Consider the following 57,671-nt stretch of genomic DNA (forward strand, 5'->3'; position numbering starts at 1 on the left):
CGAAAATCATGCGGCTCGACATCAGCAAGGACGCCGGCACCGTGCAGGCGTTCGACCGGGACGGCAAGCTGGTGGCGGTATTTCCCGCCACGGTCGGCAGCGAAGAGAAGCCGACGCCGGTCGGCAGCTTCAAGGTGATCTCGATCGATGCCAACCCGAACTACCGCTATAACCCCGACTACAAGTTCAAGGGTGTGAAGGCGCGCAAGCCGTTCACCATCAAGCCCGGCCCCAACAACCCGGTCGGCGCCTATTGGATCGGCCTGTCGGTCGGCATCGGCTACGGCATCCACGGCACCGCCGAGCCGTCCAAGGTCGGCAAGTCGGAGTCGCATGGCTGCGTGCGGCTGACCAATTGGGACGTGCGATTCCTTGGCGACCACCTGGCGAAGAAGGCGAAGGTGGAGCTGCATTGAATGTTCACAATCATTCCGGGGCGGTTGGATTGCTTCGTCGCTTCGCTCCTCGCAATGACGGAGCACGTCAATCTGCATCTGCGCGTAGCGGCCGATTTATCCAGTCATCTCAACTTGATCTGCCCTGTCCAGATGTTCGGTAAAAAAGAAATAGCTTGCGCCGTCGGGCAAATCGGGAGGAGATTTGCGCCCATCCCGCCTCGTTGAAGAGGGGCGCTTTCGCGAACGTCACGACGCGTTGAGGTGGGATGCGATGGCCGCGGCGGGCGCAGCGTGTTCGACACGCGGACGTACGCCATGCTGCGGACGGTGAAGTCGCAGGGTCCTGGCCTCCCGACGCTGAGGTCCGCGCAATGCGCGTCATGCGCGCGTTGTCGCCACGGTGGCAAACAAGCCGGTCACCGAGGAGACTGCGTATAAATCGTAAAGCCATCGCGCAGGGAGGGCCGGGTCATTCCGGCTGTACCTGTGGTTCTGCCGCCTGCATTTTTTCTCGCAGGCGGACCGCAGGCCTCAGCCGAGGCCTGGCTCTCCCTGCGCCCTCTGCTTCAAGAGGGTGTCCCGATGATCACAGCTCGGACGCGAAACGCGCCGCGAGAGCGCGGACGTGCAACCGCGTGGGCTGTTTGACAATCACATCAGAACTACAGGCTCGGCGCCACTATCTCGCAAACGACCGCGACGGCGCCACATGCAGTGCGTAGGCATCGGCCGCCTCGCTCACGCGCGGATAGAGTTCGGTCACCAGCGGATCGTGGCCAGGAATGAAGCGGTCGGGATGCCCGGCGAGGCGCTCGATGATCTCCCAGCCCTGGATCATGTCGCCGATATTGAGCACGATCGGAAACGGGCTGCGGCGCTGCAGATTGGCGTAGTAGTGCGCGGCGTCGGAGGCGAGCACGACCGGGCCGCGCGCGGTGTCGACGCGCACCACCTGCAGCCCGTCGGAATGGCCGCCGACGCGGTGCACGGTGACGCCCGGCGCGACCTCGCCGTCGCCAGAGTGAAAGGTGACGCGCTCGCCATAGACGTGGCGCACCATGGTGGTGACGTGCTCGACGGTGAACGGGTAGCGCAGCATGCCGTTGCACATGCAGCGGCCGGTGGCATAGGCCATCTCGCGCTCCTGCAGATGAAAGCGCGCGTTCGGGAAGCGGTCGAGATTGCCGGCGTGATCGTAGTGCAGATGGGTCACGATGATGTCGCGGATGTCGGCAGCCGCGACGCCGAAGGAAGCGAGCGCGTCGATCGGATCGCGCGTCAGGGTGCGGTGGCGGATCTCGGCCTCCGCGGCGTTGAAGCCGGTATCGACCAGGATGTCGCGCCCGTCACGGCGGATCAGCCACACGAAATAGTCGAGGTCTTGCGCCATGCTGTCGTGCGGGTCCGGCTGCAGGAAGTTCATGTGCGGCGTGCGCGGCGACATCGTCGCATAGCGCAGCGCGTAGATCTCGGCGGCGTTCCCCATGATGGCCTTCTCGTTGGTTGGGCACGGCCGCCATCGAGCCATCGGCAGGGATCGAGGTCAATCGCATCGAGGTCAATCGCGGTGCTCGTCGAACCGGACGCTGCGCTGCCGCGACACAGCGTGAGGCATCTCACATTTCAAGCCATTGGGATCGTTGCATGGTCCGCTCGTGTCATGACCCGCAGCTCGCAAGAGGCTCCTGCGGGCGGTCGCTGCCTCAGACGATTCTTCAACCTCTGCAAGCGGTTGACGTGCCGTCACGGCGATTTGATAATGCCTGACGCGTGGGATATGGTCGCCGCGGCGCAAGCTGGACGGCGCCTGATTGCTGACCGCTGGACCGCCATCGTGATGACTTTCCGCCTGCTGTTGCCGCTCGGCCTGATGTTCTCCGTCGCGTTCTCGGCCGTGGTCTCCTGGCCCGCGCGCGCGGCCGGCGACCGCTTCGCGCTGGTGATCGGCAATGCGAAATATCCGGATGCCGAGGCGCCGCTCAAGGAGCCGGTCAACGATGCCCGCGATCTCACCGACGAGTTGAAGCGCGACGGTTTCAGCGTCGAGACGCTGGAGAATGCCGGCGGCGACGCGATGCGCCGCGGCCTCGATCGGCTCTATGGCAAGATCAAGCCGGGCTCGGTGGCGTTGCTGTTCTTCTCCGGCTACGGCATCCAGTCGAGCCGGCAGAGCTACATGATCCCGGTCGACGCGCAGATCTGGCAGGAGGCCGACGTGCGGCGCGACGGCATCGGCCTCGAGCAGGTGCTGCAGGAGATCAACAGCCGCGGCGCCGGCGTGAAGATCGCGCTGCTCGATGCCTCCCGGCGCAATCCCTATGAGCGCAGGTTCCGCACCGCCTCGGCCGGCCTCGCGCCGGTCATCGCACCGAGCGGTACTTTGGTGATGTACTCGGCGGCGCTGTCCGCTGTCGTGACGGATGGCGGGCGCGATCGCAGCCTGTTCGTGCAGGAGCTCCTGAAGGAGATCCGCGTTCCCGATCTCACCGCCGAGGAGACGCTGAACCGCACCCGCGTCGGCGTCACCCGCGCGTCGCGCAGCGAGCAGGTGCCGTGGATCTCGTCGTCGCTGGCGGAGGACTTCTCCTTCGTGCCGGGCAACGGCGTCAGGCCGACGCCGCCGGCCGAGAGCAGTGTCGCGCCTGCACCTGCGCCTGCGCCGACCCCGACACAGGTCGTGGTGGCGCCGCCGGTACCGTCACCGCTGCCGCCGGCTCCGCCCGCGCCGCAGCCGACGCCGGTGCAGAAGGTGGATACCCCGCCGCCCCCGCCGCCGGTTGCTCCAGCGCCGCCGGCCCCGGCGCCATCTCCCGTGATCGCGAACGTGGCGCCCGCCGCTCCGGCTGCGCCCGCGCAGGATCCGTTCGCCGACGATCCGACGATCAAGAGCCTGAGCGCCAAGATCGCGGCCAATCCGGAGGATGCCGGCGCGCTGTACCGGCGCGGCCAAGTGTATGCGAGCAAGGGCGCCTACGCGCAGGCGATCCGCGATTTCGACGACACCATCCGGATCAATCCGAAGGACGTCGAGGCGCTCAACAACCGCTGCTGGGCCCGCACCGTCGTCGGCGAGCTGCAGCCTGCGCTGCGCGATTGCAACGAGGCGCTGAGGCTGCGGCCGAATTTCGTCGACGCGCTCGACAGCCGCGGGCTGGTCAACCTCAAGAGCGGCGCGGTCAAGAACGCGATCGCGGATTTCGATGCGGCGCTGAAGATCAATCCGCGCCTGACGTCGTCATTGTACGGCCGGGGCCTCGCCAAGCAGCGCAACGGCGCCGCGCAGGAGGGCGCGCTCGACATCGCCAACGCCAAGGCGATGGACCCCAACATCGTCCGCGAGTTCGAAGCTTACGGCGTGCGCTGATTTCTTGCGCGCGTCGGCCGGCCGGCTCGAACCATGCGGCAGGCCGGACCGACATAACAGCGGACAGCCGGGTGTCGCGAGCGGGCCTTCGCGACGGAGATCGGGATGATCAGTTCGCGTGAGGAGGGATGGCAATGACCGCACCGAAAACGAATTCGACCAGGACCGCCGGCCTGACGGCTCTCCTGGCCGTGACAGTTCTGAGCGCAGCCGCGTCGCTGAGCGCGACGCCGGCCTTCGCCGCCGATGATGTCAGCGAGGATCAGATCGTCCGCGCGTTGGCCGGGCCGAAGAGGCCGCTGACCCGCGGACTGTCGATGTCGCCGCCGTCCGAGGCCGCGCCTGCGGTCGCGCCCGAACAGGACAAGTTCCTGCAGAGCATTCGCGGCCGCTCGACGCGGTCGCTGTCCATGGCCGAGCGCGAGGAGATCGCCGCGGTCGCCAAGACCAAGCCGAACATCGACCTCGAGATCACCTTCGACTACAACTCCGCCAACATCAGCCAGAAGTCGCTGCCGTCGGTGCAGGCGCTCGGCCGGGCGCTGACGAACGCCGAGCTGAAGGGGTCGACCTTCGTCGTCGCCGGTCATACCGATGCCGCCGGTGGCGAGGCCTACAATCAGGACCTCTCCGAGCGCCGCGCCGATTCGATCAAGCGCTATCTGGTCGAGAAGTTCGGCATCGCCGGTGCCGACCTGGTGACGGTGGGCTACGGCAAGAGCAAGCTGAAGGATCCGAGCCAGCCGCTCGCCGAGGTGAACCGCCGCGTTCAGGTCGTCAACATGCAGAGCAAGACGGCGGCGGCCAAGTAGCGTCGCGTCCATCAAGCGCCGTCGGGGGTCGCGTGGCCGGAAATCGAAGTGAACGGATGCGTCCCGCAGGATTGTGGGGCGCATCGCCTTGTCGGGGCGCCCCGCGCCAAATTCGCAGCATCCATAACCCGCATCTCGCGCCGACCGGATCCACCTGCCGATGAAGCTGCCAAAATCCCTCAAGACCGCGGCCAGCGCGGTCGTCTTCGTGGCTCTGTTCGCCGGCTATTACTGGTACGAGCATCGTTCCCATCACGCTGCCGAGGAGCCGCCGATGCAGGCCCAGGTGCTGGTGACCAAGGCGGTGAAGGCCTGCTTCTCCGATCTCGTGCGCGTCACCGGCTTCGTCATGGCCCGCCGCGAGGCGGTGGTCGGCGCCGACCAGGAAGGCTCGCGAGTCATCGACGTCCTGGTCAAGGAGGGCGACACCGTCACCGAGAACCAGGAGCTGGCGCGCCTGACGCCGTCACCGCCGCAGCCGGGAGCGCCGGCGGCGGCCGCGAACCGGCCGGTGTCGCTGCGTGCGCCGGCGGCAGGACTCGTCACCGAGGTCCGCACGATCGCCGGTGCGCCGGCCTCGCCGCAGGCCGGTCCGATGTTCCGTATCGCCGTCAACAACGAGCTGGAGCTCGACGCCGAAGTTCCGAGCATTCATCTCCTGAAGCTCGGCGCGGGCGCGCCGGTGCGCATCACCCGTGACAACCTTCCCGACATTGTCGGCCGCCTGCGCGTGGTGGCACCGCAGGTCGACCGGACCACCCAGCTGGGCCACGTCCGCATCGCATTGACCAGCAGTCCGTCGCTCAAGCCTGGCATGTTCGCGCGCGCCAATATCGATGCCCGGCGGAGCTGCGGCGTCGCCGTGCCCAACACGGCGATCGATCATCTCACCATCCAGGTCGTGAAGGGCAACACGATCGAGACCCGCCGGGTGCGGGTCGGCCTGGTGTCGGATACATCGAGCGAAATCCTCGACGGTCTGACAGAGGGTGAAATCGTGGTGGCCGACGCCGGCAGCTCGCTGCACGACGGCGACCAGATCAAGACCATGTTTGCCGAAGACATCGATCGCACGCGGGTACGCTGATGGCACTGAATATTTCGGCATGGTCGATCCGGAACCCGCTGCCATCGATCCTCTTCTCCATCATCCTGCTGATCCTGGGCTGGATGAGCTTCACCAAGCTCGCGGTCACGCGGCTGCCGAACGCCGACATTCCGGTGATCTCGGTCGCGGTGGCGCAATTCGGCGCGGCGCCCTCGGAGCTTGAATCCCAGGTCACCAAGATCATCGAGGACGGCGTCTCCGGCGTCGAGGGCGCGCGCCACATCCAGTCGCTGATCACCGACGGCCTGTCGGTGACGACGATTACGTTCGCGCTCGAGACCAACACCGATCGCGCCATCAACGACGTCAAGGACGCCGTGACCCGGGTGCGCTCCGACCTGCCGCAGAACGTCACCGAGCCGCTGATCTCGCGCGTCGACAAGATCGGCCTGCCGATCGTCACCTATGCGGCGATCTCGCCGGGCAAGACGCCGGAGCAGCTGTCGTTCTTCGTGGACGATGTGGTCAAGCGCGAGCTGCAGGGCGTGCGCGGCGTCAGCCAGGTCGAGCGCATCGGCGGTGTCGAGCGCGAGATCCTGGTCTCGCTCGATCCCGACCGGCTGCAGGCCATGGGGCTCACCGCGGTCAATGTCAGCCAGAGCCTGCGCGGCACCAATGTCGACGTCGCCGGCGGCCGCGCCGAGATCGGCAAGAACGACCAGGCGATCCGCACGCTTGCCGGCGCGAAAACGCTGAACGAGCTGTCCAACACGATGATTCCCTTGTTCGGCGGCGGCGAGGTCCGGCTCGCCGATCTCGGCACCGTGACCGACACGATCGCCGATCGCCGTACCTTTGCGCGCTTCAACGGCGAGCCGGTGGTCGCGCTCGGCATCAAGCGCTCCAAGGGCGCCAGCGACGTGGTCGTCGCGGCCGCCGTGCAAAAGCGCATCGACCAGGTGAAGGCCGCCCATCCCGACGTCGATCTGAAGCTGATCGACACCTCGGTCGAGTTCACCAAAGGCAACTACGAGGCCGCGATCTCGACCCTGTTCGAGGGCGCGATCCTGGCCGTCATCATCGTGCTCCTGTTCCTGCGCGACTTCAGGGCCACGGTGATCGCGGCGATCTCGCTGCCGCTGTCGATCTTCCCCGCCTTCTGGGCGATGGACATCCTCGGCTTCTCGCTGAACATGGTCTCGTTCCTGGCGATCACGCTGTCGACCGGCATTCTCGTCGACGACGCCATCGTCGAGATCGAGAACATCGTGCGCCACATGCGGATGGGGAAGTCGCCCTATCGCGCCGCGCTCGATGCCGCCGACGAGATCGGGCTCGCGGTCATCGCGATCAGCCTCACCATCATCGCGATCTTTGCGCCGGCGAGCTTCATGTCCGGCATTGCCGGCCAGTTCTTCAAGCAGTTCGGCATCACCGTCTCGGTGCAGGTGTTCTTCTCGCTGCTGGCGGCGCGCTTCGTCACACCGATGCTGGCGGCCTACTTCCTCAAGCATCACGACCATGACGATCCGCCGCCGGGGTTCATCCTGCGTGCCTATCAGCGCATCGTGACCTGGTCGGTAAAGCACTACTTTGTCACGGTGCTGCTCGGCATCGGGATCTTCGCTGCCTCGATCTGGAGCACGACGCTGCTGTCGCAAGGGTTCTTGCCGGCGCAGGACGCGGCGCGATCGCTGCTCGCGATCGAGCTGCCGCCGGGCGCGCAGCTCGCCTACACCGAGAAGGTCACCGAGGACATCGTCGCGCGCCTGCGCAAGCGGCCAGAGGTCCGCAGCGTGTTCGTCGACGGCGGCCGGCTCCAGGGCGCGATGGAGGTTCGCCGCGCCGGGATGATCGTCAACTACACGCCGAAGACCGAGCGCAAGATCACCCAGAAAGAGCTCGAACTCGAGATCACCAAGGATCTCGAAACCATTCCGGACATCCGCTTCTGGTTCACGGACGAAAACGGTCTGCGCCCGATCAAGCTGGTGCTGACGGGCTCGGATCCCAAGCTGGTCGACAACGTTGCGAGCGAGCTCGCCTCGCAGATGAAGCGGATTCCGATCATCTCCAACGTGGTGTCGGACACTTCGCTCGACCGGCCGGAATTGCGGGTGCAGCCGCGCGCCGACCTGGCCGCTCGTCTGGGCGTGTCCACCGAAAGCCTGTCGCAGACGATCCGCGTCGCCACGATCGGAGATGTCGGACCGGCGCTGGCGAAGTATGACGCCGGCGGCCGGCTGGTCCCGATCCGGGTGCAGCTCGAGGATGCAGCGCGCAGCGACGTGAAGATCCTCGAACAGTTGCGGGTGCCGCTCGGCCAGTACGGCGAAAAGGGCGGCGTGCCGCTGGCGGTGGTCGCCGACATCAAGCTCGACCAGGGGCCGACCAGCATCAGCCGCTACGATCGCGGGCGGCAGGCGACCGTCGCCGCCGACCTCGTCGGACTGGCGGCGCTCGGTGATGCAACCAAGCAGATCGATGAGCTGCCGGTCAGAAAGAGCATGCCTGCCAGCGTCAAGCTGATCCCGTCCGATGACGCCGAAAGCCTGAACGAGCTGGCCTCCGGCTTCATCGCGGCGATCACGGCGGGCCTGATGATCGTCTACGCCGTGCTGGTGCTGCTGTTCGGCACCTTCCTGCAACCAATCACGATCCTGTTCTCGCTGCCGCTGTCGATCGGCGGGGCGATCGGAGCTCTGATGCTCACGGGCAAGCAGCTCACGATCCCGGTCTATATCGGCATGATGATGCTGATGGGTATCGTCACCAAGAACGCGATCATGCTGGTGGAGTTCGCGGTCGAGGCGATCCATGCCGGGATCAGGCGCGACGAGGCGATCATCGATGCCGGCATGAAGCGGGCGCGTCCGATCGTGATGACCACGATCGCGATGGTCGCCGGCATGATGCCGAGCGCGCTCGCGGTCGGTGCCGGCGGCGAGTTCCGCTCGCCGATGGCGCTGGCGGTGATCGGCGGGCTGGTGTTCTCGACCGTGCTGTCGCTGTTGTTCGTGCCGGCGATGTTCCTGGTGATGGACGATGTCGGCGCGTTGTTCGCCCGGCTCGGCCGCAAGCTGATCGTCTCCTCCGGCGAGGCCGCCGACGAGGCGCAGTCCGGCCATGAGCCGGAGGCGGCGCATCAGCCCAAGTCGCCGCCGTCGGCGATGTCGCCGGCTGCGGAATGAGATGACGTGCCGGAACGAGCTGTTTCAGTTCGCGGTCGAGGGCATGCGGCGGCGTGCGCTGAGATCGTGGGCCTCGCTCGGCGTGCTATCGAGCGGCGCGGCGGTCTCAGGCGGAACGATCAGGGCAACGAAGCCCTGGCTCGCGCCCTCCAGGCCGAACAGCTTGGTCCGGAGCGTGAAGTCGGCCCGCACCGAACGTCGCGCCTGCGCCGCCGCAGCTTGCATGCCCGAGATGCAGGAGATGTCGGAGTCGTAGCACAGCGCCGCCCAGCCCTGCGCGGTCAGCACTTTGGACGGAGGCTGCAGCTCGTGCGGGTGCACCAGCGCCATTTCATAGCGCGGATGGTCGGGACTGTAGAACGCGGCGGCAAAAGCAAGGCCGTCGTCGCCGCCGACGGCGGGAAGGACGCCGTTCGACGCCGTCCGCCACAGGCGGTCGAGCTCGGTCACGGCCGGCTCATAGAAGTTGCGGCCCTCGTTCAACGGAACGTAGTTCCGGTACAATGCATGGAGGGGCGCCACGACGGTGGCCGCGAATGCCGCGATCGCGATCGTCGCGGCGGCGAGATTGATCGTGATGTCGCGGGGAGCGTGATAGCTCGCGCCGCACACGATCACGATGACGAACAGGAAGATGCCCTGCAGGCCCCACAGCGGCGGCATGTCGGTGCCGAACACGACCGAGACCAGCGCGGGGAACACAATGGTCCAGATGCTGATTGTCGCCAGCAGCCGGAGCCCGGGTTCGAGGCTGAGCGCATCGTTCAGCACGCGGGTGGGGCGAGACCGCGTCATGGCGAGCCATATGAGGCCGGGGATACCGGCGATGCCGGCCATCGCCAGCAGGAAACCGCTGCCCTCGACCAGCGCGGCCCCAGCGGTCTTGCCGACGTGATGCTCGATCGCATGCGAGAACGGCTGGGCGCCGGTCGTGGCCAGCCAATAGATGTGAGGTGCGAGCGCGGCCAGGCCGGACAGCGCCGCGATCCAGGGCGCGGACGAGGTGAAATAGGCGCGACGCTCGCCGTGACACAACGCTGCGACCGCAAAGCCCGCGATCAGGAAGACCGCGTAGTACTTGCCGAGCATGGCGAGTGCCGCGGTCAGGCCGGCCGCGACGGCCCAGCCGACGTGACGCGTCTCGAAGGAGCGCAGGAAGCACCACGTCGCCAGCGGCCAGCTCGACAGCAGCACGGCGTTGGCGTTGAAGCGCTGCGCATGCAGTTGATAGACCGGCAGCAGCATGAGCAGCAGCAGTACGACCAGGCGCTTGTCACCGCGCGCGAAACGCCGGGTGATGAGGTCGACGGCCCAGAGGCCGACCGCGGCGTTGGTCAGCGCCAGCAGGTTGAACGACCAGTTGGTCAGCGGAAACACGGTGGTCCAGGCCCGCGCGGCCCAGCCCATCAGCGGCGGATGCTTGGTCGAGCCCCAGTCGAAGCTGCGTCCGAGCGACCAGGTCTCGATCACGTCCTGGTGGAGATCGCCCGCCAGATAGGCGATCGAGAAATACACCATCCAGACCGCGACGAACCCGACGATCAAGGCCGGAACGGCCCAACCATCCTCTACGGCGTCGATCCAGACCGCGAGAGCTTTGCGCCAACGGCCAACCGAACCACTGGCCTCGATCGCGATGGCCGGCAACGCAAGACTCATGATGTTACTTCCAACCACGCTCGCCTGGCGCGTAAAGCTCCACCCGCGCGCAGCCGCGCGCGAGCAAATGGAACTCTCCGCCGCCGGATTGAACCCTGTTAGAATTGTTAAAAAGAGTTCATGTCGCAAATTGTGAGGCGTGGTGGCCCAATTGCGATCATGTTTGGCCGATGCCGATACCAAACGATGCACGACGGGCGGTTCCCGCCATGGACCGGACCCGCAATCGACAAATTCGCGGTGAACGAAGCTGGGCGCCCGGCTTGCTACTCGTTGCGTGCGATCGTGTTCAGCTTCGTCAGGTCATGCAGCAGGATGCGGCCGCGTTGCAGATCCAGGATCTTGTCCTTGCGCCAGGCCTGCAACTGGCGGTTCACGCTTTCACGCGCCGCGCCGACGAAGACGCCGAGCTGTTCCTGCGAGATATGAACCTCGGAGCCGAAATCCTCCGCCAGCGCGCACAGCCGGCGTGCCAGCCGGACCGGCAGCGGCTGCAGCACCGATTCCTCCATTCGCTCGCTCTGCCAGCGGATGCGCTGGCACAGCAGCTGAATGATCCTGATCGCCACCTTGGGCTCGCGTTCCAGGAAGCTGAGGAAATCCTCGCGGCGAAGCACGAACAGCTCGGACGCTTCACCGGCCGTGGCGTCCGCCGTGCGCTCCTGCCCGTCGAGCACGGCGACCTCGCCGAACAGATCGCCGGGTCCCATGAAGTTGAGGGTCAGCCGGCTGCCGTCGGTAGCGCCGGTCTCGATGCGAATTTGGCCGCGCCGCACCCCGAACAGGGCATTGCCGGGATCGCCCTTCTGGAACAGCACCTCGCCCGACGACAGATGCTGGGTGTGGCAGAGGCTCGAGATTCGCTGCAGCTCGTCCGCGCCGAGGTCTGCGAACATCGGGTTCATCTTCAGAATGACCGCAAATTCGGCCTGCTTGCTCATCACTATACCTTCGGCAGTGGTTCAAAGCCCGAGTTACAGAATCCGCCCGGGCGGAAGTGTGTCATAAGTCACATAATGGCGCACGCGCTCACGACTATGTTGGTCGCTCTCGGAGCGGTCTTCGTTCCGAGAAAAATTCGGATTGAACCGGGTCGGCGTTGCCGCACGCTAACCCGTGGAGACCGCTCGCGCCTTGCGCTTGGGACATCGACATGAAGGCATTGAAGATCGCAGGCGGTTTGATTGGCGCCGTCATCGTCGTGCTCGCTCTGGCGCTCGCTTTTGGACTTCCGGCGAGCTTCCTCACGGTCGCCATCCAGGACCGCGTCGAGCGTGACGCCGGCTATCGCCTGAGTATCGCCGGCTCGGCAAGCGTCAGCCTGTGGCCGTCGCTGCATGCGACCCTGACGGACATCACCCTGCAGGATCCGAAGGAGCGGGACGGCAACAATCGGCTGACGATCGGCAAGCTGCAGGCCGACGTGGCGCTGTCGAGCCTGTGGTCCGGCCGGCCCGACATCGGCGAGATCATCGTCGACAGGCCCACACTTTATCTGCCGCTGCTGCGCGAACGGCTGCGGGACAATGCGCCGCGCAGCCGTATCTCGGCGAAGTCGGAAGCGGTGCCTGCGGTCCGGATCGAACGGGTCACCGTCAGGGACGGAGCCGTCATCCTCTCCAACCCGCGCGACCGCGTCGAGAATCGTCTCGAGGGCATCGGCGCGACGGCGTCTCTGTCCGACGGCAAGGTCAAGATCACGGGCGCGGCCCGTGCCGGCGACCGCCCGGTGACGTTCGACGTCACGGCGGCGGCGCCTGCACTGCCAATCGACCGCCAGACACTGCCGGTCGACTTCAAGATCGACGTGGCCAATGCATTTCGCGGAGTCCTTGCTGGCCGCGCCGACGTTCGGCTGAATGGCCCGGTGGTGATGATCAACGGCCTCAGCGGTACGCTTGGCGATGGCGATTTCAACGGCTGGGCCTCGGTCGATCTCGCGAGCAAGCCGCTGGTGAAGGTCGATCTCGACGTTCGCCGGCTCGACTTGGGAGCGCCTGCGGGGCAGGGCTCTGCCGGCGTGTCGGGATGGAGCACGGCGGCAATCGACTTGCGCGGTCTCAACTACGTCGATGCGCGCGTGAAGCTGTCGGCGACGGATGTCGTTCTCTCCGGGGCTCGCCTCGGTCCGCTCGATCTCGAAGCCTCGCTGGCCGGCGGCCTGCTGAAGGCGACCGTCGCCAATCTTGGCGCCTATGAGGGGCAGGCCAGCGGCGAGGTCGTGATCGACGCCTCCACGGGCAATCCGGCCTATGCGATGCACTGTGATCTCGTCGGCATCCGCGCGCTGCCGCTGCTCTCGAGCGTCGCCGGATTCGACAAGCTCGATGCGCGGATGCAGGGCAAGCTGGCCTTGCGCTCCAGCGGTGCCAGCCAGCAGGCTCTCATGAGCAACCTGAGCGGCTCGGCGTTCCTGCTGTTCCAGGACGGCGCCATCCGCGGCATCAACGTCGCGCAGATGATCCGCTCATTGACGGCCAATCCGCTGTCGGGATGGCAGGATTCGAAGGAGCTGACGACCGATCTCACGCAGCTCTCGGCCTCGTTCCAGGTCGAGCGCGGGCAGGCCGCCACCAGTGACCTCAACCTGGTCGGACCGCTGGTCAAGGTCACCGGTGCGGGGACGATCGATCTGGGCAATCGGGCGCTGGCGATGCGCGTCGAGCCGAAGCTCGTGATGACGACCGAGGGGCAGGGCCGCACCTCGGAGCCGGTTGGTCTCGGGATTCCCATCGTCATCGACGGCCCCTGGAGTCAGCCGCGCTTCTACCCCGACATGGCCGGCATCCTCGACAATCCGGATGCTGCCTACGCCAGGCTCAAGCAGATGGGCCAGGGCCTGTTCGGCAAGGACGGAGCCGGGCTGAACAATCTGATCAACGGCATCGGGGGCCTCATCGGAAATGCTGCGCCCAACGCCGGTTCGAACGGCGCGCCATCGACGGTGGCTCCGAACGCGCAGGCTCCGGCGGCCGGCCAATCCGACCTGCTCGGCGGCGATCTCGGATCGGCGATCGGCAATCTGATTCAGCAAGGGCTGCAGCAGGGCGCGCAGCCGCAGGCCAAGGGCCGCGGCCGTACGCTGGTTGCGCCCCAGGGCGGCGCTGTTCCGCCGTCTTCGGGCGATGCCGGCCAGGGCTCGGCGGAGGCCGCCCCCGCCGAGCCTCGGCAGGACGGCGCGCAGGACAGCCAGCCGATGAACGATGTACTGAAGCGAATCTTCAATAGGTAATATAGAACCGTGTGGGCAATCGAAGCCACGGTGATCTCATCCGCACGGCGGAGCGGGTGAGGGCCAACCGCGCAAACAACGGGCGGCGCGGGTGCGCACTGCACGCGCGGCTCTGCTTGTCATTATGTGCTAAACGGATGCCGGCGACGGACCGTCTCGCACCCGCGCGGTCTCGTCTCCGAGGTGTCGCTGCCGCGAGGACGGTAGCGGACGCGCTTGTCCGAGGCTGACCTCGGCGATGACGCGCGTGAGGGGTCCGGATGAAAGAGGTCGAGAACAGAGGCTGGTCGTTGCGGCAGGGCCTGTTCGCCAAATACGTCGTGTCGCTGGTCGGGCTCGTCGTGTTCGTCCTGGCCGTGAATGGCGCGACCGAAACCTGGATCAGCTATCAGTCCACCAAGGCGAGCCTGACCGCCGCCATGGCCGAAAAGGCCGACGCCAGCGCCCGGCGGATCGATCAGGCGCTCTCGGACCTGCAGCGACAGATCAGCTGGGTGACGCGGGCGAGCGCTAATACGCTGGAGCTCCGCCGCGCCGACTACGTGCAACTGCTGAGTCAGGCGCCGGCTGTGCGGCAGCTCTATCAGCTCGACGGTCAGGGCCGGGAACAGCTCCGGGTGTCGCGCACCTCGATCGCGTTCTCCTCGGGCAACGATCTGTCGCGCGACCTGCGCTTCACCGACACGGTCACGCACGGCAGCAATTTCTCCGCTGTGACCTTCAAGGGTGCGCAGCCGACGATGTCGATCTCGGTCGCGCATTCCGGCTTCAATGCCGGTGTGACCGTGGCCGACATCGACCTCGACTTTCTCGAAGACTTCATGACCGAGGCGCAGATCGGCAAGGTCGGCACCGCCTACGTGGTGGATCCGCGCGGCCAGGTGCTGGCGAGCTCGGCGAGGGGGCCGGCGGTCGGTCAGGACCTCTCCAAGCTGCCGCAGGTCGCGGCGGTGCTCACGCCGGATGGCCAGCCGCTGGCCTCCGGTACGGACAGCGCCGGCCACGCCGTGCTCTCGGCGGTCGCGACGCTCCCCAAGCTCGGCTGGTCCGTGTTCTTCGAACAGTCTACCGCGCACGCATTGGCGCCGATCCGCGATCAGCTGTTGCGCGGTGCGCTGTTGATCGCGCTCGGTCTTGCCGTTGCGATCCTCGCGGGCTCGCTGCTGGCGCGACGCATGCTCGTCCCGATCACCGCGTTGCGCGCCGGCGCGCGCAAGCTCGGCGCCGGAGATTTCGCCCAGCGCATCGAGGTGAAGACGCATGACGAGCTGGAGGAGCTCGCCGATCAGTTCAACAGCATGGCCGGCCAGCTCGCGCAGTCCTATGCCGTGCTGGAAGCCAAGGTCGAGGAGCGCACGCGCGATCTGGCCCAGTCGATCAATGAGCTGAAGGTGCTCGAGGAGGTCGGCCGCGCGGTGGCCTCCTCGCTCGATCTCAATGCCGTGCTGCCGACGGTGGCGGCCCGGGCGCTGGAGATCACCAAGACCGACGCCGTGCTGATCTATTCCTATGAGGCCGCCGAACGCCGCTTCAGGCTGGTGGAGGCCAAGGGCGTCGACCGGGACGGCCCGCACAATGTGCTGGACGAGCGGACGAGCCTGCTCTCCGACTCCGTGCGTAGCGGCGAGCCGATCGCGATCGCCGAGCTCGAAAGCGCACCCGATCACCCGCTGCGTGACGTCGCGGTCGCCGCCGGCTTTCACGCCGTGCTGTTCACGCCGCTGGTCGATCAGCAGGGTGTGCTCGGCGCGCTCGTGGTGCTCCGCCGGTCGGCCGGCACGTTCCCGCCGAACCTGATCGGACTGATGCGGACGTTTGCAAACCAGGCCGTGCTGGCGATGCGCAACGCACGACTGTTCACCGAGGTCGATCAGAAGGGCCGCGAGCTCGCGCTGACCCACGCGACGGTGCAGCAGCAGGCTGCCAAGCTCACCGAGCAGACCGAGCAGCTGCGCGAATGGAACAGGTCGCTCGAGGAGCGGGTCGAGAAGCAACTGGCGGAGATCGAGCGGATCAGGCGGCTGGAGCGCTTCCTGGCGCCGCAGGTCGCGCAGATCATCGCGTCGTCGGACGGCCATGATGCGCTGCTGGAAAGTCACCGCCGCGAGGTCACGGTGGTGTTCTGCGATCTGCGCGGCTTCACAGCGTTTACCGAGACGACCGAGCCCGAAGAGGCGATGAACGTGCTGCGTGAATATCACGCCGCGCTCGGCAAGCTCATCTTCAAATATGAGGGCACGCTCGATCGCTATGCCGGCGACGGCGTGATGATCCTGTTCAACGCGCCGATCCCGTTCGAGGATCACACCACGCGCGCGGTGAAGATGGCGCTCGAAATGCGCGACGAGATCGGCCAATTGACGGAGCGCTGGAAAAATCGCGGCCACAGCCTGGGGTTCGGCGTCGGCATCGCACTGGGATATGCGACGCTCGGCCAGGTCGGCTTCGAGCACCGGCTCGAATACGCCGCGATCGGCAGCGTCACCAATCTCGCCTCGCGGCTATGCGACGAGGCCAAGGCCGGACAAGTGATCGTGTCGCGCCGGGTGTTCGGCGTGGTCGAACAGTCGGTCGACGCCAGGCCGATCGACGACCTTCATCTCAAGGGCTTCAATCACCCGGTGCTGGCGATGGAGATCCTGCGCTGGCGCGGGGAGGGCGCCGACGTGGTCGAAGTCGAGGAGCGGCGGCGATCGTCGGCGACTAACAAGTAGGGCGGGCAAAGGCGCGCGGCGCCTTGCTCGTCGTCGACGGCAGTCTCGCGCGCCCCCGTGCCCATCGCTGTCGTTTGACGAAGGATGGTGGGCACGGGTCGCCTTCGGCGCTTTGCCCACCGGACGAAGCGCGGCTCAATAGGCCTGCTTCGCATCGGCCTCCTCGCTGGTCTGGATCAGATCGAGGCTCGCCTCGATCTTGCCGATCAGGCGGTCGAACGTCTTGCGCTCGTCGGCGGACAGGCACGCCATGATTTCGCGCTCGCGCTGCTGCAAACGCGGGATCAGCTCCTCATAAAGCGTCTTGCCCTTACGTGTCAGGCGCAGACGGAACTCGCGGCGATCCTCGGCGTTCTCGACGCGCTCGATCAGCCGCCGCTCCAGCAACGACGTCACGGCCCGGCTGATGGTCGATTTGTGCGTGCGGGTGCACGCCGCGACATATTGCGCGCTGCAGGCCTCGCGGCGGAAGCCGAGCGTCGCGAGCACGCGCCATTCCGGAATGTCGAGCCCATAGCGCTCCCGATATTCGACGGCGAGCGCCGCGCTGACCTCGGCGGCCAGACGGTTGAGCCGGAATGGCGCGAACTTGAACAGGTCGAGCCGCTCGTCTTCCTGCGGCACTGCGGCATTTCGGTCATCCTCGACCGGCTTCGCCTGCCGCCTGGACGCCGCGGTAGATGGCTTCGCCAAAATCGCGCTCCGATTTTTGAGTTGACGCGGCCGAAGCCGTCGGCTTTAGAATAGTTGCAGGTGAGACTATCTGGCAAGACGGCCGAATGGCCTCGCCCGAGGAAATGTCGGTCGCTTCGAAAGCCGTCGCTTCGAAAGTCCAAGAAAACCACAAGGCGAGCAAGCCATGGTGCAGGCCAATCCGGGGCAGGGCGCGAGCCAGGCGAAGGTTCAGTTCGGCTATCATCGGCACGAAGACCAGGATCAGGCCACGCCGGCCGCGCATCCGGTCGTCGTCGTGGGTGCGGGTCCCGTCGGGCTGTCGTTCGCGATCGATCTTGCGCAGCGCGGCCATGCCGTCGTGGTGCTCGATGATGCCGACCGGATCGGCGAGGGCTCGCGCGCGATCTGCTTCTCCAAGCGCTCGCTGGAATATTGGGATCGCCTCGGCGTGGGCGACCGGATGGTCGACAAGGGCGTGGTGTGGAACGTCGGCCGCATCTTCCACGGACCGTCCGAGCTCTATCAGTTCAACCTGCTCCCGGAGCCCGGGCACAAGCGGCCGGCCTTCATCAACCTGCAGCAGTTCTACGCCGAGGCCTATCTGGTCGATCGCGTCAACGCGCTGCCGGAGATCTCGCTGCGCTGGCGCAACAAGGTGACGGCGCTGGAGCAGCGCAACGATCATGTCGTGCTGACGATCGAGACGCCGGATGGCGCCTATCGGCTCTCGGCGCAATACGTGATCGCCTGCGATGGCGCGCGCTCCTCGCTGCGCCAGATGGTCGGCGCGGGTTTTTCCGGCAAGGTGTTCGAGGATCAGTTCCTGATCGCCGACGTCAGGATGACGGCTGAATTCCCCACCGAGCGCTGGTTCTGGTTCGATCCGCCGTTCCATGCCGGGCGCTCGGCGCTGTTGCACCGGCAGCCGGACAATGTCTGGCGCATCGACCTGCAGCTCAGTCGGTATGCCGATCCCAACGTCGAGAAGCAGCCGGAGAATGTGCGGCCACGGATCGCGCGCATGCTCGGCCATGATCAGTTCGAATTCGAATGGATCTCGCTCTACAAATTCCAGTGCCGGCGCATGGAACGCTTCATTCATGGTCGCGTCGTTTTCGCCGGCGATTCCGCCCATCAGGTCTCGCCGTTCGGCGCGCGCGGTGCCAATTCGGGGCTGGAGGATGCCGAGAACCTGGCCTGGAAGCTCGATCGCGTGCTGCGCGGTACCTCGCCCGCGGCGCTGCTCGAAACCTATCATCTGGAGCGAAGCGCAGCGGCTGACGAAAACATTCGCGAGTCCACGCGGGCGACGGATTTCATGGCGCCGAATTCGCACCAGGAGGCGCGGCTGCGCAAGGTGGTGCTCGCGCTCGCCAGGGACACCGAATTCGGCAAGCGCATGGTCAATGGCGGCCGGCTGTCGGTTCCCTCGGTCTACCAGACGCCGCTGTCGACCGAAGACGACGAGGCTTGGCACAGTGGCCCTTGTCCGGGAACATCGATGCCGGATGCGCCGCTCGAGACGGCAGACGGACGGCACCTTCATCTCACCGATGCATTCAATGCTCAGGGCCGGCGTTTCACCCTGCTGTCCTTTGCCGATGGTGAGGCGATCGATGTGCCCGACGATGTCGGTGTCGTCAGCATCGGCGGTCCGAATGGACTTGCCGATGGCGAGGGTTTCGCGGGCAAGCGTTACGGGGCCGAACCCGGCACATCCTATCTGCTGCGTCCGGACGGCTATGTCGCGGCGCGCTTCCGGCATCCGCGCCGCGCCGCGATCGCGGCGGCGGTCGCACGCGCCTCCGGCCTGAGCTGAGGAGCCGCAACGATGACACTCTCGACCGCTTCCAATTTCGCCAAGCCCGACGATGCCTTTCGCGCCATCGTCGAAGCCCATCGGGGCCTCTCGGACCTCGAAAGCGCCGACCTCGATGCGGCATTGGTCCTGATCCTCGCCAATCACATCGGTGACATCGGTGTGCTGCGCGAGGCGGTCACGCTGGCGAAACGCAGCATGGCTGATACCGGTCAACAGCAACAACAACAGCAGCAGCAGCAATAGCCTGCTGCGCAGACAGGGAATGAACTGATGGCGAAGGGTTTCGCATCCACCACCGATCTCGCCGAGAAGAAAATCACTTTCTCCGAGATCGGCCCGGATCTCTATGCATTCACTGCAGAGGGCGATCCGAATTCGGCGGTCATCGTCGGCGACGACGGCTGCATCGTGTTCGATGCCCAGGCGACGCCGGCGATGGCGAACAAGGTGATCGAGCGGGTCAGGACCGTGACCGACAAGCCGATCAAATATGTCGTGCTGTCGCACTACCACGCGGTGCGCGTGCTCGGCGCCTCGGCCTATCACGCGCAGGGCATTGTTGCGTCGCAGGAGACACGCCGGCTGATCGTGGAGCGGGGACAGCAGGACTGGGACTCCGAATACGGCCGCTTCCCGCGCCTGTTCCAGGATGCCGAGAGCATTCCTGGCCTGACCTGGCCGACGCTCACCTTCGAAGGCGAGATGACGATCCATCTCGGCAAGCGCGAGGTGCAACTGATCCAGCTCGGTGCGGGCCATACGTCCGGTGACATCGTCGCCTGGGTGCCGGACGCCGAGGTGATGTTCTCCGGCGATCTCATCGAATATCACTCGGCCTGTTATTGCGGCGACGCCTATTTGCGCGAATGGCCGTCGACCCTGAACGAGATCCGCGACTTCAATCCCAAGGCGATCGCGCCCGGCCGCGGCGACGCGCTGAAGGGCGAGACCACGGTGCGCGAGGCGATCGCGATGACGCGCGACTTCGTCTCGTCGCTGTATGGCGCGGCCGAGATGTCGGTCGCCAGGGGGCGCAGCCTCAAGGAGTCCATGGCCGCCACGCGCGAAGTGATGGATCCGAAATTCTCGAGCTTCGCCATCTACGAGCACTGCCTGCCGTTCAACGTGTCGCGCGCCTATGACGAAGCCAGCGGCATCGACGATCCCGTGATCTGGACCGCCGAGCGCGACCGCGAGATGTGGGCCCGCCTGCAAGGAGAAGGATGATGAACATCAACACATCGCCTGACCGGTTGCACCGCGCATCGGGACAGGTCACGCCGGGCTACATGTCCGGCTTCGGCAATTCGTTCGAGACCGAGGCGCTGCCGGGCGCGCTTCCGATCGGCCGCAACTCGCCGCAGCGCTGCGCCTACGGGCTCTATGCCGAGCAGCTGTCTGGCTCGCCGTTCACCGCGCCGCGCGGCTCCAACGAGCGCTCCTGGCTGTACCGCATCCGGCCCTCGGTGAAGCACTCCGGCCGATTCGCCAAGGTCGATGCCGGGTTGTGGCGCACCGCGCCGTGTCACGAGCAGGAGATCACGGTGCAGCAGCTGCGCTGGGATCCGACGCCGCTTCCGGCAGGCGATGTGACGTTTCTGCAGGGTGTGCAGACCATGACCACGGCCGGCGATGCCACGACCCAGGCCGGCATGGCGGCGCATGTCTACGTCATCACCAAGTCGATGGTCGACCAGCACTTCTACGATGCCGACGGCGAGCTGATGTTCGTGCTGCAGCAGGGCCGTTTGCTGTTCGTCACCGAGTTCGGCCGCATCGACGCCGAGCCTGGCGAGATCGTCGTGATCCCGCGCGGCGTCAAGTTCCGGGTGGAGATTCCGGCGGGACCGGCACGTGGCTATCTCTGCGAGAATTATGGCGGCGCCTTCACCTTGCCGGAGCGCGGCCCGATCGGCGCGAATTGTCTTGCCAATGCGCGCGACTTCCTGACCCCGGTGGCCTCGTATGAGGACAAGGATACGCCGACCGAACTCTACGTGAAATGGGGCGGCGCGCTGTTCAAGACCGAGCTCAGGCACTCGCCGATCGACGTCGTTGCCTGGCACGGCAACTACGCGCCGTATAAATATGACCTGCGCACCTTCTCGCCGGTCGGCGCCATCGGCTTCGATCATCCCGATCCGTCGATCTTTACCGTGCTGACCTCGCCGTCGGAAACCGCCGGCACGGCCAACATCGATTTCGTGATCTTCCCCGAGCGCTGGATGGTGGCCGACAACACTTTCCGTCCGCCGTGGTATCACATGAACATCATGTCGGAGTTCATGGGTCTGATCTACGGCGTCTACGACGCCAAGCCGCAGGGCTTCGTGCCTGGTGGCATGAGCCTGCACAATTGCATGCTGCCGCACGGTCCGGATCGCGAGGCGTTCGATCACGCCAGCAATGGCGAGTTGAAGCCGGTCAAGCTCACGGGCACGATGGCCTTCATGTTCGAGACGCGCTTCCCGCAGCGGATCACCAAGCACGCCGCGGAGTCCGGCACCATGCAGAGCGACTACGCCGATTGCTGGAACGGACTGGAGAAGCGTTTCGATCCGAACAGGCCTTGAACTGGGAGAATGCCGTCATGGCCGGGCTTGACCCGGCCATCCACGACATTCTCTGTGCGGTGAGAGATGGATGCCCGGGTCAAGCCCGGGCATGACGACGTAGTCCGGAGAAGCATTTTGACTCATCCCAACGATCCCTCGCTTCGCTCCTTCATCCCGGTCGATCCGGCCTCGGACTTCCCGATCCAGAACCTGCCCTACGGCGTGTTCTCCGCCGCCGATTCGCCAAAGCCGCGCGTCGGTGTCGCCATTGGCGAGTTCGTGCTCGACCTCGCCGTGCTCGAGGACGAAGGCCTGCTCGATCTGGCGCCGGCCTATGAGGTGTTCGCGCAATTCTCGCTGAATGCCTTCATGGCGCTCGGCCCCGCCGTGTGGTCGAAGACGCGTGCCGCGATCAGCGCACTGCTGCGCCACGACAATCCGCGGCTGCGTGACGACAAGCCGCTGCGCAGCCGGGCGCTGCTGCCGCGCCAGGACGTCACGTTGCATCTGCCGTTCGACGTGGCCGGCTACACCGATTTCTATTCGTCGAAGGAGCACGCCACCAATGTCGGCGTCATGTTCCGCGGCAAGGACAATGCGCTGCAGCCGAACTGGCTGCACATGCCGATCGGCTATAATGGGCGCGCGTCGACCGTGGTCGTCTCCGGTACCAAGGTGCGCCGGCCGCGTGGGCAGTTGAAGCCGCCGAGTGCCGATGCCCCGAGCTTCGGCCCTTGCAAGCGGCTCGATTTCGAGCTGGAGATGGGCGTCGTCATCGGCCAGTCGTCGCCGCTCGGCGAGATGCTGAGCGAGGCGCAGGCGGAGGCGATGATCTTCGGCTTCGTGCTGCTCAACGACTGGAGCGCACGCGATATCCAGCAATGGGAATATGTGCCCCTCGGCCCGTTCCAAGCCAAGGCGTTCGCGACCTCGATCAGCCCGTGGGTGGTGACGCGGGAGGCGCTGGAGCCGTTCCGCGTGTCGGGGCCAACGCAGGATCCAACGCCGCTGCCCTACCTGCAGCAGAAGGAGGCGCAGAACTACGATCTCTCCCTCAACGTGGCCTTGCGTGCCTCCGGCAGCAACGCCGCGCAGACCATCGCGCAGACCAATTTCAAGTACATGTACTGGTCGAGCGTGCAGCAGCTGATGCACCATGCCTCGTCCGGCTGTGCCATGAGTGTCGGCGATCTCCTGGGGAGCGGCACCATCTCCGGTCCGGAAAAGCACCAGCGCGGCAGCCTGCTGGAGATCAGTTGGAACGGCACCGAGCCGGTCGAGCTCGCCGGTGGCGTGAAGCGCTCGTTCCTGGAGGACGGTGACTCCCTCATCATGCGCGGCTGGTGCCAGGGCGACGGCTATCGCGTCGGCTTCGGCGAAGTCGAAGGCACGATCGTCGCGGCCGAGTAGCCACTCCACCCACCGCCGTCATTCCGGGGCGGCCCGCAGGGCCGAGCCCGGAATCCATAACCACAGGCGGATGTGGTGACGCGAGCCGCCCGTGGCTAAGCCTTCCATCCAAAATCTCGATCGTGAGTATGGATTCCGGGCTCGCGCTGCGCGCGCCCCGGAATGACGGGGATAGAGATCAGCGCTCTTCCGGCGCCACGCTCTTGATACCAGCCACGAAGGCCGCGACGTCCTCGGCCGCATATTTCAGATGCACGCGCTTGTCCGATGGCACCTGCTTCACCGTGCAGACGCCCGGCCGCCATTCTCGCGCGGGCCGGATCGGCCGTGGCGCGAAGCCGCCGGCGCAGTTCGGGCAGACGTTGAACAGCTTCGTCTCGACACAGTCGGCGCAGAAGGTGCATTCGTAGGAGCAGATGCGCGCGTCCTGCGCCTGCGGTGGCAGGTCCTTGTCGCAGTACTCGCAGTTGGGGCGAAGCTGCAGCGCCATGGTCGTCTCGCGGGTAATTGAAACCCGGCGAGTGTCGCAGAGCGAGCGATGACGGTGAATGACGCATTTCCCTCGATTTGCGCCACGGCGGCGTCAGCCATGCGGGAGCGCCGCCAGCGGCAGCTTCGCGCTCTCCTTGAGTCGATCGAGCACGATCGAGGAGCGCACATGCGCCACGCTCTGGTGCGGCATCAGCACGTTGTTGACGACGTCGGACAGGCTCTTGAGATCGCGCAGTACGACCTTGAGTAGGTAGTCGGAATCGCCGGTCAGCGCGTAGGCCTCCTGGATGTCGTCGACCCGGTCCACCAGCGTGCGGAACTTTTGCGCGTTGTCGGGCGAGTGCGTCGCCAAGGTGATCTGGATGAAGGCGATCAGCTCGAAGCCGAGCGCCTGACTGGCGAGCTGCGCGCGATACCCCGCGATCACGCCGTCCTGCTCCAGCCGCATCCGCCGCCGCGAGCACTGCGAGGCCGACAGGCCGGCAAGATCGGCCAGCTCCTGGTTGGTGAGCCGGCCGTCGTTTTGCAGCGCAGCCAGGATGCGGAGATCGAAGCTATCGACCGAAATCATGCGTCATTTCCTCTGAATGTGCATGGATCGTGCATACTCGGGCGAAAATGACAATGGTTTGCATGCCCCGTGCGCGGAATTCGGGAGATGATCCGCCCATCAAGCTGAAGGAGCTTCCCCCATGGGTCCATTTCCGCACGACGCGCCTCCTGCCACCATCTCCGCCGACAACCCGATGGGCACGGACGGCTTCGAGTTCGTCGAATATGCGCACCCCGAAGCAAGCGAGCTGCACGCGCTGTTCAAGCTGATGGGCTTCGCCGCGGTCGCGCGCCACAGGACCAAGGCGATCACGCTGTACCGCCAGGGTGACGTCAACTACCTCGTGAACGAGGAGCCCGGCAGCCACGGCCACGAGTTCGTCGCCGCGCACGGGCCGTGTGCGCCGTCGATGGCGTTTAGGGTGGTCGATGCGAAGGCGGCCTATGCGCGGGCGATCGCGCTCGGCGCCGAGCCGGCCGACCTGCCCGCATCACGGAAGGCGCTCGATGTGCCCGCGCTCAAGGGCATCGGCGGCAGCCTGCTCTATCTGGTCGATCGCTATGGCGCCAAGGGCTCGGCCTACGATCTCGAATTCGAGTGGACCGGCGAGCGCAACCCGCGCCCGACCGGGGCCGGCCTCTACTACATCGATCACCTGACCCACAACGTGCATCGCGGCCGCATGGATGTCTGGGCCGGCTTCTACGAGAAGCTGTTCAACTTCCGCCAGATCCGCTTCTTCGACATCGAAGGCCGCGCCTCCGGATTGTTCTCGCGCGCGCTGACCAGCCCCGACGGCAAGATTCGGATTCCGATCAACGAGGATGCCGGCGAGTCCGGGCAGATCGAGGAGTATCTCAAGATCTATCGCGGCGAAGGCATCCAGCACGTCGCCTGCGGCGCCCGCGACATCTACTTGACCGTCGAGGGCCTGCGGACCGCGGGCCTGCCGTTCATGCCGTCGCCCCCGGACACCTATTTCGAGCGCATCGATAGCAGGCTGCCCAAGCATGGCGAGGACCTCGCCCGTCTGAAGAGAAACGGCATCCTGATCGATGGCGAGGGGGTCGTTGCAGGCGGTCATACCAAGGTGCTGCTGCAGATCTTCTCGGCCAATGCGATCGGCCCGATCTTCTTCGAGTTCATCCAGCGCAAGGGCGACGACGGTTTTGGCGAAGGCAACTTCAAGGCGCTGTTCGAATCGATCGAAGAGGACCAGATCCGCCGCGGCGTGCTGAAGGTGGAGGCGGCGGAGTAGGTGGAGGAGATGCGCCCGTCATTGCGAGAAGCAGAGCGACGAAGCAATCCAGACTTCCGTCCGCACCCTGGATTGCTTCGCTGCGCTCGCAATGACGGCGTGATTGGAGGCAGGATGTCGCCAAACCCTCAACTGTCGTCCCGGGCAAGCCCGACGACGCGCCAGCGGCGTCGGGCGCCGACCCGGGACCCATACCGCGTGATCTATCGATAGGGCATAGTCGCAGACGATTTTCGCCAAACTGCGGCCGGTGGTTATGGGTCCCCGCGTTCGCGGGGACGACACCGAGGGTGAGGCGCGGGCGTCGTCAACTCACTGGCATCGGGATTGTCGCGCAGCGTTGATCGGCGCGACCGCACCGCAATCGCTTACCCGCCAGCCTTCCACGCACTCACGACAGCCCCAATCTCCACCACCTCCGGCTCCCGTATCGTCGACGGCGTGCGCGAGAAGCGCGGCGCCGGGGCCGGCTGCGTCACGCCATGCCGCTGGATGAACACGCCGCGCGCCGCCATGTGCGCGTGCTTCGGTGCCTCCGACATCGTCAGCACCGGCGCGAAACAGATGTCGGTGCCCTCCATGATCGCGCACCATTCCTCGCGCGTCTTGCTCTTGAACACGGCGACCAGCTTCTCCTTCAGCGCCGGCCAGGCGCGCGGGTCCATCTGCGCGTCGAAGGCGGGATCGGACAGGTCGGCATGCTGCCGCAGCAGCGCGTAGAACTGCGGCTCGATCGAGCCGATGGAGATGAACTTGCCACAGGCGCATTCGTAGACGCCGTAGAAGTGCGCGCCGCCGTCGAGGAAGTTGCGCTCGCGCCCCTCGGTCCAGCGGCCCATCGCGGTGAGGTCGAAGAACATCGCGAGCAGCGAGGCCGCGCCGTCGCACATCGCGGTATCCACCACCTGCCCCTTACCGGACTTCGAGGCTTCGAGCAGTGCGGCGAGCACGCCGACGACGAGATAGAGCGCACCGCCGCCGAAATCGCCGACCAGGTTGAGTGGCGGCACCGGCCGCTCCCTGGGTCCGATCGCGGCCAGCGCGCCGGTGATCGAGATGTAGTTGATGTCGTGGCCGGCCGCCTGCGCCAACGGTCCCTGCTGGCCCCAGCCGGTCATGCGGCCATAGACCAGCTTGGGATTGCGCGCGAGCACCACGTCGGGGCCGAGGCCAAGGCGTTCCATCACGCCGGGACGAAAGCCTTCAATCAGCGCATCGGCGCCGGCGAGCAAGTCGAGCACCTCGGCAATGACGGCCTTGTCCTTGAGGTCGAGTTCGATGACCTTGCGGCCGCGACCGGCGACCGACTTCATGGTCTTGCGCGCGCCGACGCGATCGAGCGTCACCACCTCCGCGCCCATGTCGGCCAGCAGCATGCAGGCGAACGGTCCCGGTCCGATGCCGGCGAACTCGACGATGCGAAAGCCCGCGAGCGGTCCGGTGGCGCGGGTCTCGGTCTGTGGGGCGGTCTTGTCGAGCACGTTGTCTTGTCCCTGCGGTGCTTCGGCGCGTGATGAGGTCGATCGGACAAAGATGGTCGCCGCGACCTTCACCCTCCCCCTCCAGGGGAGGTGGGTGTGCTTGGCTGCTGTCCGCATCAACCAGACATCATCACGCGCGATGCGTTTCCTGATCCGCGATTGTCCCGCGTGTATCCGGCCAACGCAAGCGCGCCGTATGTCGCAAAGCAAAACGGCGCGCATCGCTGCGCGCCGTGTGGAATTTGTTGTGCCGTTGCGCGGAATGATCCGCGTTGTGAGGTCAGCCCGCGGCTTGCACCGCGCGCTGCGCCATCACCTTCACCAGATTGGCGCGGTAATCAGCCGAGCCGTGGATGTCGCTGAGCAGGCCGCTCGCCGGGATGCTGACGCCGTCGATCGCCGAGGCCGACCAGTTCGACTTCAGCGCCGCCTCGATCGCGGGCACGCGCATCACGCCGCTCTGCGAGGCGCCGGTGGCGGCGACGCGGACGTCGCCGCCCTTCGTCTTGGTCACGAACACGCCGGTCAGCGCGAAGCGCGACGCCGGATGGCGCATCTTGGCATAGCCCGCCTTCTCCGGCACCGGGAACGACACCTCGGTGATGATCTCGCCGTCCTCGAGCGCCGTGGTGAACAGGCCCTTGAAGAAATCATCCGCCGAGATCGTGCGCTTGTTGGTCTTCACGGTCGCGCCGAGCGAGATCAGTGCCGCCGGGAAATCCGCGGCCGGATCGTTGTTGGCGATCGAGCCGCCGATGGTGCCGCGGTGACGCACGGCGGGATCGCCGAGCACCGAGGTGAGGTAGGAGATCGCGGGGATCGCCTTCTTCACGTCGGCATTGGTCATGATGTCGTAATAGGTCGTCGCCGCCTTGATCACGAGCGTGTCGCCCGACAGCTGCACGCCGATCAGGTCCTTGATCTTGCCGATATCGATGACATCGGACGGGCTGGCGAGGCGCTGCTTCATGACCGGAAGCAGGGTGTGGCCTCCGGCCAGGAACTTGGCCTCGCTGCCCTTGGCGAACAGCGCCGCCGCTTCGTCGACCGAGGAGGCGCGATGGTAGGTCGTCTCGTACATGGGAATCTCCCTGAATTTTTCATCGAGATCATTCCGGGGCCGCGCCTGCGCGCGCCCCCGGAGCGATGATCAACCGTGGATCGCATGCCAGACGCGGTCGGGCGTCGCCGGCATTTCCAGCTTGTTGTTGCCGATCGCATCCGTGATCGCATTGATCACGGCGGCGGATGCGCCGATCGCGCCGGCCTCGCCGCAGCCCTTCACGCCGAGCGGATTGCCCGGGCACAGGGTCGTGGTGTGGCTCAGCTTGAACGACGGCACGTCGTCGGCGCGCGGCATCGCGTAGTCCATGAAGGACGCTGTGACCGGCTGGCCGTTGCTGTCGTAGATCGCGTGCTCGAGCAGCGCCTGGCCGATGCCTTGGACGAGGCCGCCATGGACCTGGCCCTCGACGATCATCGGGTTGATCAGCCGGCCGAAATCGTCCGCCGCGACGAAGTTGACGAACGACGTCTTGCCGGTGGCCTCATCGACCTCGAGCTCGCAGATATAGGTGCCGGCCGGGAAGGTGAAGTTGGTCGGATCGTAGAAGGCGGTCTCCTTCAATCCGGGCTCCATGCCGTCCGGCAGGTTGTGCGCGGTGTAGGCGGCGAGCGCGACCATCGGCAGCGCGATCGACTTGTCGGTGCCGGTCACCTTGAACTCGCCGTTCTCGATGACGATGTCGCCTTCCGACGCTTCGAGTGCGTGGGCTGCGATCTTCTTCGCCTTGGCCTCGACCTTCTCCATCGCCTTCAGGATCGCCGTGAGACCGACGGCGGCCGAGCGCGAGCCGTAGGTGCCCATGCCGAACTGCACCTTGTCGGTGTCGCCATGAACGATCGAGACCTGGCTGATCGGCACGCCCAGGCGTTCGGCGATCAGCTGGCAGAAGGTGGTCTCGTGGCCCTGGCCGTGGCTGTGCGATCCGGTGAGGACCTCGATGGTGCCGACCGGGTTGACGCGGATCTCCGCGGACTCCCACAGGCCGACGCCGGCGCCGAGGCTGCCGACCGCCTTCGACGGCGCGATGCCGCAGGCTTCGATGTAGCAGGACAGGCCGAGGCCGCGCAGCTTGCCGGCCGCCTTTGCCGCCGCCTTGCGGGCCGGGAAACCGGCATAGTCGATCGCCTTCATCGCCGCGTCGAGCGAGGCGTTGAAGTCACCGGTGTCGTAGGCCATGATCACCGGGGTCTGGTGCGGGAACTGGGTGATAAAGTTCTTCCGCCGGAGATTGGCCGAATCGACCTTCAACTGGCGCGCCGCCGTCTCGATCAGCCGCTCCAGCAGATAGCTCGCCTCCGGGCGTCCGGCGCCACGATAGGCGTCGACCGGCGTGGTGTTGGTGTAGACGCCCATCACCTCGGCATAGATCGCCGGAATGTTGTACTGGCCCGACAGCAGGGTCGCGTACAGATAGGTCGGCACCGACGACGAGAACAGCGACATGTAGGCGCCGAAATTGGCGTGGGTCTTGACCCGCAGGCCAAGGATATTGTTGTCGGCATCGAACGCCATCTCGGCCTTGGAGATGTGGTCGCGGCCGTGCGCGTCGGTCAGGAACGCCTCGGTGCGGTCGCCGGTCCATTTCACCGGACGGCCGACCTTCTTGGAGGCCCACAGCGCCACCATCTCTTCCGGATAGATGAAGATCTTGGAGCCGAAGCCGCCGCCGACGTCGGGCGCGATGACGCGGAGCTTGTGTTCTGGTGCGATGTTGTAGAACGCCGACAGCACCAGGCGAGCGACGTGCGGGTTCTGCGACGTCGTATAGAGCGTGAAATGCTCCTCGGCCGCATCGTACTCGGCGATCGCCGCGCGCGGCTCCATCGCGTTCGGTGCCAGCCGGTTGTTGGTCAATTCCAGGGTGACGACGTTGGCGGCCTTGGCGAAGGCGGCGTTGACCGCGGCCTCGTCGCCGATCGACCAGTCGTAGACGACGTTGCCGGGGGCTTCCGGGTGAAGCTGCGGCGCGCCGGGCTTCAGCGCGGAGGGCATGTCGGCGACGGCCTGCAGCTCCTCGTACTCCACCACGACTGCCTCGGCGGCGTCACGTGCGAGGTTCTTGCTTTCGGCGATCACCACGGCCACGGCTTGGCCGACGAAGCGCACGGTCTCCGGCGCCATCGCCGGCCATGCGCCCATCTTCATCGGCGAGCCGTCCTTGGAGGTGATGGCCCAGCCGCAGATCAGGTTGCCGACCTTGTCGTCGACGATCTGGCGGCCGGTGAGCACCGCGACCACGCCAGGCATCGCCTCGGCGGCCGAGGAGTCGATGCTCTTGACCTTGGCATGCGCGTGCGGGCTGCGGATGAAATGGGCAAAGGTCATGCCCAACAGCTTGACGTCGTCGACGTAACGGCCCTTGCCGGTGATGAAACGCTTGTCCTCCTTGCGGACGACGCTGGCGCCAATGCCTTCCATACCCATGCGAATCTCTCCCCTACCGGAGTTCTGTTGTCCCGCCGCGGCCATCGCGCGCAGCGGTCGTGGTCTCGGTATTGCGGTAAACGGCGGCTCTCGCCGGCCTCATTCGGCAGCTTGCGCGACCTTCATCCGTCCGGAAGCGTCGAGCACAGCCTTGACGATGTTGTGATAGCCGGTGCAGCGGCAGATGTTGCCTTCCAGCTCCTCACGCACCGTGCCCTCGTCGAGCTCGCCTCCGTGGCGGTGCACAATATCGATGGCCGACATGATCATCCCCGGCGTGCAATAGCCGCATTGCAGGCCGTGATTGTCGCGGAAGGCCGCCTGCATCGGGTGCAGCTCGTCGCCCTTGGCGATGCCTTCGATGGTGGTGACGTTGGCGCCGGCGGCCTGGCCGGCCAGCACGGTGCAGGATTTCACGGCACGGCCGTCGATATGGACGACGCAGGCGCCGCATTGGCTGGTGTCACAGCCGACATGGGTGCCGGTGAGGTTCAGATGATCCCGCAGGAGGTGAACGAGCAGGGTGCGATCCTCGGCCTCGACCGAGACCGCCTTGCCGTTCACCGTCAGTTTGACTGTCGACACGAGTAACCTCCCGATGAATTATTCTTATTCTGATTAGAAACAGCGCCCTCAGGACTTTGCAACTCGAATTTTCGTCTCCGATGTCATTGCGACGTCTTGCGCGCGGCATCGGCGATCCGGTCGCATGTGGCGCGCCACGCGAGGCCGGCACCGGCGCAGGTGAAGCGCAGGCCGTAGGCCGATGCCGTCCATTTACCGCCCCTTAGCCATTGTGACGTAGTTTTGATCACGCTCTGGTGCGTTGCCGCCGGGCGGTTTGGTTTCTGGCCAATATAAAGAATGGCGTGTCGGGGGTGGGAATGTCTGCGCAGCTTGCGCCGCAGTCGCGGCGTGCCAATTTTCTGACCCTGCGTTTTCGCGGCAAGATCGTCCTTGGCTTCGCCGTTGTGCTGGCGATCTCTGCTGCCAGCATCGGCTTCTCCTATCTGGGATTCGAGCGGGTCGCCGCAGCGGTGGCAGCCTATCGCGGCAGCGTCGCCGAAGCCGACACCACCCGCACCATCGATCGCGAGCTGGTCTCGTACCAGGCGCTCGCCCGTTATTATGCTCTGACCGGTAAAGCCGACGACGAGGCGGCGGCCACCGCTGCCCAGCAGGCACTCCAGGCCGCGATCGACAAATCCATGGCGGCGACCGGCGCCGAGCGGCGGGCGCAGGTCGGCAAGCTGCAGGCGCAGTTTCAGGCCTTCGCCAAGACATTCTCGAGCATCGTTGCTCTGACCCGCGAGAACGCGAAGCTGGCGACCGACCAGATCGGCCTCATCGGCAACAAGATCCGCTTCAAGTTCGATGATCTGGCAGACACCGCCGCGCTGGCCGGCCTGCCGTCGGTGCAGACCACGGCCAAGGACCTCACCGGCCAGTACCTGACCGTGTCCGCGCTGGTCGGGACCTACGTCGCCAAGCCCGATGCCAAGACGGCAGACGGCGCCATCGCGCGCACGCGCTTCCTGGAAACCTCGCTGGTGACGATCTATGCCAATGACGAGAAGATCACCCAGCGCGTCGCCGAGCTCGGCGACCTGATCAAGCAGTACCGCGCCGCCTTCATCAAGCTGTCGGAGAACATGAAAGCGCTCGGCAAGCTCGAACAGGAGATGAGCGTCGTCGGCACCGAGATCATCGCGCTGTCGAACGGGCTGAAATCCGAGGTCGCCTCCGACCAGCAGCGCATCGAGGCCGCCACCAACACCACCATCGCGGACATCGAGCGGCTGATCGCAATGCTGGCGATCGGTGGGCTGACGCTCGGCGCCGTGCTGGCGCTGATGCTCGGCAACGGCATCTCCAAGCCGATGATCACGATGTGCAAGGCGATGCGCGAGCTCGCCTCGGGCAATTTCGACGTCCGTCTGCCCGGCCTCGGGCGCGCCGATGAGATCGGCGAGATGGCGGCCGCCGTCGAGGAGTTCAAGGTCCAGGCGGTGGCCAAGGCCGAGCGCGATGCCGCGACGCAGGACGCCCAGAACAGGGCGGCGGGCGCCGCGCGCCGGGCCGAGCTCATCCGCTTCGCCGACGAGTTCGAGACCGCCGTCGGCTCGATCGTGTCCAACGTCTCGAGCTCGGCCGAGCACCTCGAGCAGGCGGCCTCGACCCTGACGCGCACCGCCGAGACCACGCAGTCGCTGGCGAGCCGCGTGAGCGGCACCTCCGACCAGGCCACCGGCCGCATCCACTCGGTCGCGAGCGCGACCGACGAGCTGTCGGCCTCGGTCGACGAGATCGGCCGCCAGGTCCGCGAGTCCAGCCGCATCGCGGAGTCCGCCGTGGCCCAGGCCGAGGAGACCGACGGGCGCATCGGCAAGCTGTCGCGTGCGGCGCAGGAGATCGGCGACGTCGTCAAGCTGATCACCGCGATCGCCGAGCAGACCAACCTGCTGGCCCTGAACGCGACCATCGAGGCGGCCCGCGCCGGCGATGCCGGCCGCGGGTTTGCGGTGGTGGCTTCCGAGGTCAAGTCGTTGGCCGAGCAGACCGCCAAGGCGACCGACGACATCTCCAACCACATCTCCGGCATGCAGGCGGCGACCCAGGAGTCGGTGACGGCGATCAAGCAGATCGGCGGCACGATCCGCCAGATCTCGACCATCGCCGCGTCGATCGCCACCGCGGTCGAGCAGCAGGGCGGCGCGACCCAGGAGATCGCCAGGAACGTGCAGAGCGTCGCGGCAGGCACGCAGGCCGCCGCCACCGACATCACGCAGGTCAATCGCGGCGCGACCCAGACCGGCGAAGCCTCGGAGGAGGTGCTGCGCTCGGCCCAGTCGCTCTCCTCGGAGAGCGCGCGGCTGCGCGCGGAGCTCAACCGCTTCATGGCCAACATCCGCGCGGCGTGAGTTTTGCGGCGACAGGCTGGTCTTCACGCCGCTCGCAAGTGCGTTGGCGAGCCCGCGGCCAAACCCTCCGCTGTCATCCCGGCGAACGCCGGGATCCATACGCCGCGGCAGATGTGTGGCGGGCGGTATTGATCGCGTGCCCCAATCTTGCATCACGCGGTATGGATCCCGGGTCGCGCTCGCTTCGCTCGCTTGCCCGGGACGACAGCTGAAATGAGGCGCGCCTGGGCCTCACCCAGGAAACGCTGCGGCCCCCAGGCGGGTCGAGCGCCGAACCCCGCCCCACTCCGGGAACCCTGCGCGCGACGAGACGTTGAGTCGCAGCGGCAGGCATTCGCTGCCGCATTTGCTTCATCCTCTCGGTCGAGCATGCGGTGCGACCCGCGCCGTCGCATTGGGATTCCATGGCACCCCGACAGGCATCCTTTCCCAACCTCCGCGTCGTCACGTCAGCGCCGCAATCCGGCGCTCCGCCGGACGACATGGCAGGCCGGGATCGCATCATCGAAACCAACATTCCCGCCCGGCTCGACGATCTCCGCTGGAGCGCCTTTCACACCCGCGTCGTGCTGGCGCTCGGCATCACCTGGGTGCTCGACGGGCTCGAGGTGACGCTGGCAGGCGCCTTGTCGGGCGCGCTCAAGCAGAGCCCGGCGCTGCATTTCTCCAATCTCGACATCGGGCTTGCCAACAGCGCCTATCTCGCCGGCGCCGTGCTCGGCGCGCTCGGCTTCGGCTGGCTGACCGACCGCATCGGCCGCCGAAAGCTGTTCTTCGTCACGCTTGCGCTCTATCTGTCCGCGACGGCCGCCACCGCCTTGTCCTGGAACATCGCGACCTACGCGCTGTTTCGCTTCCTGACCGGCGCCGGCATCGGCGGCGAGTATACCGCGATCAACTCGACGATCCAGGAGCTGGTGCCGGCGCGCTATCGCGGCTGGACCGATCTCATGATCAACGGCAGCTTCTGGCTGGGTGCCGCGCTCGGCGCGGTCGGCGCCATCGTGCTGCTCGATCCCGACGTCACCGGCCCGGATGTCGGCTGGCGGCTGGCCTACGGCATCGGCGCCTGTCTCGGCCTCGTCGTGCTGGTCATGCGGATGTGGATTCCGGAAAGTCCGCGCTGGCTGATGATTCACGGCCATCCTGAAGAGGCGCATCGGATCGTCGCGGAGATCGAACGCGACGTCACCGGCCACGACCGCGAGGCGCGCGCCAAGGAATTGCCGAGGATGCGGCTGCGGATGCGTAGCCACACGCCGTTACGAGAGGTCGCGCATACGCTGTTCTCAGTTTATCGCCAGCGCTCCCTGGTCGGGCTCACCTTGATGATCGCCCAGGCGTTCTTCTACAACGCGATCTTCTTCACCTTCGCGCTGGTGCTGACCGACTTCTACGGCATCAAGTCCGATCATGTCGGCTGGTACATCCTGCCCTTCGCGGCCGGCAACGTGCTCGGGCCGCTGCTGCTCGGCCGCCTGTTCGATACGCTCGGGCGCCGCGCCATGATCACCTTCACCTATGGCGTCTCCGGCGTGCTGCTTGCGCTCACCGGCTATCTGTTCTCGATCGGTGTGCTGAGCGCCGCGACGCAGACTGCGGCCTGGATGGTGATCTTCTTCTTCGCGTCGCCGGCGGCGAGCGCCGCCTATCTCACCGTGTCGGAGAATTTTCCGCTGGAAGTGCGCGCGCTCGCGATCGCGCTGTTCTACGCCATCGGCACCGGGATCGGCGGCGTCGCGGGACCCGCGCTGTTCGGCGCGCTGCTCGACAGCGGGGCGCGCGGCGCGGTGTTCGGCGGCTATCTGTTCGGTGCCGCGCTGATGCTGGTGGCGGCGCTCGTCGCTTGGCGCTATGCCATCGCGGCCGAGCGCAAATCGCTCGAACAGGTGGCGCGTCCGCTCGCTGTCATGGAGTAGTTGATGATGTCCGAAAACTCCGATCTGATCGCTTCTCCTGCGTCGGAGCCCGCCGAGATCGTTCCGGCGCCCACCAGTCTCGTGCCGCATCTTCGCGAGGTGGCGATCCTGCTCGATATCGACGGCACCCTGCTCGATCTCGCGCCGACGCCGCGCGAGGTTTGGGTGCCGCCGGGCCTGGCCGAGACCCTGAACGCATTGCTGCAACGAACCTCCGGCGCGCTGGCGCTGGTCTCGGGCCGCTCGCTCAACGACATCGATCTCATCTTCGCGCCGGAGGTCTATCCCGCCGTCGGCGGCCATGGCGCGGAGATGCGGCTCGGCGGCGGCGGCGAGGCGGACGCCGTCAAGGCGCCGCCGCTGGACAAGGAGCTGAAGCGCAGGCTCGCTGCGATCGCCCGGCTCAGCCCCGGCATTCTGCTCGAGGACAAGGGCTACTCGCTGGCGCTGCATTATCGCCTCGCGCCGCAGGCTGAGAAGGCGATCTACGAAGAAGTGTCGCGCATCCGCGCCGAGTTGCCGGGAGCGCCGATCGAGGTGCTGCCCGGCAAGTGTGTGTGCGAGATCAAGCATGCGGGCTTCACCAAGGCGAGCGGCGTGCGCGAGCTGATGCGGAACGCACCGTTCAAGGGACGCAAGCCGTTCTTCATCGGCGACGACGTCACGGATGAGACGGTGTTCGCGATCATGCCGGATTTCGCCGGCCTCTCGTTCTCCGTCGGGCGCCGTGCGCTCGGCGTCGACGGACATTTCGACGCACCGGACGACGTGCGCGCATTCCTGGCGCGCCTCGCCGGCGGTGGAACTAATTCATCGACCTAGCGATCCGTGCAGTGGTTCCGCATCGCTACGTTGTTAGTTCCATTCGCCAAGCGGTCGCATGTTGAATGCGTCGCTGTTGATTAGAACAGTTCTGACTTGATTTGACGCTGTGATTACACCGCGCGAATGCCCGAATTTGGTTTCAATTGGTTGAAAGGGTGGCCCGGAACCATATTGATGAACAGCTGTTAACCGACATGACCAACAGGAGGGAGCTGTGAACCTCGTCGTGGTTTCGAATCGGGTGGCCCGTGGCAAAGCCAATGAGCCAATGACCGGCGGACTTGCGGCAGCATTGCTGCCCGTTGTGGAGAAATCGGGGGCAGTATGGGTGGGTTCCTCGGGTCGGGTGCGCGACGGCGCGCAGACGGAACCGATCGCGGAGATCGAGCAGATCGGTGAAGGCGCGCTCGCGCTGCTGGATCTGCCGGCTGCGCATTATGCCGGCTACTACGAAGGTTTCGCCAATTCGGCGCTGTGGCCGGCGCTGCATTCACGCAGCGATCTGATCAGCGTCTCGCATGATGATTATCGCTCCTATCGCGAGGTCAACGCCTTCGTGGCGCGCGCGCTGCTCCGGTTCCAGAAGCCGGACACCTTGTTCTGGATCCAGGACTATCACTTCCTGTCGCTCGGCGCGGAGTTGCGCACGCTGGGCGTGAAGAGCCCGATCGGCTTCTTCCTGCATACGCCGTGGCCCGCGCGCAGCGTCATCGACAGCGTGCCGAATCACCGCGATCTCGTCACCGCGATGCTCGCCTATGATCTGATCGGCTTCCAGACCGAGGATGATCGCGAGAATTTCACCGCCTGCATCCGCGCCGATCTCGGCTTGCAGGTGCGTGACGGCGTGGTCAGGTCGCTGCACGGCCGCACACGTCTGGCCGTGTTCCCGATCGGCATCGACGCCGACAAGTTTGCGCAGCAGGCGGCAAAGGCGGTGGCGCATCCGGATGTGTCGCGGCTGCGCCGCAGCCTGAATGGCGAGAAGCTCGCCATCGGCGTCGACCGGCTCGATTACTCCAAGGGTCTGGTCAACCGCATCAACGCCTTCGACCGGATGTGGACGATGCACCCGAGCCTGCTGCGCGCCGCGTCGCTGCTGCAGATCGCAACGCCGTCGCGCGAATCGATCGAGGCCTATGGCAATCTGCAGAGCGAGGTCGCGCGCCTCGTCAGCGAGGTCAATGGCCGCCATGGCGAGGTCGACTGGACGCCGATCCGCTACCTCAACAAGGGCTATGGTCAGGGCGTGCTGGCCGGCCTCTATCGCAGCGCCCAGGTCGGCGTCGTCACGCCGCTGCAAGACGGCATGAATCTCGTGGCGAAGGAGTATGTCGCGGCGCAGAGCCCGGTCGATCCCGGCGTATTGGTGCTGTCGAAATTCGCCGGCGCCGCCAACGAGCTCGATGCGGCGCTGATCGTCAATCCGCATGACATCGACGGCATGGCGCGGACGATCGCGATGGCGCTGTCGATGCCGCTCAACGAGCGCCGCATGCGCTATGAGATCATGATGACGAAGCTGCGCCGCCATTCGATCCAGCAATGGTTTGCCGACTTCGTCGAGGCGCTGCAGGACGGCGACGCTGCCGAGGTCGAGATCGAACCCCTGCCTGCCACTCCGGCGGGTTTTCTGGCCGGCCGCATGCTGTCGCCTGGCGCGCGCTATCACTGAACCGGACTTGCTCCTCGCCGCTCCGTGCGGCGAGGCTCAATGGCAGTAGGAGACGCCGTCGAGCACGGCGCAGCGCAGCTTGTTCGGCGAGCTCGGATTGTCCATCGGCACCATCCCGTTGCCCTGTCCGACGAACACGCCGGGTCCCACCACCACGGATGCCTTGTTGCCGACGATGACGGACGGGTGCGGCTTCAGGCTCGACTTCGTCCCGTCCGGCCACAGGATCGCATCGCCCTGCCAGATCCCCTTGCGGCCGTCGTCGCAGGTCACGTCGACGCCCTGCTTGGTGCAATGATCTGCGCGGGCCGGGCCGGCGGCGAGGCTGAGCACCGCCGTCAGCAGGATGGCGAGACGGGCAGGGGAGGATGACGGCATCGCGAATCCCTCAGTCGGCAGCCGGGACCGACGGGCTGCAAAACAGCGGTCGTGCCGCCCGGCCGGTCGGTTCATGATGGGCCGGCCGGGCGGCATGGCCTCCTGATTGAGCCCGCGACCAGGGCGGATTGATGATTTTTATCAGCGATTTGGGGGAAATTTAGCCCTTGAGCCCCCGCCCGGCTTGCAAAACGCCGCCGACCCCGCCAAGAGAGGGCCGCTGGAGAGATGGCCGAGTGGCTTAAGGCGCACGCTTGGAAAGCGTGTGTGCGGGAAACCGTACCGTGGGTTCGAATCCCACTCTCTCCGCCAGCCGGCCATCCCAGCCATTCCGTTCAGTTGCGAGAAGATGAAATCGCTGCGGGCTGTCAGCCCTCCGGCTTCTTCCGCGCGAGCGTGCGCGGGGGCACGCCGTATCGACGGCGGAAGAGGCGGCTAAAATGCGAGGGGTCGTTGAAGCCCCAGCGCAGGGCGATGTCGGTGATGCTCTCGGTTCGGCGCGCGGCTTCGAGGTCGCGGCGGCAGCGGTCGAGGCGGCGCTGGCGGATGCATTCCGAGGGCGTGGTGCCGTGCTCGGCGAACAACAATTGTACGGAGCGGACGGATAGTCCGAAGTGGGCGGCGATCTCGGCGCTGTCGAGATCGGGGTCGTGCAGTTGTGCGTCGATGTAGCTCATGATGCGCGCGAACTGTGCGGATGTGCGTCGCGGTGCAGCGTCGCGGCGCATCAGGCGCGCAGCCCTGGCGACGATCTCGAGCCCGGCATCGACAGCGGCATGGACCTCGCTGTCGTCCATCTCGGCCAGCGTGCCGGCGAAGCCCTCGAAGTAACCGGACACGGCGGCGCCGAAGCCGTGTCGGCCGGGCAGATGCAGGCGGCCGCGTCCGATCAGGTCGGGGTGAAAATTCCGGATCACCGCTTCAGGGCAGGCGATCATCATCTTGCGCAGCGGACTGAGCGTGGCGAAGGCGAGCGTCTCGCGCGTGTTCCAGACGATCACGTCGCCGGGTTCGAACAGCACCGTGCCGGTGGAGTCCTCGCCGCGCTCCCGGCCTTCGATCACGATCATCACGACCACCAGACCGGCATCGGAAGCGCGGCGCATCCCGGCGCAGCCCTGTGCGACCTGCGCTTCGATCACGAGAGCATCGCCTAGCCGCCTCAACTGCTGGCGGTGTGATTTGGCCGCGTGAATGCTCCAGCCGAGCAGTGGGTCGAGGGAGGTCGTGGGCGCGGCAAACCCTTGCACGTTCGGCATCTGCAACGCTCTCCCTTGGTCGCCCGAGACCCTCGCTTGCGGCGGCTGCGTCCGCCCACGTTTCGCTGTCGTCCGGGTTCGCCTTCGCTGCCGTCCGGGACGTCGGTGCCGCGCTTGGCCTAGAGCCTAGGCTGAGACCGCCGTGCAGACAAGGCGGAGAGGCGAGAGCACAGGGAGGTTGCAATGGTCGGTTCGGATCTGCGGGCTGGATTCGAGAAGGTGGCCTTCAAGGCCGACGATGGTACGGTGCTGCGCGGCTGGCACGTGCCGCCGCAGGGGGACGCGCCGACAGCGCCCATCGTCGTGCTTCATCACGGCTTCAGCGCGCTCAAGGACAGCTATCTCGACAAATATGCGGCCGCGTTCAGCGCGGCCGGTCTCGGCGCGCTGGTCTATGATCCCCGCAATTTCGGCGAGAGCGAAGGACGCGTCCGGCAGGAGATCGACCCGATGCAGCAGCTGGCCGACTACCGCGATGCCATCACCTTCGCGATGACCCTGCCGCGCGTCGATCCCAGAAGGATCGGCGCCTGGGGCTCCAGCTATGGCGGCGGTGTCGCCATCCAGGCGGCGGCGATCGATCAGCGCATCCGCTGCGTGGCAGTGCAGGTCTCGTTCCTCAGCGGCGGCGCGATCTGGAGCCACATTCCGGCGGAGACAAAGGCGCAGCTGTCGCAGCTGTTCGTCGGCGAGCGATTGGCCCGTGCCGCGGGCGAGCCGCCGATGACCATGCAGGTGGTGGCGCAGGATCCGGCGACGACGCCGTGCATCCTCGGGACGTCGGACGCCTACGACTGGTGCATGGAGGCGGCGAAGATCTCGCCGCTGTGGCGCAACGAGGTTACCGTGCGCAGCCTGGAGCTCACCTTCAGCTTCGAGCCGGCCGCCTTTTTGCATCGCATCGCGCCGCGGCCGCTGATGTGGATCGCGGCCGAGGGCGACATGCTGATGCCGATCGAGGCGTCCCGGGAGGCGTTCGCACGCGCCGGCGAGCCAAAGCAGTTTGTCAGTCTGCCTTGCGGGCATTTCGCGCCCTATGTCCAGCACTTCGAACAATCATCCTCGGCTGCGCGTGACTGGTTCCTATCACACCTCCTGTAGGCGCGCGAAGCTCGAGCTCCGGAGGTAGGGTAGGGCGATCGCAGATGAGGCAACAAGCTGTGGCGAGCGCTCGTTTCGCAGCCACCCTTCGCGACGGCCGCCTACGGCGGCCTCTTGGGATGAGGGTCTTTTCGCGGCCAAATCCAAACCGTCATGGTGAGGAGGGCCGCTCTGCATCGCCTTGAGACCCATGGGGGCTGACGATCGGCTGCTCCCGTGCGGCGCTGCTCATGCTGCTCCTGCTCCGGGGCCGGCGGCCCGTGCGTGCAGTTGCCGGCACCTGGCACGAGCACCCCGCCGGTGGCGGGGCGGCAATTCCCAAACAGCGGGGCTGATTCGGCGCGAATGGTCTAGAATTATAATTGCAACGCGCGTCGCGCGTCACCTCCGTGCAGTGCCCCCGCCCGAAATGCCCCCCGTCATCGCCGACCCCTCCCTCCTGCGCGTCCTGATCGTGCTCGCCATCACCCAGCTCATCGCCTGGGGCACGCTCAGCCTGCCGGCGGTGATCGGCCGGGCCATGGCGGTGGATCTGGAGATGGATCTGACGGCGATCTTCGCCAGCACCTCGGTGCTGTACATGTCGATGGGGCTGTGCTCGCCGCTGCTGGCGCGGCCGTTCGTCAAGCATGGCGGGCGGCGGGTGATGATCGCCGGCACCCTGCTGGCCGCGCCGGGCTATGCGCTGCTGTCAGCCGCGCAGGGCGCTCTCTCTTATTATGCCGCATGGCTGCTGCTCGGCGTGGCCGGCAGCGCCACGCTCTCGACCGCCTCCTACATCGTGCTCAACGAGATCGCCGGCCTGCGCGCGCGCAGCGCCATCGGCGCGCTGATGCTGGTCACGGGGCTGTCGAGCAGCATCTTCTGGCCGGTCACCTCGACCCTCTCGGCGCATATCGGCTGGCGCAGCACCTGTCTCGTCTACGCCGGCCTGCTGCTGCTGGTCTCGCTGCCGCTGTTCGTGTTCCTGCTGCCGCGGCGCGTCCATGATCATCTGCCGCCGTCATCATCGGATGCGGCGGCGTCCGTCCCCGCAGCGACGCCGTCGCGCGGCACGTTCTATCTGCTGGTCGGCGCCTCCGGCCTCAACGCCTTCGTCGCGTTCGGGATGGGGGCCGTGCTGATCGAGCTCCTGAAGGCCGAAGGCCTGTCGGCGGCCGAAGCGGTCGGCTTTGGCTCGATGCTGGGGGTGATCCAGATCAGCGCCCGCGCCATCGATTTTCTCGGCGGCGGCCGCTGGGACGGCATCACCACCGCGATCGTCGCCGGCCTGGCGCTGCCGGTGGCGATGCTGCTGCTGATGTTGAGCGACGGCTCGCATGCCGCGATCGGCGCCTTCATCCTGATCTACGGCCTCGGCAGCGGCGCGCTCGCCGTGGCGCGGGCCACCATGCCGCTGGTGTTCTACGACAAGGCGGCCTTCGCCAAGGCGTCCGCCCAGATCGGACTGCCGCTCAACCTGTTGTCGGCGGTGTCGGCGCCCATCCTCGTCGAGCTCTTGACCCGCTACGGCAGCAACGCGCCGCTGGCGCTGAGCCTGGCATGCTCATGCGCGGCCGTGGTCATCCTGTTGCTGCTGCGGCAGCGCCGTCCGATGCGCGCGGCGGTCTCGTCCTGAGACGTCCGACCGAGTCGCCCGTCGGGGCGGACCTGCGCCCGCCGGAAGCGCCGGGACATGCCGCATTCGCCCTGCGCCGAAACACGAAGTTCATTCGCCGTCTCAACGACATCGCCGCAGCCGCGCCCGCCTGCGCAAATTTTGTTCTTTCGTTTTATCGGAATTCGTGCTTCTCTATCGCTGTCCCGCCTCATCGACGAGGGGCGCTGCGCATCGTCAGGAGCGTTGGGGTGGGATGTGATGGACGGGCAGGCGCCGACTGACGAGCGGCGCCGGCACGGACGGTCAAGTCGCATGGTCCTGGCATCCCGATGCTGATGCCTGCGTGGCGTGCCTTTGGCGCGTTGTCGCAAACGGGGGCAAGAACGCCGGTCCCCGGGGAGAGTGCGAAGCAGCCGTAACACCATTGCGCAGGGAAGGCCGGGCAGAACCGGTTGAACCTGTGGTTCCTGCCCCGTGCATTCCTTTCCGCACGGGGGCCGCAGGAATCAGCCGATGCCTGGTCTTCCCTGCGCCCTCGATGACGTGAGGGCTTCGCTGCACAAAGCTCGGGCGCCTGACGCGTCGCGACAACGCAACTCCGTGGGGACTCGACACCCAATCGGGTGGAACTGGTGCGAACCGGCCCTTTCAATTATCGCATGTTAATTCGAGCGATCGTCGCGCAATGCCGCGCTGGTTGTTCTCTGGCATAAGTTCGCGTGAACGGACGTTTCCAGTCCAAAGACTAATTAGTTCGCCAGTGTTCGGGCGGCACGGATAGCAAACCATTAATGTAGGGTTGGTATCGTGCATACAGTCCACGCAACGAGAACCAGAAAATGCGACACCTGACTGTCTATCAGCGTCTCGCGGCGATCATCGCCGTGATGTCGATCGCACTGTTCGCCGTCTCCGCCATGCAGATCCTGATGCTGCGCGGAACCGTTCTCGAGGAGCGGCAGACCATGGTCCGCAACCTCGTCGAGTCAGCCGTCAAGGTGCTGAGCTATTATGACGCCGCGGCGACAGCCGGCAAGGTCGCGCCGGAGCAGGCGCGGCAGCAGGCCTACGCCGCGATCGGCGCAATGCGCTGGGGCCAGTACAACGACTATCTCGGCGTCTACGGAACCGGATCGTCGGATGCGGGCGTGACCTATGTCCATGCCAACCCGAAATACATCAACGTCAACCGCTGGGACTTCAAGGATTCCACCGGCAAGCTCCTGATCCAGGACATCGTGCGCACGGCGCGCGCCGGCGGCGGCTTCGTCGAGTACAAGGTGCCGCGCGCCGGGGGGACGACCGAGCTGCCGAAGATGTCCTACGTCGGCGCCTATGGCAGCGGCGACAAGATGCTGGCGATCCAGGCCGGCGTGTATGTCGACGACATCGACGCAGTCGTCTATCAGCGTGCGATGTGGGCCGGCTTCGGCGCGCTTGCCGGTCTGCTGGTCGCCGCGGTCGTCGCCTTCTGGCTCGGACGCAGCGTCGTCGTTCCGCTCGACCGCACCTGCGTCGTGATGGACGAGCTGACCAAGGGCAATCTGGGCCTCGAGGTGCCGTTCACCGATCGCAGGAACGAGATCGGCCGCATGGCGCGCAGCCTGCAGATCTTCAAGGACCATCTCGCCGAGAGCGAGCGCCTCCGGGCCGAGCAGGAGCAGTCCAAGCAGCAGGCCGCCGAGGAGCGCCGCACGGTGCTGGTGCGGATCGCCGACGAGTTCGAGCGCTCGATCGGCGGCGTGATCCAAACCACCGCGACCGCCGCCGGCGAGCTGCAGACCTCCGCGCAATCGATGTCGAGCATCGTCGCCGGCACGACGGACCAGAGCGCGAAGGTGGCCGCGGCCGCCGAGCAGACCGCCAAGAACGTGCAGACGGTGTCGGCCTCCGCCGAGCAGTTGTCGTCATCGATCCAGGAGATCGCCAAGCAGGTCACGCAGTCGTCGTCGATCGCCCAGAACGCGGTCGGGCAGGCGACGCGGACGGAGGCGATGGTCGACAGGCTGGTCCACGCGTCGCAGAAGATCGGCGAGGTGATGGCGCTGATCCAGACCATCGCGGGGCAGACAAACCTGCTGGCGCTGAACGCCACCATCGAATCGGCGCGTGCCGGCGAGGCCGGCAAGGGCTTCGCGGTCGTCGCCAACGAGGTCAAGGCGCTGTCGGCGCAGACCGCCAAGGCGACCGAGGAGATCACCAGCCAGATCGAAGCCATCCGCGACGCCACCGGCTCGACGGTCAACGCAATCCGCGAGATCGGCGCGACCATCGGGCAGATGAACGAGATCACCGACGCGATCGCAGCCGCGGTCGAGGAGCAGGGCGCTGCGACCAAGGAAATCGCCCGCAGCGTGCAGCAGGCGGCGCAGGGCACGCAGGGGGTCATGCAGCACATTGTCGGCGTGCGCGAGGCATCCGGCCAGGTCGGCGCCGCGGCGGCACAGGTGTTGAGTGCGGCCTCGCAGCTCGGCAGCCAGTCGGATCAGCTCAAGACCCAGACCGGGCGATTCCTCGGCAACGTCCGCGCGGCGTGATGTCGGCGGCGGATGGTGACAGCTCACCCTCCGCCGATCTCCACGAGACGGTCGAGCAGCGCGGCCTGCGCCGGATTGATCCGGACCCTCGCCTCGGCGAGGTCGAACCAGGCGGCGCGGTCCACCTCGGGAAAGCGCTGGATACGGCCGCTGCGCGGCGGCCATTCGAGCTCGAACGCGTTGCTGGTGATGCTGCCGGCATCGAGGTCGGTCTCGGCGGCGAACGCCTCGACCACCTTGCCGCCGCGCTGCTTGATCTCGCCGAGCGGCAGCAGCGACGCCGTCAGCGTCGTGCCGAGCTCCTCGGCAAATTCGCGCCGCGCCACCGCCTCGGCCGCCTCGCCGGCGCCGAACTCGCCCTTCGGGATCGACCAGGCGCCGAGATCCTTGTTGCGCCAGAACGGGCCGCCGGGGTGCACCAGGAGCACTTCCAATCCGTTGGAGGTCCTGCGAAAGGCGAGCACGCCCGCGCTGCGTGCCGGCATCGCCTTATGCCTCGCCGGTGCGCTGGATGAGGTCGCGCTCCCAGCCGAACACCGAACGGCCGTCGAGCTCTGGCGAGGCGGCGCGCTCGGTCGCGATGTGGGCATCGAGCGAGGGGCCGGTCGCGATGCGCTCCAGCCGGCGGGCCTGGTCGTCGAGCCGCTTCAGCGCCGACAGTGCCTCGTCGCGGCCGAGCTTGGCGTTGCCGACGGCCGATTTGAGCACGCGGATGGTCTCGTCATAGACCTTGATCGGCACCGGATAGGGATGCCGGTCCTTGCCGCCATGCGCCAGCGAGAACCGTGCCGGGTCGCTGAATCGATACGGCGCGCCATGCACGACCTCGGCGACCATGGCGAGCGAGCGCACGGTGCGGGCGCCGACGCCCGGCGTCAGCAGAAGGTCGGGGAAGTCGACCGGGCCGCGCTCGGCGGCAGCCGCGAGCGTGCCGTGCAGCCGGCGGGCGAACACGTCCTTCGGCCTGACGTCGTGATGCGCGGGCATGACAAGATGCGGCAGCAGGCCCTGGGCGGGCTCCGGCGTGCTCAGCCGTTCGAACTCCGTGACGACGCGGTCGGGGCCGAGATCGGTGAGCAGCTCGAGCTGGGCGTCGCGCGACGGCGCGGCGCGCTTGTCGGTGAGGTTGACGATCTCGCCCTGGGCGGGACCATCGATGGCGCTGTGCGGCGCGTCGACGAAGCTCGCAAGCTGCTGCGAATGCCAATGGTAGCGCCGGGCCTGGCGCGCGTCGCCATTCATGCCCTGCTGCACCACGGTCCATTTGCCGTCCGATGTGACGAAGAAGCCGTGCAGATAGAGGTCGAAGCCGTCCTGCACCGCGGCGCTGTCGACCTTGGCGACGAGCTTGCTGGTCCGGACCAGCTCCTCGCCGTCGAGGCCGAGCCGGTCGCTGAGCAGGCGCAACTCGTCGGGCGTCTTGCGCGAATGCTCGCCGCGGCCACCGCAGACGAAGATGCCGAGCTCGCCGGACAGCGGCTTCAGCCCGCGCTTCAGCGCGCCGATCACGCTGGTGGTGATGCCGGAGGAATGCCAGTCCATGCCCATGACGGCGCCGAACGACTGGAACCAGAACGGATGCGACATCCGCGCCAGGAATTCGTCGCGGCCGTAATGATGCACGATCGCCTGGGTGATGATGGCGCCGAGCGAGGCCATGCGCGTGCCGAGCCAGGCCGGGACGCGTCCGGAATGGAGCGGAAGATCGGCGCTGCCGGTGCGTCGGGCCATCGGAACCTTGCAGGCGAAGTGTGTCGTGCCAATCTAACAGATAGCGCGCGATTGCGCGATCGCCCCGATGAAAGGCGGGCCTTGGCGCTATCCGGTTTGCCCGAGATGGCCGATCCAGTTCCTGAACAGCGTCTGGGCGGCGCTTTCGGCGGCGAGATCGGGCCGCAGCGTCAATCCCGGGAGTTCGGCCGCCAGCGTCGGGTCGCGCCTTTCCTTGGCCCGCCACTCGAACGCGTTGAGCACCGCCTCGCTCTCGGCGCTGAAATAGGATTTCGGCAGCCGCGGGTAGTCGTCGCGCTGCCCGGCGAGAAAGCGCGCGATGTCACGCATGTATTCGCGCTGCAGGGAGAGCGCGTCATATTCGGGATGGCCCTGAAAGAACACGAACCGGCTCGGCGTCGAGCGCGCGAAAATGTCGACGCCGACCTCCTCCGACCGCGTCAGGATGTCGTAGCCGCGCTCCGCCAGCAGCGGCTCGTTGACGGCGTTGAGGCGGGAGTGCGGCACCTGAAGCGGCAAATGGATGCCGTGCGTGAGCCAGTCGTCCTGGACCTTCACGCAGTCGAAGATGCCGGAGCATTTGCTCGCAAGCCGCTGCCGCTCGATGTCGTCCAGGTGCAGCACGGCCGCGTGGGCCGCGAGACACGACCAGATCGTCGAGCGCGTATTGGTTCTGGCCCAGTCGATCACGGAGGTGAGGTCCGACCAATAAGGTTCGTCGCGCAATGTCGCGGCGACAGGCTCGGCGCCGGTCACGATCAGGCCGTCGATGCCGAGCCGATCGAGCGACCCGATGTCCGCGTAGGACTGGGCGACGTGGCTCCTGGCCGCTTGCGAGCGCAAGATGGAGGGCAGCGAGAAGCAGTGCAGGCGGATGCGGACGTGCTGCGGCGCGCACTGCTGCAGCAGGCGGGCGATCTGGAGATCGGTCGCCTTCAGGGCGCTGTCCGGCATGTTGTTGACGAGGCCGATCGAAAGCTCGATCGGGCGCCCTCCGCGGTCGTCGAACTCGGCGGGCGCGAGGGCAGGGCTCGCGATCCTGCGATGTCGGTCGAACAGCATGGTCATCGGCTGATCGCTCTACTCCGCCGCATCCAACTGACGCGTGCGAGGGCAGGCCTGGGCGAGCGCCTGGTCGAGATCCTGGATGATGTCGCTGACATGCTCGATGCCGATCGACAGCCGGATCGTCTCGGGGAGGACGCCCGCCTTGCGCTGGTCGTCCGGCGGCATCTGCCGATGTGTGGTCGATGCGGGATGGCAGGCCAGCGACTTCGCATCGCCGATATTGACCAGCCGCGTGACGAGCTTCAGGGAGTCGTAGAACACCTTGCCTGCCTCCATGCCGCCCTTGATCCCGAACGTGAACAGCGACGACGCCCGGCCGTCGAGATATTTCTGGACCAGAGGGTAGTAGCGGCTGTCGGCGAAGCCGGCGTAGTTGACCCATTCTACGCGCGGATCGTTGCGCAGGAATTTGGCGACCTGGCGCGCATTCTCGACGTGGCGCTCCATGCGCAACGCGACCGTCTCGATGCCCTGCAGCAGCAGGAAGGCATTGAACGGCGACAGCACCGCACCCATGGTCCGCTGATAGACGCTGCGCGCGCGCTGGATGTAGGCGCTGCGGCCGAAATGATCGGTGTAGACCATCCCGTGATAGGACGCGTCGGGCTGGGTGAAGGCGGGAAAACGGTCGGCATGATCCTTCCAGGGGAAGTTGCCGCTGTCGACCAGCATGCCGCCCAGCGTCGTGCCATGACCGCCGAGAAACTTGGTCAGCGAATGCACCGCGATGTCGGCGCCGTAATCGAACGGCCGCAGCAGGATCGGTGTTGCGACGGTGTTGTCGACGATCAGCGGCACGCCGTTGCGATGCGCAACCTTCGCCAGCGCCTCGATGTCGCAGACATTGCCGGCAGGATTGCCGATCGTCTCGGCGAACACGGCCTTGGTGTTTTCGTCGATGAGACGCTCGATGGCATCCGGCGCATCGCTTTCGGCAAAGCGCCCGGTGATGCCCTGGCGCGGCAGGATGTGCCCGAGCAGCGTGTGCGTGGTGCCATAGAGCTGCGGCACCGAGACGATGTTGCCGCCGCCATCGGCCAGATTGACGAATGCGAAGTGAAGCGCAGCCTGCCCGGTGCCGACGGCGAGCGCGCCGGCGCCGCCCTCGAGCTCGGTGACGCGCTTCTCGAGCACCGCCGTGGTCGGATTGGAGATACGGCTGTAGCGGTAGCCCTCGGCTTCGAGATTGAACAGCGCGGCGCCGTGATCGGCGCTGTCGAAGGCGTAGGCGGCGGTCTGATAGATCGGAACCGCGACGGCCTTGGTGGTCGCCTCCGGTTCATAGCCGGCGTGGATTGCAATCGTCTCATTGCGCATCGGCGATCTCCACTCCCGCATCCGTCCACAATGCAGGTTGCACGTATTCCGCGAGGGTGTCGTTGTAGGAGCGCAGGCGTAAAGCGGGCAATAATTCGCGACAAGAACGACGAAATAACCCTAACGATGTGTGGCCGATAAGCTTCGAATTAGCGTGCGGTTGGGACCGGGAGGAGGGACCGAATTTGCTGTCCGACCAGATCCAGTGCTGCTTTGGCCTGCGGCAGGATCGCACCGAGCGCGTGAAAATTGTGGACCATGCCGTTGTGACAGACATGCGCGACCGTGACACCAGCTTCCGCGAGCCGTGCCGCGTAGGCACTGCCCTCGTCACGCATCGGGTCGAATTCCGCGGTGTGGATCACAGCGGGGGGAAGCCCAGCCAGCGTCTCACGGCACAACGGCGATATCAGTGGATTGGCGACATCGACCTCGCCAACCAGATAGTCGGCGAGGTCGGCCTGCCAGGTCGCCCTGTCGATCAGGTGGCCGGTCCCGAACAGCTCGCGCGACGGCCAGAAATTGGAGAAATCGAGCACTGGACAGATCAGGCACTGCAGCGCGATCCTGAGATCGGTGCTGCCGACGGCCTGCTGACAAACGGCGGCGGCGAGCGTGGCGCCCGCGGAATCGCCGCCGATCACAATCCGACCGCCGTCGATGCCGAGCGCGGCCGCGCGATCGATGGCGAAGTGAACCGCCGCGATCGCATCCTCGATCGCTGCGGGGAACTTGTGCTCAGGCGCGAGGCGGTAGTCGATTGAGAGCAGCCGACAGCCGGAGGCGGCGGCAAGCGCGGCGGCGACCTTGTCGTGCGTGTCGATGCTGCCTGCCACGAGACCGCCGCCGTGAAAGTAGACGAAGCCGGGGAAGGGCGCCCCAGTATCATCCGGGCCTGCTGCAGGCGTATACAGGCGATAACGAAGCAGCCCGGAGGGCCCGGAGAAATTGCCGTCCCGCGTGATGACGGCGCCGCAGTCGTTGCGCGCGAATTGCATCAGCTTGGCGAGCGACTGCCGCCGCTGCGCGGGGGCCGGACGCTCCTGGCTTTCCGGCACAGCGGCAGCCACCATCGAAAGCAGGCGCTGGGCGCGAGGGTCGAGCGGCATGACAGCTCCAGTTAACCAAGGCATCGGGCATTGTGCCCATCAGCAGTGAATCGATCGTGAGCAGCAGGTCGCGACGGGGAAATCCTTAAAATGTTCACGCCAGAAGTGCAGACACGATCGATGCCGAACGGGAGCGCCGCCATGACCCACATCGTCAAGCCTGTCAGCTACTCGCAGACCTGGACCTTCTTCGACGGCGAATGGCGCGAGGGCAATGCGCCGATCATGGGCGTCCGGACCCACGCGACATGGCTCGCGTCGACCGTGTTCGACGGCGCACGCGCATTCGAAGGCGTGACGCCAGATCTCGATCGCCACTGCGCGCGCGTGAATCAGTCCGCGATCAATTTCCGGCTCAAGCCGGTGGTGGACGTCGAGACCTGGATGGGGTTGGCGCGGGAGGGGATCGCGCGGTTCGGAGCGAGAGCCGAGCTCTACATCCGCCCGATGTACTGGGCGCAGCATGGCGCCGGCGGCGGTGTCCTGTTCGATCCCGAGACCACCAATTGGTGCCTTTGCATCTATGAAGCGCCGATGCCGCAGCCGACGGGCAACGCCATCACGCTGTCGCCGTTCCGGCGGCCGACCGCCGAGTGCGCGCCGGTCGATGCCAAGGCGTCCTGCCTCTATCCGAACAATTCGCGCGCGCTGATCGAGGCGGCCTCGCGCGGCTTCAACAATTGCCTGATGCTCGATCTGCTCGGCAACGTCGCCGAGTTCGGCAATGCCAACGTGTTCATGGTCAAGGACGGCGTGGTGTTCACGCCGGTGCCGAACGGCACGTTTCTCAACGGGATCACCCGCCAGCGCGTGGCCGAGCTGCTGCGAGCCGACGGCGTCAGCGTGGTCGAGACCACGCTGCGCTATGCGGACTTCCTGGCCGCCGACGAGATCTTCTCGTCGGGCAATTTCGCCAAGGTCGCACCGGTCATTCGCATCGACGAGCGGACGCTGCCGATCGGTCCGGTGTTCAGCCGTGCGCGCCGGCTGTATTGGGACTATGCGCATGAGGTCAGGGTAGCCGCCTGAGCTAGGGGCCGTACAGCGGCAGCTCGGTGTCGCTGAGATCGCCGAGGCGCGGCGGCTGCGGTCCCTTGATGTACTTCCGGCCGCGCCGCTCGGTGTAGATGCCGACGAGACCGTCAATCGGCCCGTTAGCGTCGATGATGACAGAAACGGCGGCGCGACGCAGCAGCAGGCGGCCGACGGTACCGGCGCAGGAAACGTAGTCGGAGATGCTGCGGCAGTAGATCAGCTGCATCGCAGGCAATGCGAAGCGTCCCTGCCGGATGCGGACCTTCTGCAGCACCAGCGGAACGGGGCCCGCCGTCGATCGCACCACCACGCTGAGGCAGCCATAGCGCGCATGGCGCATCAGCAATTCGGCCTCATCCGACGGAACGCCATCCACGGTGCGGGCGTCTGCCCTGACCTTCTCAACCGGCGAACTGAGGCCAGCTAGCGACAGCGTCGGCATCGAAAAGAACAGGCCGCTGCAATAGGCGCGAAATCCTTGCGCCTCAATGATCGGCCAGGTCTGCCTTGCGGCGCTGATATTGACGTAAGTGACCTCCGGCCGACGCTGTGCGATTCTCGTCAGCATCGTCGCGTAGTTGCGAAAGGCAGGTTCGACATACCAGCTCGACAGATTGCACCAGATCTGCGGCTCCGCAGGCGTGCCGCGATCGCTGTAGATGACGAGCAAAACGCCGACCGCATTGCCGTCTTGCTCGAGCAGATAGCCGTAGCGTGGATAGCCGTCGGGCGTCGGGCGCGCGGCTTGCCACTGCAGGCCGCTCGACCAATAGCCGCGGGGCCGCCGGGGGAAGCCGCGTGTCAAGAGATCGGTGATCGCGTCCAGATCGGAGTCTCCGATCTCGCGGCATCGGATCGGCGGCTTGGGCGCGCCCATGAGATGTTCTGCCGATCCCTCGACGGCGGCTTCGTGGCGTCAGCCGACGGTGCTTGCCTGGCGCTCGAACTGCAGCGCTTCCCGTACGCGCGACGGCCAGCGCGTCGGATCGATGCCGTGGGTGTGGAATAGCGCGACCGCGAGGCGATCCATGCCGAAGGCCACGCAACCGGTGTGCGCCGGTGCACCATCGGCGTCGACGATGCCCCAGGTGGTGCCGAAATGCTCGCGGTGATAGTTGAAGCTCATGCAGGCGGTCGGCTGCTCTTCCGAGCGCAGCGGCACTAGCAGCTCGAATTTCAACGCCTGCTGCTTCTGGCTGACCGCCTTCATCTGGCCGACGCGGCCGAAGAACGGGTCGCTGGCGTGATCGACCCGGAACGACAGGCCGAGATCGCGGGCAATCGCCTGCGCCTTCACCATCCAGCGGTCACGGAATGCCGAGACGTCGTCGGGCGTGCCGATGCAGACATATTCGCGCATCCGGAACGACTGCAGGCGGTCGAGATGACGCGACGGCTCGCGGCGGAAGCAATCGGCCGCGACGTCGAAGCGCAGGCCGCCGACCGGCAGGGCGCCGCGGCTCGCCGCGATCGGATAGACCGGATAGCAGGCCGCGGGGGACAGCACGAGGTCGGCCGGCGACAGCGAGGTGGTCCAGTCGCCGCCCTTGTCGAAACGTGCCACGGCCTCGTGGATGTCCCGCTCGGTGCCGTGCAAGCCGCAGACGCAGCCCAGCAGGTTGGGAAAGCTCTTGAGATAGCCCGACTTCTCGAGCTGGGCGCGACTCATGACCGGTGGGAAGCGCATGACCTCCGTGCCGGGCTCGCGATGTCGCGTGATGAGCGTCGTGAGCCGCTCCACCACGCCTTCATACAGCGCGGTCCGCGCATAGACGCCATCTGCCCCCATGCGATGGAACAGGGCGCCGGTCAAATGATCCAGTGCATCGGCCGGCTGGGGCGCAATCTCGGGCGACTGCGGGAGAACGGGAATCGTCATTCTGCAAATCCTGAGTGGAGGCAATGGCTGCGATCGGCGTGATCATTCATGGAGCGAGGTCGGTACCGTGCTCATCAAGTTGGCCGTGGCAATGTTTGTGAGAATACGGTCGTTGTTGATCATGATCGGCGCCGACAGAACGTCTCGGAGGTGGCGGCCGATCGAGAACTCGCCGTCGTTGCGATAACCCGAGAGGCCGCAGGCGCGCATGGCGTGCATCACGGTCTCGACGGCAAGTTCCGAGGCCTGCACCTTCAACAGCGTGATCGAGGATTGGAAGTCGAGCGAGCTCAGCGCCCGCTCGTCATATTCGTGGGCGACGAAGGCATCCATGTTGGTGACGATCATTGCGCGCAGCCGGGCCAGCGCCATCTTCGCCGCGGTGTAATGCGCAGCTGCCGGCGGCATCTGTCCGCCGGCGCCGCGTGCGGCCTTGCGCAGGAAGCGCTGGGCGCGCTCCACGGCAGCCGCAGCGATGCCGGCCCAGGCCGACGACCAGCACAGATGTGCGAACGGCGTCATCGTCTGGCCGTGGATGCGATCATAGGACTCGGTGAACATGCGGTCGGAGGGACAGCTCACCTCGAGCGCGAATCCGGTCGAGCAGGTGCCGCGCATGCCCAGCGTTTCCCAGCCGAGCGTGCGCGCGATCGTGTAGTCGTCCCTCGTCAGCGCCAGCAGCACCTGATCGGACGCGGCAGCGCCATCGGCCCGGCGGGCGATCGTGACGAGGCCATCGGCTTCAGCGCCATAGGAAATGACCGTGGCATCGCGGTTGAGCGTGATTCGCTCGCCCTCGTGGCCGACTGCCGCGGCGCTCGCGCGGATATTGCCGCCGTTCTGGCCTTCGGTGGTGGAGGAGGCCATCAGCAGCTGCTCGGCGGCGATCCGGCGCATCAGCGATTCCATATAGGGATTGCCGCGGCCGTGACGAACCAGGCAGGCGACCTTGGTCTGGTGCATGGCGAAGATCATGGCGCTGGAGGCGCAGGCGCGCCCGAGCGCATAGCAGACGTCGGCAATGTCGTGGATCGAGGCGCCGAAGCCACCGAACTCGACGGGTATCTGCATCCCGAGCAGCTTGTGCTCGCGTGCCGCATCGATCGCGGCCTTCGGGAAGCGGCCGTCACGGTCGACCTCTTCGGCTTCCGCCGCGGCCTGCGTCGCAACAGCGGCGGTCCGCTGGACGAATAAGGAGCTGCGATCGAGCAGGAGGCTGTCGCCGTCGTCGGGGATCGGGTTGCGAAGCGCGGTTCCCTGGAGAGTCATGGTCGATCGATACTCCGGATCTTGTCTCTTTGAGAGAGCGGCACGCGCATCCGCAGTAGCAGGCCGATGCGCTGCGCCTTCTCTGGGCTGCAACGCAGGGTATGGATTTGATTCAAATGCGTCGACGAAATTCAGGGTAAACGCCGCGCAATCGACGGGTGGGGGTTAATTTCCGGTTGGTTCGATCCGAGAATTTTGGACCAAGCCGTTAGCGTTAAGACGAGTTCAGACTGGAATGGGGATGCGGCGTAACTCTTTCGACGCCGAATTGCGTTATCTCCCCTGCGCGTGCGTCGATCAGATCCGACGCGCCGGAACAAGTCGCGAGTGAAGAGGACCCCATGCCGAGTTTCGATGTCGATGTCAGTCGCAGGATCGTGGCGCTCGTGCGTGATATCCTCGCGCAGAATTCTACGGCCGCCGACGTGGCGGCGGATGCCAAGCTCGTCGATGTCGGGCTGACCTCGATGGACATGGTCAACCTGATGCTGGCGATCGAGGCGGAGTTCGATTTCACCATTCCGCAGGAGCTGATCACGCCGGAGAACTTCCAGTCCATCGCAACGCTGGAGCGCCTGGTGAGCGATCAGTTGGCGGCAGCGAAGGCCGCCTGACCCAGTTGCCACGCCCCGCGGATCACCGCGTCGCTGTTTTCAATTCGCCGCAAAGCTGGCATTCTCGTCTCCGCTGGAGATGGGGACGTCATGACGAAGGCTGTGCTTGGCATTATCGGCGGCTCGGGCATCTATGATCTGCCGGGATTGGAAGATGCCCGCGAAGAGGTGATCGTGAGCCCGTGGGGTGAGCCGTCGGCGCCGGTGCGCCGGGGGACCATTGCGGGGTTGCCGATCGTGTTCCTGCCGCGCCATGACAAGGGACACCGGCTGTCCCCGTCCGACATCAATTACCGCGCCAATATCGACGTGCTGAAGCGTGCTGGTGTCACCGACCTGGTGTCGCTGTCGGCCTGCGGCTCGTTCAAGGAAGAGCTCCCGCCGGGCACCTTCGTGCTGGTCGATCAGTTCGTCGATCGCACCTACAAGCGCGAGAGCTCGTTCTTCGGCAGGGGGTGTGTCGCCCACGTCTCGATGGCGCATCCGGTTTCACCGCGGTTGCGGATTCATCTCGCGGCTGCGGCCGAGGCCGAGGGCATCGCGATCGCGCGCGGCGGCACCTATGTCTGCATGGAGGGGCCGCAATTCTCGACCTATGCCGAAAGCATGACCTACAAGGCGTCAGGCTATTCGGTCATCGGCATGACCAACATGCCGGAGGCGAAGCTCGCCCGCGAGGCCGAGATCTGCTACGCGACGGTCGCGATGGTGACCGACTTCGACTGCTGGCATCCGGATCACGACGCCGTCACCGTGCAGGATATCATTCGCGTGCTCACCACCAACGCCGACAGGGCGAAATCGCTGGTGGCGCGGCTCGCCCGGGAGTTTCCGCGCGAGCATGAACCGTGCCCGATCGGCTCCGACCGAGCGCTCGACACCGCCTTGATCACTGCGCCGGAGGCGCGCGATCCCGAGCTTCTGAAGAAGCTCGATGCGGTCGCAGGCCGTATCTTGCGTGGTTGAGGGGGGATCGAACATGAAGGTGGACGGCAGGCATTATCGCAGCATCTGGCTCGACTCCGACGGCTGGTCGGTCTGCGCGATCGATCAGCGCCGATTGCCGCACGAGTTCGTGGTGGCGAAGATCACGACATGCGAGGAGGCGGCGGACGCGATCCGCGGCATGCTGGTCCGCGGTGCGCCGCTGATCGGCGCCACCGCCGCGTTCGGCATGGCGCTGGCGATGCGCGACGACCGCTCCGATCCTGGCATCGACCGCGCCTACGAGATGCTGATCGCGACGCGGCCGACCGCGATCAACCTGAAATGGGCGCTCGACACGATGAGCACCATGCTGCGCCGGCTGGCGCCGTCGGAGCGTCGCGATGCGGCCTATTCCCGCGCCGTCGACATTGCCGGCGAGGACGTCACGATCAACCAGGGCATCGCCGCGCACGGCTTCGCGCTGATCGAGGCGGCCGCGGCGCGCAAGAAGCCGGGCGAAGTCGTGAACGTGCTGACCCACTGCAATGCCGGCTGGCTTGCGACCGTCGATTGGGGCACGGCGACCGCGCCGATCTATCTTGCGCACGATCGCGGCATTCCGATCCATGTCTGGGTCGACGAGACACGGCCGCGCAATCAAGGCGCCTCGCTGACCGCTTGGGAACTCGGGCATCACGGCGTGGCGCATACCGTCATCCCGGATAACACCGGCGGCCATCTCATGCAGCATGGGATGGTCGATCTCGCCATCGTCGGCACCGACCGCGTCGCCGCCAATGGCGACGTCTGCAACAAGATCGGCACCTATCTCAAGGCACTGGCCGCGCATGACAATGGTGTGCCGTTCTATGTCGCGCTGCCGTCGCCGACGATCGACTTCGCCGTTGCCGAGGGACGGCAGATCCCGATCGAGCAGCGCAGCGCGCAGGAGGTCACTGAGATGACGGGTCGCACCGCCGACGGTCGCATCGAGACCGTGCGCATCGTTCCGCCGGGCTCGCCGGTTGCGAACTACGGCTTCGACGTCACCCCGGCACGGCTGGTGACGGGGTTGATCACGGAGCGCGGCGTGCTGCAGGCTGACGGAGCGGCGCTGGCGGCCGCATTTCCCGAGCGGGCGAAACAAACGAACTATTGAGATCCTCGTCATTGCGAGCGCAGCGACGTGTCCGCCGAAGCCCAAAGGGCGAAGGCGGAAGCAATCCAGAATCCCGCGAAGCCTCCGGCTCGCTTCGGCGCAAAAGCGCCGCGCAATGACGATCAGCGCAGGCGCAGTCCCGTCGCGGCTTCCAGCTCCGTAATCGCCTGCGACGCGCTCACGACCTTGATCGTCGTCATGCCCATCTCGCGCGCCGGCTTCAGGTTGACGCCGAGATCGTCGAGGTAGACGCAGTCCGCGGGGCTGACGCCGAGCGTCTCGGTCATCATCCGGTAGATCCGCGGATCGGGCTTGCGCAGGCCGATCTTGGCGGATTCGATCACGTGATCGAACAGCGCCATCACCTCCGCAACGTAGAACGAGCGGCCGCCCTGGCTGCCGATTGCGTTCGCTGGCAGATTGTTGGTGATGCAGCCGGTCTTGCACTCCGCCTTGATGCGGCGGAGCGCCTCGACCATGCCGGGCCGGAGATCGCCGGCGAGCAGCGGCAGCACCTCGCGCCCGCTGACCGCTGCGCCGCCGAGCGCCAGCGACTCCTCCGCAAACAGCCGGTCGAAAGTGTCGAGGTCGATCTCGGCGCGCTCGAATTTCGCCCAGGCGTTCTCGAGATGATTGGCAGCATTGGTGTTGCGGATGATGTCGACGGGATAGCCGCGCTCCTTCTCGAACCGCGCGAAGGCCTCGAACGGCGATGTCGTCATGACGCCACCGAAATCAAAGATCACCGCCTCGACCATGTCAGTCCCATCCTCGTTCGATCCCCGGATGATCGCTAGCATGGGACGCCGCACTTGGCGATATCGGCCGCAGCCGCTATTGCTGCCGCGATGAAGCCGTCTCACGCAATCATTGCAGCCGCCGTCCTGCTGGCGCCATCGCCAATCCTTGCCATCGTCGGCAACGCGCCGGCGCTGAATGACGGCATCGGCCGCTCCGTGGTCACGATCGTCGGCTCGCGCGGCAATTTTTGCAGCGGCGCACTGATTGCCCCGAAGCTCGTGCTGACCGCCGGACATTGCGTGCAGCCGGGGCTCGATTACCGCATCGTGGAATACGATCGTGACCGCAAGCCGGTTCTCAAGACGGTCCGACGGGTGGCGGTGCATCCGAGCTTCAGCGTGCAGGCCATCGTGGCGCATCGCGCCACCGCCGATGTCGCGCTGCTGGAATTGG

Annotated in this window: 46 protein-coding genes and 1 tRNA gene (2 of these 47 cut by a window edge); 26 read left to right on the top strand and 21 right to left on the bottom strand. The window is 66.2% G+C overall.

The window, feature by feature from the left end; genetic code table 11:
* On the top strand, positions 1-416 hold the end of the coding sequence (locus QX121_RS11545) for a L,D-transpeptidase family protein (protein WP_315811966.1). Its footprint begins 580 nt before the window's first position; 416 of the gene's 996 nt are visible here — the last part of the coding sequence; the start codon falls outside the window, past its left edge; the stop codon is at positions 414-416.
* Between the two features lie 661 nt (positions 417-1,077).
* Here QX121_RS11545 and QX121_RS11550 read toward each other — a convergent pair.
* Positions 1,078-1,884, bottom strand: a complete 807-nt coding sequence (locus QX121_RS11550) for an N-acyl homoserine lactonase family protein (RefSeq protein ID WP_315811967.1) — start codon at positions 1,882-1,884, stop codon at positions 1,078-1,080.
* 351 nt (positions 1,885-2,235) lie between these two features.
* Here QX121_RS11550 and QX121_RS11555 point away from each other — a divergent pair, with 351 nt between their 5' ends.
* The 4 genes from QX121_RS11555 to QX121_RS11570 all read left to right on the top strand — a co-directional run bounded on the left by QX121_RS11555 (position 2,236) and on the right by QX121_RS11570 (position 8,813).
* Entirely contained in the window at positions 2,236-3,762 is a 1,527-nt protein-coding gene (locus tag QX121_RS11555; protein ID WP_315812026.1) for a caspase family protein, read from the top strand.
* Between the two features lie 134 nt (positions 3,763-3,896).
* Positions 3,897-4,574: an OmpA family protein gene (locus QX121_RS11560; protein WP_315811968.1), complete on the top strand. Its 678-nt coding sequence runs from the start codon at positions 3,897-3,899 to the stop codon at positions 4,572-4,574.
* A 160-nt stretch (positions 4,575-4,734) separates the two neighbouring features.
* The gene (locus QX121_RS11565) at positions 4,735-5,661 is read left to right on the top strand and encodes an efflux RND transporter periplasmic adaptor subunit (protein WP_315777217.1); all 927 of its coding nucleotides are present in this window, start codon (positions 4,735-4,737) and stop codon (positions 5,659-5,661) included.
* Entirely contained in the window at positions 5,661-8,813 is a 3,153-nt protein-coding gene (locus tag QX121_RS11570; protein WP_315777216.1) for an efflux RND transporter permease subunit, read from the top strand. The genes QX121_RS11565 and QX121_RS11570 overlap by 1 nt, the downstream gene beginning before the upstream one ends.
* Before the next feature lie 24 nt (positions 8,814-8,837).
* Here the strand turns inward: QX121_RS11570 and QX121_RS11575 are convergent, their stop codons facing one another.
* Positions 8,838-10,472, bottom strand: a complete 1,635-nt coding sequence (locus tag QX121_RS11575) for a glycosyltransferase family 39 protein (RefSeq protein ID WP_315777215.1) — start codon at positions 10,470-10,472, stop codon at positions 8,838-8,840.
* Positions 10,473-10,738: 266 nt separating this feature from the next.
* Positions 10,739-11,413, bottom strand: coding sequence for a Crp/Fnr family transcriptional regulator (locus QX121_RS11580; protein ID WP_315740764.1), 675 nt, complete (start codon positions 11,411-11,413; stop codon positions 10,739-10,741).
* Positions 11,414-11,625: 212 nt separating this feature from the next.
* On the opposite strand from QX121_RS11580, the gene QX121_RS11585 reads away from it, so the two are divergent.
* Positions 11,626-13,704 carry an AsmA family protein gene (locus tag QX121_RS11585; RefSeq protein ID WP_315811969.1) on the top strand — a complete coding sequence of 693 codons (2,079 nt, stop codon included), beginning with the start codon at positions 11,626-11,628 and terminating at the stop codon, positions 13,702-13,704.
* Positions 13,705-13,964: 260 nt separating this feature from the next.
* Complete coding sequence (locus tag QX121_RS11590; RefSeq protein WP_315811970.1) at positions 13,965-16,418, top strand: adenylate/guanylate cyclase domain-containing protein; 2,454 nt, start codon at positions 13,965-13,967, stop codon at positions 16,416-16,418.
* 135 nt (positions 16,419-16,553) lie between these two features.
* Here QX121_RS11590 and QX121_RS11595 read toward each other — a convergent pair whose 3' ends face one another.
* Complete coding sequence (locus tag QX121_RS11595; protein ID WP_315777212.1) at positions 16,554-17,111, bottom strand: MarR family winged helix-turn-helix transcriptional regulator; 558 nt, start codon at positions 17,109-17,111, stop codon at positions 16,554-16,556.
* Positions 17,112-17,277: 166 nt separating this feature from the next.
* Between QX121_RS11595 and QX121_RS11600 the strand changes: the two genes are divergently transcribed.
* The 5 genes from QX121_RS11600 (at position 17,278) to fahA (ending at position 22,880) form a co-directional block, all read left to right on the top strand.
* The gene (locus QX121_RS11600) at positions 17,278-18,912 is read left to right on the top strand and encodes an FAD-dependent oxidoreductase (RefSeq protein WP_315811971.1); all 1,635 of its coding nucleotides are present in this window, start codon (positions 17,278-17,280) and stop codon (positions 18,910-18,912) included.
* 12 nt (positions 18,913-18,924) lie between these two features.
* On the top strand, positions 18,925-19,158 hold the full coding sequence (locus tag QX121_RS11605) for a DUF2783 domain-containing protein (RefSeq protein ID WP_315811972.1): 234 nt from the start codon (positions 18,925-18,927) through the stop codon (positions 19,156-19,158).
* Positions 19,159-19,185: 27 nt separating this feature from the next.
* Positions 19,186-20,142 carry an MBL fold metallo-hydrolase gene (locus tag QX121_RS11610; protein WP_315811973.1) on the top strand — a complete coding sequence of 319 codons (957 nt, stop codon included), beginning with the start codon at positions 19,186-19,188 and terminating at the stop codon, positions 20,140-20,142.
* A complete protein-coding gene (gene hmgA, locus QX121_RS11615; protein ID WP_315811974.1) occupies positions 20,142-21,488 on the top strand; it encodes a homogentisate 1,2-dioxygenase in 1,347 nt (448 codons plus the stop codon). Before QX121_RS11610 ends, hmgA begins: the two co-directional genes overlap by 1 nt.
* Before the next feature lie 117 nt (positions 21,489-21,605).
* On the top strand, positions 21,606-22,880 hold the full coding sequence (gene fahA, locus QX121_RS11620) for a fumarylacetoacetase (protein WP_315811975.1): 1,275 nt from the start codon (positions 21,606-21,608) through the stop codon (positions 22,878-22,880).
* A gap of 178 nt (positions 22,881-23,058) precedes the next feature.
* Here fahA and QX121_RS11625 read toward each other — a convergent pair whose 3' ends face one another.
* Positions 23,059-23,370 (bottom strand): DUF1272 domain-containing protein, encoded by a 312-nt coding sequence (locus QX121_RS11625; RefSeq protein WP_315740755.1) that lies wholly within the window; start codon positions 23,368-23,370, stop codon positions 23,059-23,061.
* A 93-nt stretch (positions 23,371-23,463) separates the two neighbouring features.
* The gene (locus QX121_RS11630; RefSeq protein ID WP_315811976.1) at positions 23,464-23,943 is read right to left on the bottom strand and encodes an Lrp/AsnC family transcriptional regulator; all 480 of its coding nucleotides are present in this window, start codon (positions 23,941-23,943) and stop codon (positions 23,464-23,466) included.
* Positions 23,944-24,064: 121 nt separating this feature from the next.
* Between QX121_RS11630 and hppD the strand changes: the two genes are divergently transcribed.
* Positions 24,065-25,183 (top strand): 4-hydroxyphenylpyruvate dioxygenase, encoded by a 1,119-nt coding sequence (hppD, locus tag QX121_RS11635; RefSeq protein WP_315811977.1) that lies wholly within the window; start codon positions 24,065-24,067, stop codon positions 25,181-25,183.
* A gap of 368 nt (positions 25,184-25,551) precedes the next feature.
* On the opposite strand, the gene QX121_RS11640 is transcribed toward hppD, so the two are convergent.
* The 4 genes from QX121_RS11640 to QX121_RS11655 form a co-directional block, all read right to left on the bottom strand.
* A complete protein-coding gene (locus QX121_RS11640; RefSeq protein ID WP_315773924.1) occupies positions 25,552-26,664 on the bottom strand; it encodes a CaiB/BaiF CoA-transferase family protein in 1,113 nt (370 codons plus the stop codon).
* Between the two features lie 280 nt (positions 26,665-26,944).
* On the bottom strand, positions 26,945-27,745 hold the full coding sequence (locus tag QX121_RS11645) for a xanthine dehydrogenase family protein subunit M (protein ID WP_315773906.1): 801 nt from the start codon (positions 27,743-27,745) through the stop codon (positions 26,945-26,947).
* 69 nt (positions 27,746-27,814) lie between these two features.
* A complete protein-coding gene (locus QX121_RS11650; RefSeq protein ID WP_315811978.1) occupies positions 27,815-30,154 on the bottom strand; it encodes a xanthine dehydrogenase family protein molybdopterin-binding subunit in 2,340 nt (779 codons plus the stop codon).
* A gap of 99 nt (positions 30,155-30,253) precedes the next feature.
* Positions 30,254-30,739 (bottom strand): (2Fe-2S)-binding protein, encoded by a 486-nt coding sequence (locus QX121_RS11655; RefSeq protein WP_315811979.1) that lies wholly within the window; start codon positions 30,737-30,739, stop codon positions 30,254-30,256.
* Positions 30,740-31,038: 299 nt separating this feature from the next.
* Between QX121_RS11655 and QX121_RS11660 the strand changes: the two genes are divergently transcribed.
* From QX121_RS11660 to QX121_RS11675, 4 genes are all read left to right on the top strand, one after another.
* Positions 31,039-33,075: a HAMP domain-containing methyl-accepting chemotaxis protein gene (locus tag QX121_RS11660; RefSeq protein ID WP_315811980.1), complete on the top strand. Its 2,037-nt coding sequence runs from the start codon at positions 31,039-31,041 to the stop codon at positions 33,073-33,075.
* 404 nt (positions 33,076-33,479) lie between these two features.
* A complete protein-coding gene (locus QX121_RS11665) occupies positions 33,480-34,994 on the top strand; it encodes an MFS transporter (RefSeq protein WP_315798742.1) in 1,515 nt (504 codons plus the stop codon).
* Positions 34,995-34,997: 3 nt separating this feature from the next.
* Complete coding sequence (otsB, locus tag QX121_RS11670) at positions 34,998-35,816, top strand: trehalose-phosphatase (protein WP_315811981.1); 819 nt, start codon at positions 34,998-35,000, stop codon at positions 35,814-35,816.
* A gap of 217 nt (positions 35,817-36,033) precedes the next feature.
* Positions 36,034-37,494, top strand: a complete 1,461-nt coding sequence (locus tag QX121_RS11675) for a trehalose-6-phosphate synthase (RefSeq protein WP_315757256.1) — start codon at positions 36,034-36,036, stop codon at positions 37,492-37,494.
* 36 nt (positions 37,495-37,530) lie between these two features.
* Here the strand turns inward: QX121_RS11675 and QX121_RS11680 are convergent, their stop codons facing one another.
* A complete protein-coding gene (locus QX121_RS11680) occupies positions 37,531-37,872 on the bottom strand; it encodes a hypothetical protein (RefSeq protein WP_315811982.1) in 342 nt (113 codons plus the stop codon).
* Positions 37,873-38,094: 222 nt separating this feature from the next.
* Between QX121_RS11680 and QX121_RS11685 the strand changes: the two genes are divergently transcribed.
* Positions 38,095-38,184: transfer RNA gene (locus tag QX121_RS11685), tRNA-Ser, on the top strand.
* Positions 38,185-38,240: 56 nt separating this feature from the next.
* On the opposite strand, the gene QX121_RS11690 is transcribed toward QX121_RS11685, so the two are convergent.
* Positions 38,241-39,131 carry a helix-turn-helix domain-containing protein gene (locus QX121_RS11690; protein ID WP_315811983.1) on the bottom strand — a complete coding sequence of 297 codons (891 nt, stop codon included), beginning with the start codon at positions 39,129-39,131 and terminating at the stop codon, positions 38,241-38,243.
* A gap of 183 nt (positions 39,132-39,314) precedes the next feature.
* Between QX121_RS11690 and QX121_RS11695 the strand changes: the two genes are divergently transcribed.
* The 3 genes from QX121_RS11695 to QX121_RS11705 all read left to right on the top strand — a co-directional run bounded on the left by QX121_RS11695 (position 39,315) and on the right by QX121_RS11705 (position 44,369).
* Entirely contained in the window at positions 39,315-40,232 is a 918-nt protein-coding gene (locus tag QX121_RS11695) for an alpha/beta hydrolase (RefSeq protein WP_315777198.1), read from the top strand.
* A 409-nt stretch (positions 40,233-40,641) separates the two neighbouring features.
* Positions 40,642-41,850, top strand: coding sequence for an MFS transporter (locus QX121_RS11700; protein ID WP_315740623.1), 1,209 nt, complete (start codon positions 40,642-40,644; stop codon positions 41,848-41,850).
* A gap of 821 nt (positions 41,851-42,671) precedes the next feature.
* Positions 42,672-44,369, top strand: coding sequence for a methyl-accepting chemotaxis protein (locus QX121_RS11705; RefSeq protein WP_315740622.1), 1,698 nt, complete (start codon positions 42,672-42,674; stop codon positions 44,367-44,369).
* Positions 44,370-44,392: 23 nt separating this feature from the next.
* Here the strand turns inward: QX121_RS11705 and QX121_RS11710 are convergent, their stop codons facing one another.
* The 5 genes from QX121_RS11710 to QX121_RS11730 all read right to left on the bottom strand — a co-directional run bounded on the left by QX121_RS11710 (position 44,393) and on the right by QX121_RS11730 (position 49,594).
* A complete protein-coding gene (locus QX121_RS11710; protein WP_315759563.1) occupies positions 44,393-44,854 on the bottom strand; it encodes an NUDIX domain-containing protein in 462 nt (153 codons plus the stop codon).
* A 4-nt stretch (positions 44,855-44,858) separates the two neighbouring features.
* Entirely contained in the window at positions 44,859-46,100 is a 1,242-nt protein-coding gene (locus tag QX121_RS11715; RefSeq protein WP_315811984.1) for a DUF763 domain-containing protein, read from the bottom strand.
* A gap of 87 nt (positions 46,101-46,187) precedes the next feature.
* On the bottom strand, positions 46,188-47,168 hold the full coding sequence (locus QX121_RS11720; RefSeq protein WP_315811985.1) for a homoserine O-succinyltransferase: 981 nt from the start codon (positions 47,166-47,168) through the stop codon (positions 46,188-46,190).
* Between the two features lie 12 nt (positions 47,169-47,180).
* Positions 47,181-48,485, bottom strand: coding sequence for an O-acetylhomoserine aminocarboxypropyltransferase/cysteine synthase family protein (locus QX121_RS11725; protein ID WP_315811986.1), 1,305 nt, complete (start codon positions 48,483-48,485; stop codon positions 47,181-47,183).
* A 149-nt stretch (positions 48,486-48,634) separates the two neighbouring features.
* Positions 48,635-49,594 (bottom strand): alpha/beta hydrolase, encoded by a 960-nt coding sequence (locus tag QX121_RS11730; protein WP_315811987.1) that lies wholly within the window; start codon positions 49,592-49,594, stop codon positions 48,635-48,637.
* 141 nt (positions 49,595-49,735) lie between these two features.
* Here QX121_RS11730 and QX121_RS11735 point away from each other — a divergent pair, with 141 nt between their 5' ends.
* Positions 49,736-50,623 carry a branched-chain amino acid aminotransferase gene (locus QX121_RS11735; protein ID WP_315798750.1) on the top strand — a complete coding sequence of 296 codons (888 nt, stop codon included), beginning with the start codon at positions 49,736-49,738 and terminating at the stop codon, positions 50,621-50,623.
* Between the two features lies 1 nt (position 50,624).
* Here QX121_RS11735 and QX121_RS11740 read toward each other — a convergent pair whose 3' ends face one another.
* From QX121_RS11740 to QX121_RS11750, 3 genes are read right to left on the bottom strand one after another with little or no spacing between them, the layout of a single operon-like run.
* On the bottom strand, positions 50,625-51,506 hold the full coding sequence (locus QX121_RS11740; RefSeq protein ID WP_315811988.1) for an acyl-CoA acyltransferase: 882 nt from the start codon (positions 51,504-51,506) through the stop codon (positions 50,625-50,627).
* Between the two features lie 39 nt (positions 51,507-51,545).
* Positions 51,546-52,508, bottom strand: a complete 963-nt coding sequence (locus QX121_RS11745) for an amino acid--[acyl-carrier-protein] ligase (RefSeq protein WP_315811989.1) — start codon at positions 52,506-52,508, stop codon at positions 51,546-51,548.
* 42 nt (positions 52,509-52,550) lie between these two features.
* Complete coding sequence (locus tag QX121_RS11750; RefSeq protein ID WP_315811990.1) at positions 52,551-53,777, bottom strand: acyl-CoA dehydrogenase family protein; 1,227 nt, start codon at positions 53,775-53,777, stop codon at positions 52,551-52,553.
* A gap of 341 nt (positions 53,778-54,118) precedes the next feature.
* Here QX121_RS11750 and QX121_RS11755 point away from each other — a divergent pair, with 341 nt between their 5' ends.
* From QX121_RS11755 to mtnA, 3 genes are all read left to right on the top strand, one after another.
* Positions 54,119-54,391, top strand: a complete 273-nt coding sequence (locus tag QX121_RS11755) for a phosphopantetheine-binding protein (RefSeq protein ID WP_315811991.1) — start codon at positions 54,119-54,121, stop codon at positions 54,389-54,391.
* Positions 54,392-54,481: 90 nt separating this feature from the next.
* A complete protein-coding gene (locus tag QX121_RS11760; protein ID WP_315811992.1) occupies positions 54,482-55,357 on the top strand; it encodes an S-methyl-5'-thioadenosine phosphorylase in 876 nt (291 codons plus the stop codon).
* Positions 55,358-55,370: 13 nt separating this feature from the next.
* Positions 55,371-56,477: an S-methyl-5-thioribose-1-phosphate isomerase gene (gene mtnA, locus QX121_RS11765; protein WP_315778503.1), complete on the top strand. Its 1,107-nt coding sequence runs from the start codon at positions 55,371-55,373 to the stop codon at positions 56,475-56,477.
* Between the two features lie 122 nt (positions 56,478-56,599).
* On the opposite strand, the gene QX121_RS11770 is transcribed toward mtnA, so the two are convergent.
* Positions 56,600-57,235, bottom strand: a complete 636-nt coding sequence (locus QX121_RS11770) for an HAD-IA family hydrolase (protein WP_315781390.1) — start codon at positions 57,233-57,235, stop codon at positions 56,600-56,602.
* A 90-nt stretch (positions 57,236-57,325) separates the two neighbouring features.
* Between QX121_RS11770 and QX121_RS11775 the strand changes: the two genes are divergently transcribed.
* Positions 57,326-57,671, top strand: partial view of a S1 family peptidase gene (locus QX121_RS11775; protein WP_316227616.1) — the beginning only. It continues 425 nt past the right edge of the window; the window shows 346 of its 771 coding nt (coding positions 1-346); it begins with the start codon at positions 57,326-57,328; its stop codon lies off the right edge, out of view.

Source organism: Bradyrhizobium sp. SZCCHNR2028 (assembly GCF_032380995.1).
Lineage (GTDB): Bacteria > Pseudomonadota > Alphaproteobacteria > Rhizobiales > Xanthobacteraceae > Bradyrhizobium.

What these genes read in the sequence shown, in the direction of transcription:
- QX121_RS11550 (WP_315811967.1), bottom strand. Translation starts at nt 1,884, where the DNA reads ATGGGGAACGCCGCCGAGATCTACGCGCTGCGCTATGCGACGATGTCG.
- QX121_RS11555 (WP_315812026.1), top strand. Translation starts at nt 2,236, where the DNA reads ATGACTTTCCGCCTGCTGTTGCCGCTCGGCCTGATGTTCTCCGTCGCG.
- QX121_RS11560 (WP_315811968.1), top strand. Translation starts at nt 3,897, where the DNA reads ATGACCGCACCGAAAACGAATTCGACCAGGACCGCCGGCCTGACGGCT.
- QX121_RS11565 (WP_315777217.1), top strand. Translation starts at nt 4,735, where the DNA reads ATGAAGCTGCCAAAATCCCTCAAGACCGCGGCCAGCGCGGTCGTCTTC.
- QX121_RS11570 (WP_315777216.1), top strand. Translation starts at nt 5,661, where the DNA reads ATGGCACTGAATATTTCGGCATGGTCGATCCGGAACCCGCTGCCATCG.
- QX121_RS11575 (WP_315777215.1), bottom strand. Translation starts at nt 10,472, where the DNA reads ATGAGTCTTGCGTTGCCGGCCATCGCGATCGAGGCCAGTGGTTCGGTT.
- QX121_RS11580 (WP_315740764.1), bottom strand. Translation starts at nt 11,413, where the DNA reads ATGAGCAAGCAGGCCGAATTTGCGGTCATTCTGAAGATGAACCCGATG.
- QX121_RS11585 (WP_315811969.1), top strand. Translation starts at nt 11,626, where the DNA reads ATGAAGGCATTGAAGATCGCAGGCGGTTTGATTGGCGCCGTCATCGTC.
- QX121_RS11590 (WP_315811970.1), top strand. Translation starts at nt 13,965, where the DNA reads ATGAAAGAGGTCGAGAACAGAGGCTGGTCGTTGCGGCAGGGCCTGTTC.
- QX121_RS11600 (WP_315811971.1), top strand. Translation starts at nt 17,278, where the DNA reads ATGGTGCAGGCCAATCCGGGGCAGGGCGCGAGCCAGGCGAAGGTTCAG.
- QX121_RS11605 (WP_315811972.1), top strand. Translation starts at nt 18,925, where the DNA reads ATGACACTCTCGACCGCTTCCAATTTCGCCAAGCCCGACGATGCCTTT.
- QX121_RS11610 (WP_315811973.1), top strand. Translation starts at nt 19,186, where the DNA reads ATGGCGAAGGGTTTCGCATCCACCACCGATCTCGCCGAGAAGAAAATC.
- hmgA (WP_315811974.1), top strand. Translation starts at nt 20,142, where the DNA reads ATGAACATCAACACATCGCCTGACCGGTTGCACCGCGCATCGGGACAG.
- QX121_RS11625 (WP_315740755.1), bottom strand. Translation starts at nt 23,370, where the DNA reads ATGGCGCTGCAGCTTCGCCCCAACTGCGAGTACTGCGACAAGGACCTG.
- QX121_RS11630 (WP_315811976.1), bottom strand. Translation starts at nt 23,943, where the DNA reads ATGATTTCGGTCGATAGCTTCGATCTCCGCATCCTGGCTGCGCTGCAA.
- hppD (WP_315811977.1), top strand. Translation starts at nt 24,065, where the DNA reads ATGGGTCCATTTCCGCACGACGCGCCTCCTGCCACCATCTCCGCCGAC.
- QX121_RS11645 (WP_315773906.1), bottom strand. Translation starts at nt 27,745, where the DNA reads ATGTACGAGACGACCTACCATCGCGCCTCCTCGGTCGACGAAGCGGCG.
- QX121_RS11650 (WP_315811978.1), bottom strand. Translation starts at nt 30,154, where the DNA reads ATGGGTATGGAAGGCATTGGCGCCAGCGTCGTCCGCAAGGAGGACAAG.
- QX121_RS11660 (WP_315811980.1), top strand. Translation starts at nt 31,039, where the DNA reads ATGTCTGCGCAGCTTGCGCCGCAGTCGCGGCGTGCCAATTTTCTGACC.
- QX121_RS11665 (WP_315798742.1), top strand. Translation starts at nt 33,480, where the DNA reads ATGGCACCCCGACAGGCATCCTTTCCCAACCTCCGCGTCGTCACGTCA.
- otsB (WP_315811981.1), top strand. Translation starts at nt 34,998, where the DNA reads ATGATGTCCGAAAACTCCGATCTGATCGCTTCTCCTGCGTCGGAGCCC.
- QX121_RS11680 (WP_315811982.1), bottom strand. Translation starts at nt 37,872, where the DNA reads ATGCCGTCATCCTCCCCTGCCCGTCTCGCCATCCTGCTGACGGCGGTG.
- QX121_RS11690 (WP_315811983.1), bottom strand. Translation starts at nt 39,131, where the DNA reads ATGCCGAACGTGCAAGGGTTTGCCGCGCCCACGACCTCCCTCGACCCA.
- QX121_RS11695 (WP_315777198.1), top strand. Translation starts at nt 39,315, where the DNA reads ATGGTCGGTTCGGATCTGCGGGCTGGATTCGAGAAGGTGGCCTTCAAG.
- QX121_RS11700 (WP_315740623.1), top strand. Translation starts at nt 40,642, where the DNA reads ATGCCCCCCGTCATCGCCGACCCCTCCCTCCTGCGCGTCCTGATCGTG.
- QX121_RS11705 (WP_315740622.1), top strand. Translation starts at nt 42,672, where the DNA reads ATGCGACACCTGACTGTCTATCAGCGTCTCGCGGCGATCATCGCCGTG.
- QX121_RS11710 (WP_315759563.1), bottom strand. Translation starts at nt 44,854, where the DNA reads ATGCCGGCACGCAGCGCGGGCGTGCTCGCCTTTCGCAGGACCTCCAAC.
- QX121_RS11715 (WP_315811984.1), bottom strand. Translation starts at nt 46,100, where the DNA reads ATGGCCCGACGCACCGGCAGCGCCGATCTTCCGCTCCATTCCGGACGC.
- QX121_RS11720 (WP_315811985.1), bottom strand. Translation starts at nt 47,168, where the DNA reads ATGACCATGCTGTTCGACCGACATCGCAGGATCGCGAGCCCTGCCCTC.
- QX121_RS11725 (WP_315811986.1), bottom strand. Translation starts at nt 48,485, where the DNA reads ATGCGCAATGAGACGATTGCAATCCACGCCGGCTATGAACCGGAGGCG.
- QX121_RS11730 (WP_315811987.1), bottom strand. Translation starts at nt 49,594, where the DNA reads ATGCCGCTCGACCCTCGCGCCCAGCGCCTGCTTTCGATGGTGGCTGCC.
- QX121_RS11735 (WP_315798750.1), top strand. Translation starts at nt 49,736, where the DNA reads ATGACCCACATCGTCAAGCCTGTCAGCTACTCGCAGACCTGGACCTTC.
- QX121_RS11740 (WP_315811988.1), bottom strand. Translation starts at nt 51,506, where the DNA reads ATGGGCGCGCCCAAGCCGCCGATCCGATGCCGCGAGATCGGAGACTCC.
- QX121_RS11745 (WP_315811989.1), bottom strand. Translation starts at nt 52,508, where the DNA reads ATGACGATTCCCGTTCTCCCGCAGTCGCCCGAGATTGCGCCCCAGCCG.
- QX121_RS11750 (WP_315811990.1), bottom strand. Translation starts at nt 53,777, where the DNA reads ATGACTCTCCAGGGAACCGCGCTTCGCAACCCGATCCCCGACGACGGC.
- QX121_RS11755 (WP_315811991.1), top strand. Translation starts at nt 54,119, where the DNA reads ATGCCGAGTTTCGATGTCGATGTCAGTCGCAGGATCGTGGCGCTCGTG.
- QX121_RS11760 (WP_315811992.1), top strand. Translation starts at nt 54,482, where the DNA reads ATGACGAAGGCTGTGCTTGGCATTATCGGCGGCTCGGGCATCTATGAT.
- mtnA (WP_315778503.1), top strand. Translation starts at nt 55,371, where the DNA reads ATGAAGGTGGACGGCAGGCATTATCGCAGCATCTGGCTCGACTCCGAC.
- QX121_RS11770 (WP_315781390.1), bottom strand. Translation starts at nt 57,235, where the DNA reads ATGGTCGAGGCGGTGATCTTTGATTTCGGTGGCGTCATGACGACATCG.